Origin of the sequence: Clostridium fungisolvens (assembly GCF_014193895.1) — a bacterium.
GTDB lineage: Bacteria > Bacillota > Clostridia > Clostridiales > Clostridiaceae > Clostridium_AR > Clostridium_AR fungisolvens.
In genome coordinates, this window is sequence record NZ_BLZR01000001.1 from 2,422,198 (window position 1) to 2,479,868 (window position 57,671).

58 protein-coding genes and 1 riboswitch (2 of these 59 only partly in view) are annotated in these 57,671 nt (G+C 30.5%); of the genes, 15 read left to right on the forward strand and 43 right to left on the reverse strand.

Annotated elements, in window-relative coordinates:
* From arfA to bsdtw1_RS10410, 6 genes are all read right to left on the reverse strand, one after another.
* On the reverse strand, positions 1 to 1,050 hold the 5' portion of the coding sequence (arfA, locus tag bsdtw1_RS10385) for an arabinosylfuranosidase ArfA (RefSeq protein WP_183277504.1). 444 nt of this gene lie to the left of the window's left edge; 1,050 of the gene's 1,494 nt are visible here — the first part of the coding sequence; it begins with the start codon at positions 1,048 to 1,050; its stop codon lies beyond the left edge, outside the window.
* A 46-nt stretch (positions 1,051 to 1,096) separates the two neighbouring features.
* Positions 1,097 to 1,984: a carbohydrate ABC transporter permease gene (locus bsdtw1_RS10390; protein ID WP_244638145.1), complete on the reverse strand. Its 888-nt coding sequence runs from the start codon at positions 1,982 to 1,984 to the stop codon at positions 1,097 to 1,099.
* 19 nt (positions 1,985 to 2,003) lie between these two features.
* A complete protein-coding gene (locus tag bsdtw1_RS10395; RefSeq protein WP_183277505.1) occupies positions 2,004 to 2,891 on the reverse strand; it encodes a carbohydrate ABC transporter permease in 888 nt (295 codons plus the stop codon).
* A 137-nt stretch (positions 2,892 to 3,028) separates the two neighbouring features.
* Positions 3,029 to 4,399, reverse strand: a complete 1,371-nt coding sequence (locus bsdtw1_RS10400) for an ABC transporter substrate-binding protein (RefSeq protein WP_183277506.1) — start codon at positions 4,397 to 4,399, stop codon at positions 3,029 to 3,031.
* A 1,180-nt stretch (positions 4,400 to 5,579) separates the two neighbouring features.
* Positions 5,580 to 5,777, reverse strand: a complete 198-nt coding sequence (locus bsdtw1_RS10405; RefSeq protein WP_183277507.1) for a cold-shock protein — start codon at positions 5,775 to 5,777, stop codon at positions 5,580 to 5,582.
* A 261-nt stretch (positions 5,778 to 6,038) separates the two neighbouring features.
* Positions 6,039 to 7,163 carry an NADH-dependent flavin oxidoreductase gene (locus bsdtw1_RS10410; protein WP_183277508.1) on the reverse strand — a complete coding sequence of 375 codons (1,125 nt, stop codon included), beginning with the start codon at positions 7,161 to 7,163 and terminating at the stop codon, positions 6,039 to 6,041.
* A 279-nt stretch (positions 7,164 to 7,442) separates the two neighbouring features.
* Between bsdtw1_RS10410 and bsdtw1_RS10415 the strand changes: the two genes are divergently transcribed.
* The gene (locus bsdtw1_RS10415; protein WP_183277509.1) at positions 7,443 to 8,144 is read left to right on the forward strand and encodes a DinB family protein; all 702 of its coding nucleotides are present in this window, start codon (positions 7,443 to 7,445) and stop codon (positions 8,142 to 8,144) included.
* 32 nt (positions 8,145 to 8,176) lie between these two features.
* Here bsdtw1_RS10415 and bsdtw1_RS10420 read toward each other — a convergent pair whose 3' ends face one another.
* On the reverse strand, positions 8,177 to 9,010 hold the full coding sequence (locus tag bsdtw1_RS10420) for a methyl-accepting chemotaxis protein (RefSeq protein ID WP_183277510.1): 834 nt from the start codon (positions 9,008 to 9,010) through the stop codon (positions 8,177 to 8,179).
* A gap of 172 nt (positions 9,011 to 9,182) precedes the next feature.
* Positions 9,183 to 9,599, reverse strand: a complete 417-nt coding sequence (locus tag bsdtw1_RS10425; protein ID WP_183277511.1) for a YkvA family protein — start codon at positions 9,597 to 9,599, stop codon at positions 9,183 to 9,185.
* 218 nt (positions 9,600 to 9,817) lie between these two features.
* Between bsdtw1_RS10425 and bsdtw1_RS10430 the strand changes: the two genes are divergently transcribed.
* On the forward strand, positions 9,818 to 11,119 hold the full coding sequence (locus tag bsdtw1_RS10430) for a VTT domain-containing protein (protein ID WP_205245279.1): 1,302 nt from the start codon (positions 9,818 to 9,820) through the stop codon (positions 11,117 to 11,119).
* Positions 11,120 to 11,186: 67 nt separating this feature from the next.
* Here bsdtw1_RS10430 and bsdtw1_RS10435 read toward each other — a convergent pair whose 3' ends face one another.
* The 4 genes from bsdtw1_RS10435 to bsdtw1_RS10450 form a co-directional block, all read right to left on the reverse strand.
* Positions 11,187 to 11,912 (reverse strand): DUF6062 family protein, encoded by a 726-nt coding sequence (locus tag bsdtw1_RS10435; RefSeq protein ID WP_183277512.1) that lies wholly within the window; start codon positions 11,910 to 11,912, stop codon positions 11,187 to 11,189.
* A 309-nt stretch (positions 11,913 to 12,221) separates the two neighbouring features.
* Positions 12,222 to 13,178: an acyl-CoA dehydratase activase gene (locus tag bsdtw1_RS10440; RefSeq protein ID WP_183277513.1), complete on the reverse strand. Its 957-nt coding sequence runs from the start codon at positions 13,176 to 13,178 to the stop codon at positions 12,222 to 12,224.
* Complete coding sequence (locus bsdtw1_RS10445; protein ID WP_183277514.1) at positions 13,160 to 14,257, reverse strand: 2-hydroxyglutaryl-CoA dehydratase; 1,098 nt, start codon at positions 14,255 to 14,257, stop codon at positions 13,160 to 13,162. Before bsdtw1_RS10445 ends, bsdtw1_RS10440 begins: the two co-directional genes overlap by 19 nt.
* A 1-nt stretch (position 14,258) precedes the next feature.
* Complete coding sequence (locus bsdtw1_RS10450) at positions 14,259 to 15,149, reverse strand: acyl-CoA dehydratase activase-related protein (RefSeq protein WP_183277515.1); 891 nt, start codon at positions 15,147 to 15,149, stop codon at positions 14,259 to 14,261.
* Between the two features lie 393 nt (positions 15,150 to 15,542).
* Here bsdtw1_RS10450 and map point away from each other — a divergent pair, with 393 nt between their 5' ends.
* Entirely contained in the window at positions 15,543 to 16,292 is a 750-nt protein-coding gene (gene map / locus bsdtw1_RS10455; protein WP_183277516.1) for a type I methionyl aminopeptidase, read from the forward strand.
* A gap of 407 nt (positions 16,293 to 16,699) precedes the next feature.
* Positions 16,700 to 17,206 carry a GNAT family N-acetyltransferase gene (locus bsdtw1_RS10460; protein ID WP_183277517.1) on the forward strand — a complete coding sequence of 169 codons (507 nt, stop codon included), beginning with the start codon at positions 16,700 to 16,702 and terminating at the stop codon, positions 17,204 to 17,206.
* Positions 17,207 to 17,339: 133 nt separating this feature from the next.
* Here the strand turns inward: bsdtw1_RS10460 and bsdtw1_RS10465 are convergent, their stop codons facing one another.
* Entirely contained in the window at positions 17,340 to 18,206 is an 867-nt protein-coding gene (locus bsdtw1_RS10465; RefSeq protein WP_183277518.1) for a DegV family protein, read from the reverse strand.
* Between the two features lie 94 nt (positions 18,207 to 18,300).
* A complete protein-coding gene (locus bsdtw1_RS10470) occupies positions 18,301 to 19,119 on the reverse strand; it encodes a nitroreductase family protein (RefSeq protein WP_183277519.1) in 819 nt (272 codons plus the stop codon).
* Positions 19,120 to 19,652: 533 nt separating this feature from the next.
* Between bsdtw1_RS10470 and bsdtw1_RS10475 the strand changes: the two genes are divergently transcribed.
* Complete coding sequence (locus bsdtw1_RS10475; protein ID WP_183277520.1) at positions 19,653 to 20,138, forward strand: GNAT family N-acetyltransferase; 486 nt, start codon at positions 19,653 to 19,655, stop codon at positions 20,136 to 20,138.
* A gap of 128 nt (positions 20,139 to 20,266) precedes the next feature.
* Here the strand turns inward: bsdtw1_RS10475 and bsdtw1_RS10480 are convergent, their stop codons facing one another.
* The 14 genes from bsdtw1_RS10480 to bsdtw1_RS10545 form a co-directional block, all read right to left on the reverse strand.
* The gene (locus bsdtw1_RS10480) at positions 20,267 to 21,952 is read right to left on the reverse strand and encodes an oleate hydratase (RefSeq protein WP_183277521.1); all 1,686 of its coding nucleotides are present in this window, start codon (positions 21,950 to 21,952) and stop codon (positions 20,267 to 20,269) included.
* Positions 21,953 to 22,178: 226 nt separating this feature from the next.
* Positions 22,179 to 22,748 (reverse strand): TetR/AcrR family transcriptional regulator, encoded by a 570-nt coding sequence (locus bsdtw1_RS10485; protein ID WP_183277522.1) that lies wholly within the window; start codon positions 22,746 to 22,748, stop codon positions 22,179 to 22,181.
* Between the two features lie 149 nt (positions 22,749 to 22,897).
* Positions 22,898 to 23,899, reverse strand: coding sequence for a HoxN/HupN/NixA family nickel/cobalt transporter (locus tag bsdtw1_RS10490; protein ID WP_183277523.1), 1,002 nt, complete (start codon positions 23,897 to 23,899; stop codon positions 22,898 to 22,900).
* 41 nt (positions 23,900 to 23,940) lie between these two features.
* On the reverse strand, positions 23,941 to 24,687 hold the full coding sequence (larB, locus tag bsdtw1_RS10495) for a nickel pincer cofactor biosynthesis protein LarB (RefSeq protein ID WP_183277524.1): 747 nt from the start codon (positions 24,685 to 24,687) through the stop codon (positions 23,941 to 23,943).
* Positions 24,688 to 24,801: 114 nt separating this feature from the next.
* Positions 24,802 to 25,647, reverse strand: coding sequence for an ATP-dependent sacrificial sulfur transferase LarE (larE, locus tag bsdtw1_RS10500; protein ID WP_183277525.1), 846 nt, complete (start codon positions 25,645 to 25,647; stop codon positions 24,802 to 24,804).
* Positions 25,648 to 25,658: 11 nt separating this feature from the next.
* Positions 25,659 to 26,990, reverse strand: a complete 1,332-nt coding sequence (gene larC, locus bsdtw1_RS10505; protein WP_183277526.1) for a nickel pincer cofactor biosynthesis protein LarC — start codon at positions 26,988 to 26,990, stop codon at positions 25,659 to 25,661.
* A gap of 199 nt (positions 26,991 to 27,189) precedes the next feature.
* Positions 27,190 to 28,329 (reverse strand): aldo/keto reductase, encoded by a 1,140-nt coding sequence (locus bsdtw1_RS10510; RefSeq protein WP_183277527.1) that lies wholly within the window; start codon positions 28,327 to 28,329, stop codon positions 27,190 to 27,192.
* Positions 28,330 to 28,842: 513 nt separating this feature from the next.
* On the reverse strand, positions 28,843 to 29,268 hold the full coding sequence (locus bsdtw1_RS10515; protein WP_183277528.1) for a MerR family transcriptional regulator: 426 nt from the start codon (positions 29,266 to 29,268) through the stop codon (positions 28,843 to 28,845).
* 284 nt (positions 29,269 to 29,552) lie between these two features.
* Entirely contained in the window at positions 29,553 to 30,407 is an 855-nt protein-coding gene (gene amrS, locus bsdtw1_RS10520; RefSeq protein WP_183277529.1) for an AmmeMemoRadiSam system radical SAM enzyme, read from the reverse strand.
* 14 nt (positions 30,408 to 30,421) lie between these two features.
* Positions 30,422 to 31,828, reverse strand: a complete 1,407-nt coding sequence (amrA, locus tag bsdtw1_RS10525; protein WP_183277530.1) for an AmmeMemoRadiSam system protein A — start codon at positions 31,826 to 31,828, stop codon at positions 30,422 to 30,424.
* A 145-nt stretch (positions 31,829 to 31,973) separates the two neighbouring features.
* Complete coding sequence (locus bsdtw1_RS10530) at positions 31,974 to 33,107, reverse strand: trans-sulfuration enzyme family protein (protein ID WP_183277531.1); 1,134 nt, start codon at positions 33,105 to 33,107, stop codon at positions 31,974 to 31,976.
* A gap of 1 nt (position 33,108) precedes the next feature.
* The gene (locus bsdtw1_RS10535) at positions 33,109 to 34,263 is read right to left on the reverse strand and encodes a trans-sulfuration enzyme family protein (RefSeq protein WP_183277532.1); all 1,155 of its coding nucleotides are present in this window, start codon (positions 34,261 to 34,263) and stop codon (positions 33,109 to 33,111) included.
* Positions 34,264 to 34,505: 242 nt separating this feature from the next.
* A riboswitch (SAM riboswitch) is annotated at positions 34,506 to 34,622 on the reverse strand.
* A 245-nt stretch (positions 34,623 to 34,867) separates the two neighbouring features.
* Positions 34,868 to 36,598 (reverse strand): oleate hydratase, encoded by a 1,731-nt coding sequence (locus tag bsdtw1_RS10540; RefSeq protein ID WP_183277533.1) that lies wholly within the window; start codon positions 36,596 to 36,598, stop codon positions 34,868 to 34,870.
* 387 nt (positions 36,599 to 36,985) lie between these two features.
* Positions 36,986 to 37,180 carry a hypothetical protein gene (locus tag bsdtw1_RS10545; protein WP_183277534.1) on the reverse strand — a complete coding sequence of 65 codons (195 nt, stop codon included), beginning with the start codon at positions 37,178 to 37,180 and terminating at the stop codon, positions 36,986 to 36,988.
* Positions 37,181 to 37,432: 252 nt separating this feature from the next.
* On the opposite strand from bsdtw1_RS10545, the gene bsdtw1_RS10550 reads away from it, so the two are divergent.
* Entirely contained in the window at positions 37,433 to 37,930 is a 498-nt protein-coding gene (locus bsdtw1_RS10550) for a hypothetical protein (RefSeq protein WP_183277535.1), read from the forward strand.
* Between the two features lie 167 nt (positions 37,931 to 38,097).
* On the opposite strand, the gene bsdtw1_RS10555 is transcribed toward bsdtw1_RS10550, so the two are convergent.
* Positions 38,098 to 39,021, reverse strand: coding sequence for an aldo/keto reductase (locus bsdtw1_RS10555; protein WP_183277536.1), 924 nt, complete (start codon positions 39,019 to 39,021; stop codon positions 38,098 to 38,100).
* Between the two features lie 467 nt (positions 39,022 to 39,488).
* A complete protein-coding gene (gene rsgA / locus bsdtw1_RS10560; protein ID WP_183277537.1) occupies positions 39,489 to 40,535 on the reverse strand; it encodes a ribosome small subunit-dependent GTPase A in 1,047 nt (348 codons plus the stop codon).
* 630 nt (positions 40,536 to 41,165) lie between these two features.
* On the opposite strand from rsgA, the gene bsdtw1_RS23495 reads away from it, so the two are divergent.
* The 6 genes from bsdtw1_RS23495 (at position 41,166) to panD (ending at position 45,673) form a co-directional block, all read left to right on the forward strand.
* A complete protein-coding gene (locus bsdtw1_RS23495) occupies positions 41,166 to 41,948 on the forward strand; it encodes a hypothetical protein (protein WP_244638146.1) in 783 nt (260 codons plus the stop codon).
* A gap of 13 nt (positions 41,949 to 41,961) precedes the next feature.
* Entirely contained in the window at positions 41,962 to 42,426 is a 465-nt protein-coding gene (locus bsdtw1_RS23500; RefSeq protein ID WP_244638147.1) for a hypothetical protein, read from the forward strand.
* Between the two features lie 270 nt (positions 42,427 to 42,696).
* Positions 42,697 to 43,557 carry a Rossmann-like and DUF2520 domain-containing protein gene (locus bsdtw1_RS10570; RefSeq protein ID WP_308463789.1) on the forward strand — a complete coding sequence of 287 codons (861 nt, stop codon included), beginning with the start codon at positions 42,697 to 42,699 and terminating at the stop codon, positions 43,555 to 43,557.
* A 2-nt stretch (positions 43,558 to 43,559) separates the two neighbouring features.
* Entirely contained in the window at positions 43,560 to 44,387 is an 828-nt protein-coding gene (panB, locus tag bsdtw1_RS10575; RefSeq protein ID WP_183277538.1) for a 3-methyl-2-oxobutanoate hydroxymethyltransferase, read from the forward strand.
* 20 nt (positions 44,388 to 44,407) lie between these two features.
* Entirely contained in the window at positions 44,408 to 45,253 is an 846-nt protein-coding gene (gene panC / locus bsdtw1_RS10580; RefSeq protein ID WP_183277539.1) for a pantoate--beta-alanine ligase, read from the forward strand.
* Positions 45,254 to 45,271: 18 nt separating this feature from the next.
* Complete coding sequence (gene panD / locus bsdtw1_RS10585; protein WP_183277540.1) at positions 45,272 to 45,673, forward strand: aspartate 1-decarboxylase; 402 nt, start codon at positions 45,272 to 45,274, stop codon at positions 45,671 to 45,673.
* 100 nt (positions 45,674 to 45,773) lie between these two features.
* Here panD and bsdtw1_RS10590 read toward each other — a convergent pair whose 3' ends face one another.
* Positions 45,774 to 46,325, reverse strand: a complete 552-nt coding sequence (locus tag bsdtw1_RS10590; RefSeq protein WP_183277541.1) for a hypothetical protein — start codon at positions 46,323 to 46,325, stop codon at positions 45,774 to 45,776.
* Positions 46,326 to 46,485: 160 nt separating this feature from the next.
* Positions 46,486 to 47,169: a hypothetical protein gene (locus bsdtw1_RS10595; RefSeq protein ID WP_183277542.1), complete on the reverse strand. Its 684-nt coding sequence runs from the start codon at positions 47,167 to 47,169 to the stop codon at positions 46,486 to 46,488.
* A gap of 250 nt (positions 47,170 to 47,419) precedes the next feature.
* On the opposite strand from bsdtw1_RS10595, the gene bsdtw1_RS10600 reads away from it, so the two are divergent.
* Positions 47,420 to 48,016, forward strand: coding sequence for a sigma-70 family RNA polymerase sigma factor (locus bsdtw1_RS10600; protein WP_183277543.1), 597 nt, complete (start codon positions 47,420 to 47,422; stop codon positions 48,014 to 48,016).
* A gap of 53 nt (positions 48,017 to 48,069) precedes the next feature.
* Here bsdtw1_RS10600 and bsdtw1_RS10605 read toward each other — a convergent pair whose 3' ends face one another.
* The 4 genes from bsdtw1_RS10605 to bsdtw1_RS10620 form a co-directional block, all read right to left on the reverse strand.
* Complete coding sequence (locus bsdtw1_RS10605; protein ID WP_183277544.1) at positions 48,070 to 48,492, reverse strand: GNAT family N-acetyltransferase; 423 nt, start codon at positions 48,490 to 48,492, stop codon at positions 48,070 to 48,072.
* A gap of 46 nt (positions 48,493 to 48,538) precedes the next feature.
* The gene (locus bsdtw1_RS10610; RefSeq protein WP_183277545.1) at positions 48,539 to 49,057 is read right to left on the reverse strand and encodes an NUDIX hydrolase; all 519 of its coding nucleotides are present in this window, start codon (positions 49,055 to 49,057) and stop codon (positions 48,539 to 48,541) included.
* Between the two features lie 62 nt (positions 49,058 to 49,119).
* Positions 49,120 to 49,422, reverse strand: a complete 303-nt coding sequence (locus tag bsdtw1_RS10615) for a hypothetical protein (protein WP_183277546.1) — start codon at positions 49,420 to 49,422, stop codon at positions 49,120 to 49,122.
* Between the two features lie 39 nt (positions 49,423 to 49,461).
* Positions 49,462 to 49,884, reverse strand: a complete 423-nt coding sequence (locus bsdtw1_RS10620) for a GNAT family N-acetyltransferase (protein WP_183277547.1) — start codon at positions 49,882 to 49,884, stop codon at positions 49,462 to 49,464.
* 245 nt (positions 49,885 to 50,129) lie between these two features.
* Here bsdtw1_RS10620 and bsdtw1_RS10625 point away from each other — a divergent pair, with 245 nt between their 5' ends.
* Positions 50,130 to 50,474, forward strand: a complete 345-nt coding sequence (locus bsdtw1_RS10625) for a hypothetical protein (RefSeq protein WP_183277548.1) — start codon at positions 50,130 to 50,132, stop codon at positions 50,472 to 50,474.
* An 83-nt stretch (positions 50,475 to 50,557) separates the two neighbouring features.
* Here bsdtw1_RS10625 and bsdtw1_RS10630 read toward each other — a convergent pair whose 3' ends face one another.
* Both bsdtw1_RS10630 and bsdtw1_RS10635 read right to left on the reverse strand, forming a co-directional pair.
* On the reverse strand, positions 50,558 to 51,637 hold the full coding sequence (locus bsdtw1_RS10630) for an acyltransferase family protein (RefSeq protein ID WP_183277549.1): 1,080 nt from the start codon (positions 51,635 to 51,637) through the stop codon (positions 50,558 to 50,560).
* Between the two features lie 257 nt (positions 51,638 to 51,894).
* Complete coding sequence (locus bsdtw1_RS10635; RefSeq protein ID WP_183277550.1) at positions 51,895 to 52,860, reverse strand: alpha/beta fold hydrolase; 966 nt, start codon at positions 52,858 to 52,860, stop codon at positions 51,895 to 51,897.
* Positions 52,861 to 53,114: 254 nt separating this feature from the next.
* Here bsdtw1_RS10635 and bsdtw1_RS10640 point away from each other — a divergent pair, with 254 nt between their 5' ends.
* The gene (locus bsdtw1_RS10640) at positions 53,115 to 53,960 is read left to right on the forward strand and encodes a class I SAM-dependent methyltransferase (RefSeq protein WP_183277551.1); all 846 of its coding nucleotides are present in this window, start codon (positions 53,115 to 53,117) and stop codon (positions 53,958 to 53,960) included.
* 137 nt (positions 53,961 to 54,097) lie between these two features.
* Here the strand turns inward: bsdtw1_RS10640 and bsdtw1_RS10645 are convergent, their stop codons facing one another.
* From bsdtw1_RS10645 to bsdtw1_RS10665, 5 genes are all read right to left on the reverse strand, one after another.
* Positions 54,098 to 54,469, reverse strand: a complete 372-nt coding sequence (locus tag bsdtw1_RS10645; RefSeq protein WP_183277552.1) for a four-helix bundle copper-binding protein — start codon at positions 54,467 to 54,469, stop codon at positions 54,098 to 54,100.
* A 109-nt stretch (positions 54,470 to 54,578) separates the two neighbouring features.
* Entirely contained in the window at positions 54,579 to 55,121 is a 543-nt protein-coding gene (locus bsdtw1_RS10650) for a VanZ family protein (RefSeq protein WP_183277553.1), read from the reverse strand.
* 171 nt (positions 55,122 to 55,292) lie between these two features.
* Complete coding sequence (locus bsdtw1_RS10655; RefSeq protein WP_183277554.1) at positions 55,293 to 55,865, reverse strand: NUDIX hydrolase; 573 nt, start codon at positions 55,863 to 55,865, stop codon at positions 55,293 to 55,295.
* Positions 55,866 to 55,962: 97 nt separating this feature from the next.
* Positions 55,963 to 56,430, reverse strand: a complete 468-nt coding sequence (locus tag bsdtw1_RS10660) for a GNAT family N-acetyltransferase (RefSeq protein WP_183277555.1) — start codon at positions 56,428 to 56,430, stop codon at positions 55,963 to 55,965.
* 647 nt (positions 56,431 to 57,077) lie between these two features.
* Positions 57,078 to 57,671: the final stretch of a glycoside hydrolase family 1 protein gene (locus tag bsdtw1_RS10665; RefSeq protein WP_183277556.1), read on the reverse strand. 807 nt of this gene lie beyond the right edge of the window; the window shows 594 of its 1,401 coding nt (coding positions 808–1,401); its start codon lies beyond the right edge, outside the window — the gene reads right to left on this strand; the stop codon is at positions 57,078 to 57,080.

Consider the following 57,671-nt stretch of genomic DNA (forward strand, 5'->3'; position numbering starts at 1 on the left):
TATTACATTTACCAATTGAGCTAAACATGCTATTTTAACTCTATCAGCATGCTTGAGTAATGAGCACATAAGCCCTCCGAAAACCAAAGCATCTAAAAGGGAGTATATATCTTCAAGTATAGGAGGTGCAATTTCCCAATCTTTTAGTTGTATCTTTTTTTGATACCAAACATTCCATTCATCAAAAGATAAATACATAGTTTTATTACTTCTTTTCTTTGCCTTTACATAATCTGCAGTGCTTACTATTGTTGTAATAAACTTTTCCATATCGGCAAAAGACCCTAAGAAATCTTCTGTATTTCCAAAGTTCTCATAATATCTATGACAGGATATGTAATCAACTTGTTCATAAAGATACTCAAGAACCGTTCTGTCCCATTCAGGAAAGGTTGGTATTTCAGCATTTGAGCTACCGCAAGCAACTAGTTCAATTGTAGGATCTACCCATTTCATTATCTTAGCAGCTTCTAAAGCTTTTTTACCATAGTCATCTGCATTCAAATGGCCTATCTGCCATGGTCCATCCATTTCATTTCCCAAACACCATAATCTAAAATTATGCGGTTCTTCATGTCCATTTTTCTTTCTAAGTTCACTTAAATCTGTACCACCTGGATGATTACAATATTCAACAAAATATCCAGCATCCTGAGGAGTGCCTGTTCCTAAATTAACAGCTATCATAGGCTCAATATTAGCTTTTTTGGCCCAATCTACAAACTCATCAATTCCAACTTCGTTTGTTTCAGTTGTTCTCCATGCGTAATCAAGCCTCCTAGGCCTATCTGCTTTAGGCCCTATTCCGTCTCTCCAGTTATATCCAGAGACAAAATTCCCACCTGGATATCTAACCATAGGAACCTTTAGTTCCTTGATTAATTCCATAACATCTTTTCTGAATCCTTGCTCATCAGCCGTCGGATGATCCGGCTCATATATTCCTGTATAAACTGCTCTTCCTAGATGTTCAATGAAAGAAGCAAACATACGTGGATCGACTTCCGAAATCTTATAATTTTTATCTACAAAGTATTTTACTTTTTTCATAACTATTGCTCCTTTTTGGTTTAAATACTGCTACCATATATTAAAACTAACCTTTTACTCCACTTATTGCTACAGACTCTATAATCCACTTTTGGAAAATTATAAACACTATTATTATAGGAAGCATTGCAACTACAGATGCTGCCATTATTAACGGATAATCAGTTTGTATCGCATATGTTGCATTAAATGATTGTATAACAGTTTGAATAGTCATTTTCTCTGGTGTGCTTATATATATAGCTGGTGCTAAGAAGTCATTCCATATTCCCATGAACCACAGTATTATCTGAGCAGACAAAGCTGGACCAGTTAGAGGGAATATTATCTTATAATATATTTTAAAGAAGGAACATCCATCTATTTTTGCCGCGTCTATAATATCATTAGGTATACCTTGTATATACTGTCTTAAGAAGAATATCATAGTTACGTTACCGAATAATCCTGGAACTATAAGTGGTAATAACGAATCTACCCAACCTATCTTTGAGAAGAAAACGAATTGAGGAATCATTACAACAGGGAAAGGAATCATCATTGTGCCAAGTAAAGCTAAGAATATCTTATTCTTATGTGGAAAATTAAGTTTTGCAAAACTGAAAGCTGCTAAACTTGATGTAAAAGTACCTACTACAGTAACAGTTACCCCAACCTTTAAGCTGTTTATGAAACCACTTAATAGCGGCCCTTTTTCCCATATTTCAGAGTATTTACCCCAAACAAAAGGTTTGGGTATCCATACAGGCGGTAATTGGAACACTTGGAGTTTCTCTTTTACAGAAGTAGAAACCATCCAAAGCAATGGTACTATCATGACTAATGATCCTGCTAACAATATAAGAAATATAATTATATTAGCTATCTGAGTTCTTCTTTTCATTCCTGACATTTCGTATTTTGGTTTCTTTTTAATTGTTTCAGTATTTAGCACTTATATCACCTCTTTCTTGTTAGCTTTCGAAGAATGTATCATTATTTCTAAATTGAATTAGTGTAACTATAAATATAAATATTGCTAGAAGCCATGCAACAGCACAGGCATATCCCATTTGGTAATTTTTAAAAGCCTTGTCCCACAAATAGTAAACTATTGTTGCTGCACTATAGTTTGGACCACCATTGTCAGTCATTATGTTTGGTTCAACGAACATTTGTGAACCACCTATGATACCTGTTATAACCATATAGAATGTAACTGGCTTTAAAAGCGGAATTGTGATATATCTAAATATGTTAAAAGAAGTTGCTCCATCTAATTGAGCTGCTTCGTAATAGTCTTTTGAAATACTTTGTATACCTGCTAGGTATAAAAGCATGGAGCCTCCAAGACCCTTCCATATAGCCATACCCATAATGGCTGGCTTAACAGTAGTTTCGTTAAATAACCAGTTTGGCCCTTTTATATGGAACCAACCATCTAATAATTGATTTAGTAGACCGTAGTCTCCGTTATATACCCATCTCCATAGTATTGATACAGCTGCTACAGAAGATATAACTGGTATATAGTAAATAACTCTAAAAGCTTTTATTCCAAATATTTTTCTATTCATCATTAGTGCTAATGCTAATGCTAAAATAAGTCCGATAGGAATACCAATCATCATAAATACTGTATTATAAAGTGATCTCCAAAAGTTTATATCATGGAACATATCTTTAAAGTTTTGAAGACCTACAAAATGTATGTCACCTATTGAGCTCCAATCAGTGAATCCTGCATAAAGCGAAAACATTAACGGGCCAAAGGCAAAAAGAAAAAAACCAAGAACTGGTGCGAGAACAAACAATAGACCTGCTTTACGCTCTTTAGCATAATAGTCTGATTTTATAGCCATGATTCCACCACCTATTATTATATTAATTACCGCGCTTACCTTATTATTTCTAGCTATTTTTATATTTAAGTACTGAATCTTTATCTATTGCAGAAGAATAACCATCTCTTCTGCAATAGATAAATGATTAATTTTAATTATTTCTTCTTTTCTTTCTTTTCTCTTTCAATAGCTTTGTCTAAAAGTTCTTGCATCTTAGGCTGAACTTCCTTACAGTATTCTGCAGCTGTCTTTTTACCATCTAAAACTGGTTGAATTCCTTCGAAGAACTTGTTGATCCATTCAGCATTATAAGTATATTCTGCTGGCATAGATCTACCTGTGTTTTCAATTATATTTAGGAATTCTTGCTTATTTTCTGGTTGAATATCCTTATTATTTACATATTCATTCTTTGCCATTGACATTAAGTTTGGAACCTGGATTTGCATGTCTGAAACCATCTTATTTGCATCTTTATCTGTTGATAAGAATGTTGCTAAGTTAACAGCTTCTTGTGGATGTTTTGTATTAGCACCAACTGCGAAACCAACTGAACCTAACCATGTAGCTGACTTTCCAGTAGCAGGGCTTGCTGGATATGGTATTATGTCATATTTGAAAGGAAGATCTTTAAATGCTGCTATATCCCATGGAGCTACAGCGAAGAAAGCTAATTGTCCTTTTAACCATCTTTGATAAGTATCTAGTGTTTGACCTTCTTGTGCTGAAGGCGTTATTTTATTCTTTAAAGTTTGATCTGCGAAGAATTGTAATGCTTCAGCAAACTTTGGATCATCAACAGTTACTTTTGTCTTAGATTCATCTAAGAAGTCTGCTCCGTTACTCCATACAAAGCTTTGAAGTGTCCAGTTAACATTTAAACCAGTTCCCCACTGATCCATTTTTCCATCACCATTTGTATCTTTAGTAAGCTTCTTACAAACTTCAATCCATTCATCCCATGTATATGGCTTATTTTTATCTGGAAGAGGAATTCCGGCTTTTATAAACATATCTTTGTTATACCCAAAACCAAAAGGTCCTATATCCTTTGGTAAAGCATATTGATCTCCTTGTCCAATCTTTTCACCATCATATTTATATTTCGCAAGTCCTTTTGGCCATATATCAGATAAATCTAATATTTTAGCTTCTTCTGCTTTTTTAAGATAAGGTGTCATATCTAATATGTTTCCTGAGTTAACCCAAGCTTTAACATCTCCTGGATTCATATATAATACATCAGGTAACTTTTTTGATGCCATAGAAGCTTGTATTTTTTGTCCGTATTGGTCAGCTGTAGTAGAAACAATCTTAACCTTTACATTAGGATACTTAGCTTCGAATTTTTTAATTACTTGATCAAAAACCTTAGTTTCTTGTGGTTGTCCATAACACATCCAAGTAAGTTCGATTTTTCCATCAGATGAAGCAGCATCTTTCTTATTTCCACAACCTACAAATACTGACGCTACTACTACTGCAGTAATAAGAATTGACATTATTTTTTTTGATCTTTTTAACATACATTCTCCCCCTTGATAGTTTTAAACGTAGAATTTTAATGATTTGTAAAATTATTTAGTTTAGGCCTATACTTTCATGAGTTTAAAGCTTTTAACTCATTTTTCTTTTGTTTTAATATTATATGAAATAATATTAAGCTTGTCTGTATTCTCCTCACTTCCATAGTTCAAAAAGCTGAGAAAAAAACATTTTGCACTTTCAAATCCTGCAACTATAGTGTATAATTTCCTAGTAAACATTTTCATTTTCGTTAAAAAAATATTTATTTTCACTATTATTGTTTTTTCATTTGTTTCTTCCTTAATTATATTATAACTCGTATAAATATTAAGTCAATGCTTTATTTCAAATTTATTTAAAATATTTTATGTTTTACTAAATTAATTATATAAAACTTCTACTTATATATTATTAATATCAGTATTTAACCATATTTAATTTAGATCGTTTTAAATACAACCTTCTTAAACCTAATCTTATCTTATATCTTAAGCCTTTTTACAATATCTATTAAGGCCCAGTCTCACAAACTTTCAACAAAACTCATTAATTTAAATTTCTTTTAAAATATACTAAGATATAATTTTAAACTTTAATGAAATAATAGAACATAATTTGAATATGAAAGCTATCTTTTAAAATCTTCATAGATTAACATTACACAATTTAAAAGCAAAAACCTATTGAAACGCACTAATTATGCAATACTACGAAAATTAATCATAGTTTCTAATCATATTGAATTTGTTATACTTTAATATTGTATTTGTACGGACATTTATACTATTAATATTACATCATTGAGCATACAAGTCAATGTTTTCAAAGAAAATATTTTATATTTTTATTTAATTATACCTCTTCATTATATATTAACTTAAAACATATACTATTTTATGTTATTTAATTAGCTCTTAAAGGCTTAAATATATATCATTTTAAATTTAGCTTTATCACTTTTCCTTTTCATAAAAGTTATCATATATACTTGTGTAGTACATAATCTTTATATTCAGTTCACTCAAACTAAAATTATGTTATGCTTTATTAGAAAATAAAAACTGCTATAATTCATTGGTATCAATAAATTATAGCAGTGAAATTAAAACAACTTATAAGGTTAAGTAAAAAAATAAAAAACCCTTAAAGATAAATCTTTAAGGGTTAAATATCAACTAATTAAGCTAAAGTGATATTTTCAGCTTGAGGTCCCTTAGGTCCTTGAGCTACTTCGTAGTTAACTTTTTGACCTTCTTCAAGAGTCTTGTAACCATCTTTTTGGATTTGTGAGAAATGAGCGAAAACGTCTTTTCCATCTTCTCCTGTTATAAATCCGTATCCTTTTTCTGCGTTAAACCATTTAACTGTACCAGTCATTCTGTGTACCTCCGAAATTTTATTTTTTTCTTAAACTTCTGTAATAATTCACAATAAAATTTCGATGTCCTCATAATAATAAGCACTAATTGAAATATATTTGTGTTACATTATTTACGTTTCATTTAAGTTACATACTTATAATAACATTAATATTTACATAAATCAACCTCTTATTTTTAATTCCAGTAATAAAATCTAATTTTTATTGTAAAAACAGTTCTCAAACCCTGGTGTACACCTTTATGCAATAAAAGCTAATCAGTCTGTTATAGGAAACCATCCAGGAGCATTTATAATATTTTCCCAAAGAACTTCAGGTATATCCAATATATTTTTATCTTTTTTACTTATAGAAGTGCGTATATCATCAACTTTATCATCTTTAACCTTTTCCGACCACTCAGGCTCCATTATTAACTCTCTTCCTAATGCTAAGAATTCTATTCCGCTGTCTAGCGCCTTTAGTGCTTCATCAGGAGTATGGATAGATCCCACTCCTATAAGTGGCACTCTTCCTTTAATCTTATCTTTAATCCTCAATATAGTTGGCGCTGTTATTGCGCTATCTCTAATCGAACCTTGCCAAAAGTTATTTAATGATACATGTAAATAGCTTAAGTCTTGTTTTGATAGTACATCTACAAATGTCAAAGTGTCATCTAAAGTTATCCCAGGACTTTCTAACTCTTCAGGGGAAAAGCGATACCCAACAATGAAATCACTTTTTCCTTCGGCTTTTACTGCTTTTTTCACTTCTGCAATTACAGCTAAAGGAAAATTCATTCTTTTTTCAATAGTTCCTCCCCAATTATCATTTCTTCTATTTGAGTGAGGTGAGAAAAATTGCTGAATTAGGTAGGTGTTAGCTCCATGTATTTCAACACCATCAAATCCGGCTAAAATAGCCCTTCTTGTAGTCTCACCAAAAGCTTTTATGGTGTTATCTATCTCCATGGCTGTCATTTCTCTTGGTGTAATAGCCCCAGCTCTAACTGGCGCAACGGCACTTGCGCTTAGAGTTTCCCCATTTGGGATTTCATTTGGTAACGCCATTCTTCCTGCATGAAAAATTTGAAGTATTGCTAAAGCACCTTCTCCTTTAATAGTTTCTGCAAGTAACTTTAAACTAGGTAGGAATTCATCTGAATAAGCTGCAAATTGCCCTGAAAACCCTTTACCAGATGGAGTAACATATGTTGTCGCTGTTATTACCATACCAACATTTTTAGCTCTTCTTTTATAATACAATATTTCTGCTTCGGAAACATTACCGTTCAATTGACCAGCAAAAGTAGTCATTGGAGACATTACAATTGGATTCTTAACTGTTTTTCCCCATGAAAGTTCCCTCGATTCAAATAGCTTTTCATACTTTGAGTTCAAAAAAATCACCCTTTCTCTATAAATATCTTTTATCATTTCTTTGGTATTATTTTACTACTATTTTAGATAAGTGCAAATTATTTTTTATTAATAATTAATATTCTTCTCAATTGAATTCAATATACACCCCATTATATAATTCCCCAATTATATATCTTTATACTTTATCATTGAATTTTTATTTTTTGTATATACATGTTATAATTGTATTAAAATGTTTTTAGTTATATTGTGATTCAATATTTAATAGTGTTTATAATATTAAGGAGCTTAAAGATTATGTTTGATAAAAAATCTCAATGGAATGAAAACCAAGCCACATTAAGATCATTTCTATTGGATAACAGCAAATTTGAAACGGCAATTAAATTATGCCTAGATCAGCACTCCATGGTACATCTTTCAGAAATGTCATCTATAACAACGAATAGTTTTGAGGATGATTTATGGGAAAGCTTAGATGAAACTTGTTTGAGAACCGCTACTAACGAGAAAGGTAGAACTATTTTATATGGTTTGTGGCATTCTGCAAGAATTGAGGATATAACAATGAATATTCTTGTAGCTGGTGATGAACAGGTAATTAATACTGAAAATTGGCTTAGAAGGACGTGCTCTCCAATTTGTACTACTGGGAATGAACTTAACACAATAGAAATTTTGGAATTCAGCAAAAACTTAGAGATAAATGAACTCTGCAACTATAGGATAGCTGTAGGAAGAAAATCTCAGCAAATTATTAGAAATCTTAAATTTACAGATTTAAAAAGAAAGTTTTCTAAAGAATCACTAAGTAGAATTATTGAACAAAAAGCTGTATCCAATCTTCCTGAGGCAAGTTGGCTTATTGACTTTTGGAGTAAAAAAACTGTTTCAGGTATCCTGCTTATGCCCGTTACACGACATCATATAGTTCATATAAACGAATGCTTTAAAGCAAAAAATAAATACCTAAAAGGTATAAAAAAGCCATTACTTTGATATTGTCAGCATATCAAAATAATGACTTTTAATTAAAGCTTTCTAGCTAATTGATCTAAAACACTCGCGTTAGCACTTAATTCTTGAATTGAAGCTGATATTTCTTCAAAAGCTGCTGCCTGTGACTCAAAGATAGTGCTCGTGTCACTGACTTTAGTCGAAATCTTTCCAACTGATCCTTCAATCTTAGTAAGCACACCATTTATCTTTTTTATTGACTCGCTGCTTGAAGCTGATAATTTTCTAATCTCTTGTGCTACTACTCCAAATCCCTTACCTAGATCTCCAGCTCTTGCAGCTTCAATGGCCGCATTTATACCTAATAAATTAGTTTGGTGAGAAACATTTTCTACAAATCTTAAAATTTCATCTGTCCCTTTTGTACTTTCTTTTGCAACCTTTACCTCACTTAAAATTTCACTATTAGAATTAACAACTTTCTGCACTCCTTCTGTTAAACTTTGAATAGATGCAGAAATCTGTTCAAGTGAAGCCGCTACCGCCTCTGAGGTTGAAAGAACTTTATTTCTTTTTTCTAAAGATTTACCAACCACAATTGAACCAATTACTTTATTATTATCATTCTTTATAGGAATTGCATATGATTTAAAAGGTACTCCATATACTTCCTTCGGAACATCCATTATAACAGTTCTCCCGGAACTAATTGCTTTATGTATTGCTCCACCGTTAGGAATTATGTCGCCTACTTTTCCTCTAATATGTAAATTACTGCAGTTTTCAATTAACAAATATTTATCTTCATCGGTAATAGCAAAAGATGCTTCATCATCAAATAAAACCATTAAATATGGTAGTATCCTGTTAAATGCTTCTAGCACTTCATTTTCTGATATTTTCAACATAATAAATCCCCCTAATGATTTCTTATATGTCACATATAATATTTCGTGTATAAACAGTAAAACTTTAACATCTATTCTTCTGATTACTCGTTTTATGTTAAATACATAATTAAATTTATAAAATTATTAAACAATATTTATTTAAAATTATACTGTTTATCATTTAGTACTTTTAAGAAAAGTAACTCTTAATCTTTAAAATTATATATGTAATAAGAAAGACCCAAAGAAGTACTATTACAACAGCAAATAAATAACTTTTCTTCTTTATCTTATCATACTGTCTTTCAGCATCTACTCGACACTCGTCCATAACGTTCTTTGGTATAAGTCTAACAGCTAAAGCTATTCCTAAAGGAAGAATTATCAGATCATCAAGAAAACCTAAAACAGGAATAAAATCCGGTATAAGATCTATCGGACTTAATGCATATGCAACTACAACCATAATAATTATTTTCGTATATATTGGAATATCTTTTCTTTTATAAGCCAAGTATAAGGCACCAATTTCTTTTTTTAGCTTCTTACCTTTACCAGTAAATTTTCTTATAGAAGTTCCTAATCCCCTTGAAAGTTTTCTAATCATGATTCCTCCCAATTTTGCATCATTAATATTCATATTTTAATTAGTATAATTATAATAAACAGCTTTCCAATTGTAAAATTTTCTTTTATGGAATAATTTAGACATAAAATGTGATTTTATTACAAATACTTATGTTAAGAAATATAGATTTATCACTTCAATTTAAAAACGCATTTTATGAAAAAGTGATTCATCTATATATAGTAGGAGGTGATACTGTGCATTTTATAATGAATCTCTTCGATAGTTATAGTTACGTCATTTTATTTATAAGTTTGACCTTAGAGCTTATTGCGTTTCCTCTTCCAGGAGAAATAATGATGACTTACTGTGGTTTTCTAATATATGAATCTAAACTTAATCTCACACTAAGTGTTTTATCAGCAACCTTAGGTGTAATACTAGGTATAACTATATCCTATCTAATAGGAAATAAATTCGGCATTGAGTTTATTAATAAATATTTTTCATACTTTCATATTGATAAAAAGAACTTAGAGAAACCATCAAATTGGTTCAATTCCTATGGAAATAACTTATTGCTCTTCTCATATTTCATTCCAGGGGTTAGGCATATTACAGGATATTTTTCTGGCATAACTAAAATATCCTATAAAAAGTTTGCTATAAATGCATATACTGGTGCATTAATTTGGACTATTACCTTTATATCATTAGGTATATTTTTAGGTCCAAATTGGCAAAAACTTGATAGCTACATGTCAAAATATATGTCCTACATTTTTCTTATATTGCTTATGATTATTGGAAGTATATATTCATATAAAAATCATGGATTTAAACTGGCAAAATTTAGTTATAAAATACTTAACAATACATTTATATATATATATTCCTTCGCCAGAAATCGTAATGTTATGAGTATATTAACTCTCGCACTAATAGGAATTTTTGCACTGATAGTAGGAATAATTCAAGACTATATAACCTCTGATTTAAATCAATTTAATTTAGTAGCAACATATTATATCAAGGATATTTTTTCAAATAGTTTATCAAAGTTTATTACTATTTTTACATTATTAACTTCAGATACATTTATAATTATTTTAATATTTATTGTGGCTATGTTAATACTTAAAAAAAGTTCTACTCCAGGGCTTGAACTTCAATTTCTATTTACTACTATAATTGGAGGAGAAATATTATGTATATCCTTGAATACCATATTTAAGCGGTTGAACCCAATATCAAACTACTATAGTAATATAGACTACACCTTCCCTAGTCATGAAGGTTTAATTTCAATTGTTGCATATGGTTTTTCAACCTTTGTAATATTAAAATACATAAAAAAATATTTATCAGCTGCAATTTTAATCACGCTAACCTTATTAATATGTTTATTATGTGGAATTTCGCCTATTTTATCTAATATAGAAAATCCAAGTTCAATTTATAATGGATATGTTTTCGGATTAGTATGGCTTACAATAAATCTAGTCTTACTGGATATATATACAATTATAAATAACAATCCTAAGTTATCTAACTCGTAATAAACCGTAAGCAAAAAACTCTGCTTGATTCTAAGCAGAGTTTTTAATACACTAAAATTCATTTGATTTAATAATTTCCCAAAATTTTTTGAAGAGCTCTTTGTATAGAATCCTTAGAGGTTCCCCATGGTTTATCAGCATTTAGATAATCAAATTTTTTAATAAACCATTGAAGTTCTTCTTGAAGTCTTTCTAAATTTTTCAAATATATCTCATTGGTAACTTCATACATGTCATCTAAGCCTTTCATTTCGGTTGATTCCTCTAACTCATTAATCATATTTATATAATGGTTACTGCAAAACCCCCTAGAATCTTTATAAAGCCTTCTGAAATCCATGTCCTTTTTCCAAAGTTCAATGGTTACCTTAATATTATCATTGTTGTTTTCATCAAGTTTACTACATATAAAACATTCATAGTTTGCTTTTCCATTTAAAGTTCTACTAGGATTTTTTGATAAAGACAATAGTTTCTTAACTACTGAATTATGGTTTTTTTGTAGGCTTTTATTTTTATGCAATTTTTTCTTTTCCTCATTTATTATTTTATCTAACATTATTGCTAAGCCTAATTTATCACTACCTCTATTTAATTTTTCAATATGATTTTCACAAAACTTATGCTCATTTCCTATTTTAGGATAAAAATCAATATCCATTATTCTTTCACCTAAAATAGAATGTATAAGCTGTTTCTCATATTTTTCTTCAATAACACAAAACGGGCATTCAGCCAATTTATTTTCGAAAGTCTCATAAATTTTTATCTCTTCAATCTTTAATTTTTTCATAAACTCTCCCTTAATATACCTATAATACAAATCATATTTTAAAATATAGATAAACTTTTTAAAAAATCATAAATAAAAAACATATTTACATATTTTAAATTATAACTCATTTATATTAAAAGATTTAGTTGTTTTTACCTTTTATTATCTATTGATAAGCTTTATAAAACATTTAAAAACTATATTCAATTATTTAGCGTTATAAAAGCATAGGTGCTGAAAACCTGAAATTTTCAGCACCTATACTCTACTATTAAGAATAATAGTAATTATTTATACAGCATCAATTTAATACATATCAAATTAATGCTATATGGCTTTCTTGCTACTCCATTTACCACATCTATCTCCGAAACATCCAATAGTACTTTCATTTTCATTAATTCTAACAACCTCACACCTATTAGGGCATCCTTCGCACTCAAAGCTTTTAGATATAAATTTACTATCAGCAAGATTAAATCCTTTAAAGTTAGTCTTCCCACTCTTTTCAACAGAGGCTTTTGCTATAAGTGCAGCACCTATAGCCCCCATCATATTATAGTGCTCTGGCACAAAGATCTCAAACCCTAGCGAACTTTCGAAAGCAGCTTTCATGCCTTTATTTGCTGCTACTCCGCCTTGAAAGAACACCTTTGATTCAATATCTTTTCCTTTTCCTATATTATTTAAGTAGTTTCTTACCAATGCATCACATAAGCCTCTTATAATATCAGAATCATTATATCCCAGCTGCTGTTTATGTATCATATCAGATTCTGCAAATACAGCACATCTTCCTGCTATTCTAACAGGTGTTGTAGACTTAAGTGCGTATTCACCAAATTCTTCTATAGGAATATCTAGTCTTTCTGCTTGCCTATCAAGAAATGAACCAGTACCTGCAGCACATACTGTATTCATTGCAAAATCAGAAACCACTCCATTTTTTAAAACGATTATTTTTGAATCTTGACCACCAATCTCAATTATAGTCCTTACGTCTTTATCAATTTCTAGAGCTGCTACTGCATGTGCTGTTATCTCATTTTTTATTGCATCAGCACCTATTAGCGTTGATGCAATATGCCTGCCACTTCCAGTGGTTCCTGCAGCATTTACCTCTATTCCATTATATTTTTCTTTAAGAATCTTAAAGCCTTGCTGAATAGCATTTATTGGTCTTCCCTTAGTCCTTAAATACAGTTTTTCTATTACATTCATTTTATCATCAATAAGCACTAAATCAGTACTTACAGAACCTACATCTACGCCAAGGTAGTACATCTCATCTTTCTCCTTTCAAGTAAATCTACAAATGCTTCTATTCTTGTGACATATCCTGCTTCTCCAGTCATCTCATCAACCACTAAAGACATTATAGGAAAGTCTTTATCACTGGATATCTTAGGCAAAATAGCTTTTGAAACAATCTCAGGCATACACCCCATTGGAAAAATTTGAATAGCTCCATCACATCCATCTTCATAAGCTAAAACTGCTTCACCAATACATTCTCTCGCATGCCCTCCAATATAAAGAGGTAGATACTCTTTAGACCCTTTTCTTATATCTAGAGAATTTAATTTAGTTGGGACAAGTGCTGTATTTTTTACCCACCAACTCGGAGTTAACCTTCTTATTGTTGAAACTCCATAATCCATTAACTTATCTTCAATGTATAAATTGGAAAACGGTTCTATTACAGTATATATCTCTCCTATTATTGCAATCTTAATTGGATTCTTTTTATCATCTATAGGTACATTATCTAATTGCTTTTTATAATCTAAAAGGAGTTTTATCATTTGGGATGGATTTGAAGTTCTTAGAGCCTCCGCCTTACATTTATGCAGCAATTTCTTACAAGTACCAGTTTCTTCTTCAAAACCAGCAAGATAGTGTGCTTTTGCTTCTACTTCATCAACCAACTTAACCACTCTTAAAGCATCGTACAATACCCTTATTTTCTCAAAAGCATTTTTTTCACTCACCGATGATATTTTGCTAAGTCTAGCAAATAGTTCTTTGATCCCTATTTCTTTTGGAGCATCTATAACTATAAAATCTAAATCATGACCAAGCTTTTTAAGTAGATTCATCTGCATCTCGCAGTATTCTCCAAATCTACAAGGCCCACAGCTTCCAGTTATTATTACAGTGTCTGCCCCTTGCTCAATTGCCTCAATATAGTTTCCAATCATAATTTTAAATGGAAGGCATATCTCTTCTGGTGAGTGCAATGCACCTATTTCAAGAGAAGATTTGCTACTCTGATTAGGTATCACATAATCAATACCAAGACCATCAAATAATGCTTTAGCTGCAAGATATACATTGCCCATATGCGGAAATGTTATTTTCAAGTTAACAGCTCCTTTCTAACATATCAACAAAAGCTTCTACTCTAGTTTCTAGACCTGCTTCTCCAGTATGCTCATCAACCTTTAGAATCATAAAAGGAAAATCTCCAATTTTGTCTTTAATAAGCTCCACAATTACTGAATCAATACCACATGCAAAGGAAGATATATATATTATTCCATTGACCATTTTTTCATTGGAAGCTTCTAAAGTGAATCCATAGGCATTACGAGCAAAAGTCCAAAAAGGTCTTTTATATAGATCTTTAACTTTATCGTTAATTAAGTTATCATCTATGAATTCCTCTGTAATTACCCCAACCCCTAATTTATTTAATTTCTTCACTATATTCATGTTTATAAAGTCATCATATAGATTGTAAGGATGACCGGCCAATGCAACATTGATTTTATAATCCTCATTTTTTATTCCAGTTTTGTATTTACTTTGTTCTCCTAATGCTTTATCAAAAGCATTTCTTATTTGTGTTCTATTATTAGTAATTGACCTTCCAGCCTTCTGAGCCCACTGATAAAGCTCCTTTTCAGAAGCAGCATATATCGGCTCTGTTATTGATAGTGGAATATCTGGTATGCTATTTATAACCATTTCAGGTAAGCCACAAAACTTAGGACAAATATATTCCCTTGATCTAAGTTGCATTATTCTTGGTATAACTATAACATCGCATTTATCTCTGAGCATTGAAACATGACCATGAAAAATTTTTATAGGTAAACATGCCTCATCTACACAATATTTAACACCTTCATCTAAAATTTCTTTATTCGTATCTTCCGATGTTATTATCTCGGCTCCTAATTCAGTAAAGAATGTATTTAGGAAAGGATGATACTTATAATATAAAAGTCCTTTAGGAATACCAACTTTCATCTTAACCTCCATAAAAAAATCGCTAAAACGACTTTCTTCAATGATTTTTTGCACATCTGCCATTTCTGGACAAGCGAAAAAGTTCTCGCAGACGACAAATTCTTCTTCTTTATTCTTTAGCTTATATTATGCTTTAAGCTAATTACACGCACTTACCCACAAATTAAATTTAATTACGAATTTCTAAAGAATAAAAAATAAAGTCTCATTAAAGTAGTATTATCTATAATTGCAATATTATTCTAGTAATCACAAATTTTCTTATTTATGTGTAATAAATTAGTGTAAATGCATGTTATTTAACTTATAAAGCAATATTATGGTATTATATAAATAATTCTTAAAAGTAAAATAGTAAAAATTAATTAATAAAGAATTTAGGATGTGATATAAATGATTATAAATTCAGAAAATGAATTAGTGGCCTTAAAAAGAATTGGTAAGATTGTTGCTGAAGCCAGAGAAGAAATGCTAAAAGCAGTGAGACCTGGCATTACAACCATGGAGCTAGATTTAATAGGCGAAAAGATACTTTCTTTCTACGGTGCAAAATCTGCACCTAAGTATGAGTATAATTTTCCTGGTGCTACTTGTATAAGCATTAATGATGAAGCAGCGCATGGAATCCCAGGTGCTAGAATTATAAATGAAGGAGATTCTGTAAACATAGATGTTTCGGCAGTTTTAGACGGTTACTTCTCAGATACAGGTGCAACTATAGTTGTATCTCCTACGTCTAATAATATAAAGCAGCAACTTTGTAATTGTTCTAAGCAAGCTCTGAATAAGGCAATTATGAAAGCTAAAGCAGGTACTAAAATTAATCAAATAGGAAGGACTATTTTTAATGAAGCTAGGAAAAATGGTTTTACAGTTATAAAGGATTTAACTGGACATGGAATAGGAAAAAGCTTACATGAAGATCCCGAAAATATCCTTAATTATTTTGATATTAATGATAGCTCCATATTAAAGGATGGGTCTGTACTCGCAGTTGAAACATTTATATCAAATGGTGCTGAACACATTTTTCAAGACACAAATGGATGGACTTATAAGACTCCAGATAAAAGTATTGTAGCTCAATTTGAACATACTATTGTCGTTACAAAAGGAGAACCTATTATATTAACAACTATATAGCTTTTAACTCTTTACACTAGTGTTTTTTACCTTTACAAAATTTGATACTATTAAGTTTGTATTTTCAAAACTCTTATCAGAAGCTCTGGATTCTTTAAAAATATAGTAGTAAAGTTCACTATATAATATAGCAGCATACTAAGCTTAACATTTTGATTATTATTAAAGGGTTCCATTACGAAAACTTAAGTTATACATGTTTGAAAATCGCGGCTTCTGGGGATTTTAGGGCATGTATAAATTAATAGTTGAGCTAGAAACTCTAAAGTGCAGTTAATTTCCATAGTATAAGTTTTAAATAGGTTGATAATATAACATTATACTATTTCTATTAAAGGACCTAATTTTTATAGAATTAGTATATAAACACTGCTTCATACTAAAAAACATAAAGGAGTAAATAAACTATGCTTTCATATAGGTTTGCTGATGAGAAAGATGTAAATTTACTTATTTCACTAAGACTAGATTTCTTAGAGCTAATTCCTACTGATGAACTATACTATGATCTAAAAGAAGAACTAAAAAATTATTTTGAAGAAAAGATGCATAACGAAAGCTGTGTTGTTATGTTCGCAGAAGATAATGCCGCTATTATAGGCACTGGAATGTTATTATTTTACGATTCTGTTCCATCAATAAAAAATAAAACAGGAAAAAGTGCACACTTAACTAATCTATATGTTCACGAATCGTACAGAAAACAAAAAATAGGAACTTTAATATTAACAAAACTTGTTGAGTTTGCAAGAGAAAAAGAATGCTACTCTATTTTACTCAATGCTTCAGACGATAGCAAAGAGCTATTTTCAAGACACGGTTTTAAAAAAGTGAAAAGCAGCATGATCTATGAGGTGCCAAATGAAAAACTTGCAAAAGATACTAGCGAACTTTACAACGCAAATCCAATGTAAGATTAATATTATAGAAGTATATGAAATTTAAAATTCTATTTGTATTATTAACTTATGCATGTTCAAAATTCTTAATATAATATTTTTTGAACATGCGTAAATTAAGTTTGATAGAAAAAGAAAGTTCCTGTCTTTAAATATATATATCAGGTTCCTTATTAAAAAAGAAAACACCTACGCCACCTATTCCTAAATGGCTTCCTAAGACACTTCCTATCTTATTAATCATAATATCTCGTATTCCTAACCTATCTTTTATTAATTTTATAAGTTCCTCAGCAGTTTCTAATTCGTCAGCATGACTTATCCCAATCATTTGATTAGGGAAGTTTTTGAATCTTTGTTCTACTATATCAACTATTGTATTAAGCGCTTTCTTTTTTCCCCTGACATTTCTAATAACTTTCATTCTTCCGTCTTCAACATCTAATATCGGTCTTATATCCATCATTGAACCTATTGTTCCTGAAACCATACCTACTCGCCCACCTTTTACAAGCCACCTTAAATCAGAAATACTAAAAATATGTTCTACATGTTCAACTAGCTGATTTAATTGATTTAATACCACCTCAAATTTCAGCCCTTTTTCTATAAGTTTAACAGCCTGTAATGCAATTAAACCAGTAGCTGTGGAACCACCTTTAGAATCCAAAACTTCCATTTTATTATTAGGATACTTTTCTTTGATTTCATCTAATATATTTCTAGCTAATCCATAGGTTCCTGAAAGCTTTGATGAAAATGATAAGTAAATAAAATCTTGTCCTTTATTACAATATTCCTCAAATGCATCATAGAAATCCTTTGGATTCACTTGAGAGGTTTTAGGAACTATGCCACGTCTAATGAATGAATAAACTTCATCAACCTGTATTGTTTTCTTATCTAAATATTCTACACCTTCTAAAGATACCCTAAGTGGAAGTACTTTGATTTCATATTTTTCTATAATGTCTCGTGGTAAATCGCATGTGCTATCTACCATAATTTTAATCATATAAACCACCTCTTTAAAATAACTTATACCAAATACTAAAGACTACGACTATTAAATAAATCTAGTCGCAGTCTATTCTGTATGTTTTATAAGTCTATTTCCATGAAACCACAGCATCTTTTCTTGGTACAGTTCTTGAGTATTTTACTGCTGGATATCCTATTACCATACAAGTAACTATCTTTTGTCCCTCGTTTATTCCTAGCAGCTCCATGATTTCCTTATTTCCTTGCGCCGCTCTTACAAAGAAACCACTAAAGAAAGTTCCGAGTCCTAAAGCATCTACCATAAGCTCCATATTAGAAGAAGCTAGAGCTCCATTAACCTCTGATTCAGATAATACTAAAACTACTGCTGGTGCATTAAAGAACAACTTGTCCTTAGTATTATCAGCTTTAAATTCTTCATTCATTTGTATCCACATCTCAGCATATCTCTTAAAATGTGCAGTTTCAGGAGTTAAGTTATTAAGCATATACTTTCCGTAGTTACTTAAGCCTTCAAAAGCTAAAGCTTTTAATTTATTTAAATTCTCTCTTACTACTACATAAGAAACATTCTGTGCATTACTTCCTGTTTGTGTGAATCTTCCAGCATCTATAATTTTATTTAATTTTTCAATTTCGATATCTTTAGCTTGAAATTGTCTTACTGTTCTTCTAAACTTAATAAAGTTTAGTAATCTTTCTGGTTCTATTTCAAATTCATCTTTGTTATAAGCTTTTACTTCTTCCATATTATAATCATCTGTCGACACGGCTTCTTTTGGGCATATGGCAACGCAATGTCCACATTTAAAACAAGCTTCATTCTTAATCTTTGCTTTTCCATCAACCATCTCTATATCTCTTACAAAACAATCCTTTACGCATAATCCACAACCAATACATTTTTCTGTATTAACATTCATCATAAAACTTTACACTCTCCTATTTATTATAAGGCTTTTTGGAAATTATTAGCCTTATATTATTATTTTAGACTATAGAAATTATAACACTTAGTTATTATATTAGTCTAACTTATGATTTTATACTAAGACTCATTTTTATAGATAAACCTCTAAGTTTTTCTGTATTCCTACGATTTAGGTATATTTTGTTACAGAAGTATTTATCATCAGCTTAAATTCTGAACTCATCACAAAGACTTTTGCCCAAATTGTTCCACACTATCATATTTTATGTTAGCATTAACGTGAAGATTTAAATATTTATCTATAAAAAATTGCTTAAGCGATTTTCTTCACTATTTTTTTGCGCATCTACCTTTCCGGATGTATATGGAGAAAACTTGGAAGTAAAATAAGATTGGTTTTTACTTTATGACCAAAAACTTCTAAATTTACTGAAATATCTGGGTTTAATTAACTTAAAAATTTTATAATCTTCTATAGAGTAAAAAACATGCAGCAATAATTTTTTATCTTTTTTATAAGGAGTAAAAATGGAATACGAAATAAAAATAGCTCATATTAATAATCTTTATGACATTGTTGAATTACTTAATACAGTGACTTTAAATCTACATAAAAAAAATATAAATCAATGGCAATACCCCTGGGATACTGAGGAGATAAAAAGTAATATTGAGAACAAATATACTTATGCTGTATTTAACAACGAAAAAATTATAGGTACTTTTTCTTTAAAGCCAAAACCAAAAAGTTCTTGGATACCTGAAATTGATGAGGAAATACTTTATCTACATACTTTAGCAATATTACCAGAATACCAAAAGAAAAGTATAGGATGCAAAATTATTGACTTTTCACATAATCAATCAGCGACATTAAACAAGCCGCTTTATTTGGACTGTTGGTCAAAAAACATTAAATTAAAGACTTTTTATTTAAATTCTGGCTTTGATTATTTAATGGATTATCCTGAAGAGGATTTCGAAATCAGTGTGTTTAAGTATCATAAAATATAGCTTTATGAGGTTATGTAATGTACAATATACTCTGAAAAAGGATAGAATTAGTTCAGCTATAAAAGATGAAAAGAAGTAACCTTCTACCTTAGTTTTAAGGTCAGATTACTTCTTTTCTATTTACTTTATTACTTTATAATCCCTGTGTTAAAAAGCAGTTTACCAATCATTCTATCAATTGAAATTTCTCTGTTTCCAAGCATAGTTTTAACTGCATTTAACAATACTCTAACATCATATTGTCCTTCATAAACCGGTGGAACTTCTTTATCTAACTTAAGTAATCCATATACAGCCATAATCGCTGATCTTACAGAATACTCTACTGTAAATACACAATCATTTGGTATCTCTGAAAATTGTCCAAGGAATGCTAAATTAGTACATCCATTTGGTATAACTTCAGGTCTATCACCTTTCTTGCGTGGCATGAATTGGCTTGTTATATATGGCATCATGCATGGTATAACTTTACATGATGGTAGTATCTCATCTACCTTATCTCCTAAACCCATATGATAAAGTAATTCAGTAAATAATTCTGCACCTGTACAATCACTCATTTTCTTGTTTACAAAGTCACCAGCATTATCTGGGAACAAACCATATGCCCAAAGTACTTGTACATTGTCAGGTTGATTTATAAAATGAGGTTGCTTAGGTGTAACCCAAGACATTAGCCAGCTTGAGTCCTTAATAGTTACTACTCCACCCATACCAGGTTCATCACCAGTTAGTTCTAATAGATGATCAAAAACAGAAGTGTTATCTGTAATTGTAACAGTAAAAGAAAGCCACTTTGTTTTATCTATATCTCCAGCAAATACTTCTGGATGCCCAAAATCAGGGCTTTGCTTAGCTATATTTTCCCATAAGGACCAACAGCCTCTTTCTTTTTGATTTCTGTTTAACACGGCTGCTGTATAAGTATCTCCTAAAGTTGAATTTTCAGTCATCGATCCATTGGTTACAAAAACTAAGTCATTTACAGTGGTCTCAATAACTTCTTCATGGCCATTTCTCTTTACATAAATACGTTCAACAGTTTTTTCAGCTTCAGTGACCTTTATATCCAAATCGATAACTTGTACACCTAGTTCCATCACCACACCTTGCTTCTTAAGCCAAGTGATTAGTGGTAATATCAATGAATCATATTGATTGTATTCAGTATGAAGTATTCCGTCTAATTGATTCATTCCACCTATTAAGTACATGAATCTTACCATATATCTTTTAACTTCAAGTACACTATGCCAATTTTCAAATGCAAACATTGAACGCCAGAAGTACCAGAAATTTGTTTCAAAAAAATGTGGCTTGAACCATTGTTCGCAAGTTGCTGCTCCAATTTCATCATCATGAGCAAGTACTAGCTTGTTTAAAGACATTATATCTTCAAACTCAAGTCCTAAAGTAGAAAAATCTGCTTTTTGCCCTTTATTTTCTACTAATCTACAGTGTGATTTTATTGGCTCTGCAATATTAAGTTCCCTAAATTCATCTAAAACTGTTCTATCTGGACTCGTAAGGGATGGAATAAATCCAAATAAATCGTAAAGGCATTCCATTCTAGATTCTAGTTCTCTTCCACCTCTAGCAATATAACCATCTTCTGCGTTTCCTGCTCCATCCATACTTCCACCAAAAACATTGGATTCTTCTAATATATGAATATTTTTTGCTGGCATATGTCCATCTCTAATTAAAAATGCAGCAGATGCAAGTGATCCTATTCCCCCACCTACTAAGTACGCTTTCTTGTTTTCAATGCCCTTTTGAGGTACTGTGCTTATTCTCTCATAATTTTTCATAACTATCCACCCTTTCAAAAATGCTTTTAAAGATGTTTTACACTAAAAGCTTAATTTTAACTGCAATAAATATAATAATGTTTAAGGATTGTTCCATCCAACCCTCAACTACAATATAAATTCTTATATGGATTATTACAATTTACAAACAAATGTATTTGTAAAATTTCTTTACAAAAAGTGCTTATTGTAAACCTACTCGTCAAAAAAACACAGATTTTTTTATTTATCTGTGTTTTTCTTCAAATCTTATTATTGCTTGTTTTATAGTACCATCAATTAAAAACCCTATTTTTTCAATTATATATTCAGGTTTTTCCTTCATATTTTCTTCCATCCATTTTGCAACTAATGATATAAGCGCTGGTGTATAAAAATCTACTATGAATTTTTTATATTCTTCTGAAATTTTTGTTCCTTCAGAAATTTCATCTACAATCTGCTTAAGTGAATTTGATGTATTTGCAAATAGAAATCTTTCAAGATGATCTCTCCCAATAGAATGTAGGGTATTCATACAGAACGCCTTGTTTTTTTCAATATATCTAAACGCTTCTAAATAGCCTTCTTTCCAGTTTTCATAGGTCTTATGTTGTTCTAAATAATAAATAGCCTCATTATTATAAATCCATCCCAATAATTCATATACATCCTGAAAATGATAATAAAAAGCTTGTCTTGTAATTCCACAGCCATCTACTATATTTTGAATTGATATCTTGCTAAAGGGAATCTTCTCCATAAGTTTCTTTAATGAATCTGCCATTAGCTGCTTTGTCATATACGAATTAGCCATAAAATCCTCCATTAATGCTTCAATATTAACCAATAAAAATTCCTATGATACAATTTCTAAATACTTATAGAATAATTGTATCATAGGATATAATACATTTCATGTGTAAAACTATTTCTTATTATATTGTTTATAAATTTCAATGTATCTTAAGCACTTTCTAACTTTAATCTTTTCCATATTATATAGGACAACGCCCACATTATAACAAACAATATTACTAATAAATAACCGATATTGGCCATATCTAAATTCTGTATCCACATCCATACTCCACTGTTTAGTCCTAGCTTAGGAGCCAATATTTGAGTTAACTCAACTACTCCAATAAATAAAGCAGCTATAACGGATATACCTGTAACAGAAAGATTATAGTATATTTTGCGTAAAGGAGTTGAAAAGGCCCAGTTATATGCTGTTGTCATAAATATCCCATCAGCAGTATCCATCAAGCTCATACCAGCTGCAAAGACAATAGGCAAAGCGATAAGCATTGTTATTGGAATGCTCTTTGTTGCAGCGTTTGCCGAAATTGCTAAAAGAGCTACCTCTGATGCAGTATCAAAACCTAATCCGAAGAGAAAACCTAATGGGTAAACATGCCAACTTTTGCTTATAAACTTATAGAATGGCTTTCCTAACTTAGCAATTAATCCTCTATCTAGCAAAAGTTTTTCTAAGTTTTCTTCTTCATATTTACCCTTTCTTGTATCTTTAAAGAACTTGTAAATATCGAACCAAATAAATAGATTAAGCACTCCGATAAGCACAAGAAATGCCCCTGAAACCGAAGTGCCTATTACACTGCCGACTTCTTTGATTTGCGGAATATTTTTACTTGCCCATCCCATTGAAAAAGTAGTTATAAGCGCCATTATAAAAACTACGGAAGAATGTCCCATTGAAAAAAAGAATCCTACTCCTGTGGAATCTTTCTCCTGCTCTATTAATTTCCTCACTGTATTATCTATTGCTGCAATGTGGTCTACATCAAATGCATGCCTTAATCCTAAAGTATATACCAGTAGAGCAAGACCAATAATCTGTGGGTATTTACTAATATTAAGTAATACCAAAGCTATTCCAATAATATGTAATATAGCTACTATAACACTATAGAATATCCAATTAGTATTCTTTCTTGATAGCATCCTCTTATAACTCCCCCTCAAAACCAAACAATTACGTTCACTTATAATTTATTTATCATACTTGCATTATATGCAGCTCCAAATCCATTATCTATGTTTACAACACTTATACCGTTAGCACAGCTGTTTAGCATTGATAAAAGCGCAGCAAAACCTCCAAAATTGGCTCCATACCCAACGCTTGTAGGTACAGCGATTACAGGTTTATCTACTAATCCACCTATAACACTTGCAAGAGCACCTTCCATTCCTGCAATGACAATTACTACCTTAGCACCTCTTATAACTTCAAGCCTAGCAAACAATCTATGTATACCTGCCACACCTACATCTACAATCTTCTCAACTTTATTACCAAGAATTAGTGCTGTCTCATATGCTTCTTCAACCACTGGTAAATCAGAAGTTCCTGCTGAAATAATAGCAATATAACTTTCTGAAAGAGTTTCTTCTCTTTTCTTAATGGTTATAGTTCTACCTAACTTATTATATTTTGCCTCACTACATATTTCTTTTACTGCATTAAACATTTCTTCGCTAGCTCTAGTAGCCAAAATATTATTTTCTTTGGTAAGCATAAATTCAATAATATTTCTTACCTGTTCGACTGTTTTTCCTTCACAGTATATAACTTCAGGATATCCGGTTCTGATCTGCCTATGATTGTCAATAACTGCAAAACCTAAATCTTTAAAAGGTAAATCCTCAATTTCCTTTACTGCCCTTTCTATTTCAATTCCACCATTTTTAACAGCTTCTAATAATTTTTTTATATCATCTTTATCCATACTTTCCTCCTAAAATACACCAAGGCCTTTAATTCAAACTGTCAGGTTTATCCTTAAGCTACTATTAACTTATAATCAGTAAAAAGAGTCTTAATTAAGACTCTTTTTTCAGTATTAGCTTCTTTTTTGCATAGTAAAAAGTGTTTTTTCTTCTTTATTTAATACTTCATTCATACTGCCAGTCCTATATCCTAACATATCTAGAGTAACATAAGTAAACCCGATTTCCTTAAACTTATTTCCTATCTTATCCATAAGTTCAATATTGAAAAATTGCTCTCTTTCTTCAGGTGCAACTTCTATTCTAGCAATCTCTCCATGGTGTCTTACTCTAACTTGCTTTATTCCCATGTCAAGAAGGAATTGTTCAGCTTGATCTACCATCTTTAACTTAGGTAAAGTTATCTTATGCCCGTAAGGGAATCTAGAAGAAAGACATGCAAATGATGGCTTATCCCAAGTAGGAAGTCCAAGTTCCTTAGATAGTTCTCTTATATCATTTTTCGTTAATCCAGCTTGCTTTAAAGGGCTTATTACCTCTAATTCTCTAGCAGCCTGCATTCCTGGTCTATAATCTCCATTATCATCTAGGTTAGAACCATCAAATACATACTTAAGTCCGTTTTCTAAAGCAACATTCTTAATTTTTGTAAAAAGTTCTTTTTTGCAAAAATAACACCTATTCTTAGGATTACTTGCGAAACCTTCTATATCAAGTTCTTCTGAAGATATGATAATATGTTTTGCTCCCATATCCTTTGCATATTTAATAGCTTCTTTTAGCTCTCTTTCAGGGTAAGTTGATGAAGTTGCAGTAACTGCAATTAGCCTTTCACCTAATACTTCGTAGGCTACTTTTACAAGAAAAGTACTATCAACACCACCAGAAAATGCTACCGCAGCACTTCCCTTTTCTTTAATTATATCTTTAAGCAATTGAAATTTTTCTTTAAGTTCCATTCCCATACCTCCTATAATGTCTTATATACTTCGTTATATATTTTAGATATTGGTACATTTTTTTCTTTAGCTAATCTTTTACAATCTTCATATTCAGGTTTTGACTTAACCAATTCACCATTATAATATGAGTTTTTCACCGTTACCTCTCCATAATTAGTTGAAACTTTAGAAAACTCTCTGTTTAACATAATCTTCTCTACATCAAACTTCCTAACTCCAATAGAGGTAGTTTCTTTAAATATAACTTCAAGTATCTTCTTTTCAACCTTTTTATTAACTAACACACTTAGCTTTATTGCTGGTCTTCCTTTTTTCATAATTATAGGAGTCTTGAAGACATCTAACGCTCCTGATTCAAAAAGCTTTTCTTCAACATAACTGTATATTTCAGGATTCATATCATCAATATTAGTTTCAAGTAAGTGTTGTTCTTCAGTATCTTCATTTCTAATTTCTTCGCCTAAATATACTCTTAGAACATTAGGTATTTCAAGTTCTCTAGTTCCAAGACCATATCCAATCTTCTCTATTGAAAACTCCGTCTTATCAGTGTAGACTTCAACATTTTCAGCTAAAATTGCTGCACCTGTAGGAGTTGTAGTTTCAAAATTAACTATTCCAGTTCTTACTGGTATATTTTTAAGGATCCTAATTGTTGCTGGTGCTGGCACAGGTATTAGGCCATGTGCGCATTTTACAAAACCTCCACCTAATTGAATTGGTGATGCCATTATCTTGTCGACCTTTAAATAATCTAACGCTACTGCTGCACCTACAATATCTATTATTGAATCGATGGCGCCAACTTCATGAAAATGGACTTCATCTATTGTTTTCCCGTGAACTTCTGCTTCAGCTTCTGCTATTCTCATAAAAATAGCTAAGCTTAAACTCTTAACTTTATCACTTAACTCACTGGAGCTAATTATATTCTTAATATCATTAAAATTTCTATGTTCATGATGGTGATGAGTTTTATTCTCCTCGATATTTAAATCCTCATGTGAATGTTGTTCATCCATATGATTATGATGGTGGTTATGATGTTCATGATGAAAATCTTGATCTAATTCATGTGTATGTGTGTGAGTTTTATCATGATGTTCTTCATCAATATGAACATGGTTATGATTGTCTTGTTTCTTTATAATTACATCAACTTTAGTGCCAGTTATACCGTTTTTAATATCTTTTCTAATATCTATACCATACTCAGAAGATATATTTAATTTTGCAATCTCGTTTAGTAGGTATTCTTTGTCCACTCCTAAATCAATTAATGCTCCTAAATTCATATCTCCACTAATTCCACAAAAGCAATCATAATATAATATTTTCATCTTATTCTCTCCATTACATTTGTTATTTAACATTCTTTAGAGTTTTTGTGTCTATATATAGATGTACAGATCCCAATTTAGAATTAGTATATCTATTAAAATCATTTTTTCATAATAATTTTAAGGAAATGCTTAAAGTAGAACCTGTACACCTTAATTTTTTACTTTTTAACTTTTTAAATTCTTAACTTCTTGTCTTTTATGCGAACACTTCTTTTATAGTTTGTAAATGTTCACGTATTGGAAGGCTTTGTGGACAGTGCTGTTCGCATTTACCGCATTTTACACAGCTTGTAGCCTTTTCTTTAACTGGTAAATTCTCATATGACTTGTCTCCAGGGAACATATTATAAGTATTATATGCGCTGAAGCATCTTGGTATATTAACTCCTGCAGGACATGGCATGCAATACCCACAAGCAGTACAGTTAACTTTCATCTTACCTTTAATTATAGTTTTAACTTCATCAACTATAGCTAATTCTTTTTCAGTCAATGAATTTTCTGGAGTTTCACCAGCTGCTTTTATATTTTCTACTAATTGCTCTAATGTGTTCATTCCGCTTAGTACAACCTTTACCTCTGGGTGATTCCATACCCACTTTAAAGCCCACTCTGCTGGAGATCTCTTTACATCAGCTTTATCAAAAGCTTCTTTTGCTTCATCAGGGATATTCACAAGTTTTCCACCTCTGATAGGTTCCATTATAGTAACACCTAAACCTCTTGCAGCAGCATATTCTAATCCTTCAGTTCCAGCTTGGAATTCTTCATCTAAATAGTTATATTGTATTTGACAGAATGACCAATTATAATAATCAACTATTTCTTTAAATACTTCTAATTTATCATGAAAAGAGAAACCAGCATATCTTATTCTACCGTCTTTTATAGCAGAATCTAAAAACTCATCTATTCCATTGGCTTTTAATCTTTCCCAATCGGTTTTATTTAAAGCATGTACCAAATAAAAATCTATATGATCTGTATCTAAACGTTCTAGTTGTTCATTTAAATATTTATCCATATCGCTTCTTGATTGTATTAACCAGCTTGGAAGCTTTGTAGCTAATTTTACTTTTTCTCTATACCCATCTTTTAAAGCTCTTCCAACAAAAGGTTCACTGGCACCGCCACCTCTAGTCATACCATTCCCATGATATGGGTAAGCTGTGTCTATGTAGTTTACGCCATTATCTATTGCATAACGAACTAAACCCGTTGCTTTTTCCTCATCAATTTGAGATGGATCTCCTCCTGGTATTAATGGTAGTCTCATACATCCAAAACCTAAAATTGAAACCTTTTCATTTGTCTTACCAAACTCTCTGTATAACATCTCGACTCCTCCTCATACTATTGACACATATGCTTCAACCTAAATCATATCTACGCAGCCATACTAATAAGCTAGGCTCCGCGGGCAATTATGATAAAGATTTGACAATATGGGTCTTCAAAATTTTCCTTTTAAAATACTATTATTTGATGTTGTTTCCATATATTATAAATATTACACCTTAAAGTGTACTCTAAGTCAATACAGTGAATAAATCTTTTTCCTAAAATAAAAAACTAAATTCTTGTTTGCAATAGTAATTTCATCTTAAGCGATTTTAGTCTTGCACAAAATATGGTACGGTAGTGTCCTTAAATGAAATTCGAAATGTTTTGTAGAATTAAATAAAGTAAAAAAATTAACCCTTAAAAACCTGATAAAAAGTTTAGGATTAATTTCTTTTCTAAATAAAACTATACTATATATACACCTATTAAAATTCACAGCTCATGAATATCAGTATATATTTATAGAATAGTTTACTTTTTTATTCTATCTTCTTATAAAAATTCACTATACCGCAGCTCCACTATTTTCGCAGTTATTGATAGAACTACAACAGCTGCTCTCTGATTTCTTATCTTTAATTAGACCAGTATAATAATTAAGCTTCCAATTAATCATTTCAAGATTATTGTTCATCTCTTTAATTTTTTGCTCAGTTATCTTCTTTTGTGCCAAAATTATTTCTCGTCTTAGTTCTAAAGTTCCGTCGCCTTCCATACAAAGAGTAACAAAGTTTTTAATCTTTGAAATGGCCATTCCAGTGTTACGTAAGCAGCATATAAGTTTTATCCATTCAATATCATCTTCGCTGAAGTTTCTAACCCCATGTTCATCACGGGCTATATTTGGAAGTAATCCCTCTTTTTCATAATATCTTATTGCATACTCAGTTAAATCAAATTTTTCGGCTACCTGCTTTATTGTGTATTTCATAAAAAAACAACTTCCCTTCTATGACCTAGGTTTTTGTACAAGTTTAATATAACTCCTTTTATAGTATATAAGTCAAGTGGTATAGACAGAATTTATTAAAAATTTTATATTTCTAAAAATTTTAAAGTAAACATCCCTAAGTTAAGACTGTAACCATTGGCGAGTTGCTATATTTCGTAAGTTTGTGAAATATATAAAACACATCCAATATCAACAGTTATTACGAATATATTTATCATTAACAGATATATTTATCATTAGCAGGAATGTTTTTTTCTTAGTCCCTATACATTCCCTAATATAACTCTATTTAAATATTTGCCCGCAACTTCTTCTGCTTTCCTCATAAATGTTAAATCCGTTGGAGAATTCATCAATTTATAACGTGGAAAATATCTTGAAAGATGCAGTGGTATATCTTTATTTATATTACTTAAAAACTTTGCTATTTCTTCTACCTCTTCTAAACTATCATTTTCACTGCTAACCAGTAAAGTGGTTATTTCAACATGACATTTTTGTGCAGCTATTTCAATAGTATTTAATACAGGTTTCAAGCTTCCACCACATAAATCTTTGTAATAGCTGTTACTATAACTTTTTAAATCTATATTCATAGCATCAACATAAGGAAGTAGCTTCTTCAATGGTTCTTCACTTATATATCCGTTGGTTACAATAACAACAGAAGCATTTTCATCAGTTTCTTTTAGAAGTTTTGAACAGTCATATACATACTCATACCATATACTAGGTTCATTATAAGTAAATGCTAATCCTATGTTATCTTTTGTGGTCAAAGCTGTTTTTACTAATTCTTCTCTTGAAGCGAATTCACTTTTGGCTATCTGTTGAGATATCCTATAATTTTGACAAAACCCGCATACAAAATTACATCCAAAGCTACCCACTGATAAAATAAAACTTTCTGGTTTAAAGTAATAAAGTGGCTTTTTTTCTATTGGATCTAATGCAGCTGAAGTTATTTCTCCATAATTTAAGGTATAAAGTTTTCCATCCTCATGAGTTCGCACATTACATTTTCCTATATGCCCATTTTCAATTACACAATTATGGGGACATAAATAACAGTGTACTTTATCATTAAGATTTTCATAAAACATCGCTTCTTTTTTCATTTTATAGCCTTCTCCTAGCTTTCTTTATGTCTTATAACTTGAAATCTCTGTATAGTGTACTCGTCCTCTTGATCTATATTCCCCTTTTCTAAGGCTATAGAAAGTTGCTCCTCAACTGTATTTACCCCTTCTAAGTCTGGTAGTAAAAGTCCTGTTTTCCCCATACACCTTACAATTACACCATATTCCTTTGGATTTAGATCTTCCCTTGTTGCTACCTCAGGTTCTGTCAAAACATCTACAGAAAAATCAATATCAAGAAGTTCTTCTTCTTCCACTTCATAAAATCTCGGGTCGTTTATTCCTGCTTCTACAGCATTTCTAATAATTTCTTTTGCTACATTATCAGTTGCTGGAAATATAGTACCTATACACCCTCTTAAATCACCATGTTTTTTTAGCGATACAAACACACCTCTTTGCATATTTTTCATTTCATTTGGTACATATTCAGGAATTTCTCTAAGCTTTCTCCTTGTAGTTAAATAAGTAGTAAGGCTTTCTCTTGCAAGTCTTACGTAAGGATCGCTTTGTTTATTCTTTCTTTCATATTGTGACTTTCTAAGTTCCTCTAATTCACCTAGCTTTGGCTCATCTTCAGACAAAACATTAAATTTCATTATTCCATATCCTACTCCAAAAGTTCCTTCATAACTCAAAAGATCACCATTAAACTTTTTACCTTCAAGTGCGCCAAGCAGCGTTACTGTTGACCGTCTTCCACATTCACCAGCTTCGCAAACAGTTTCTTTATCAATACTTAGTACGGTTTTAACATCACCTTTTGCTAAGTTATCAAGAAACTCCTTATCAAACTTCTCGCCATAAGGATTATATCCATAAGGACCTTCTTCTTTAAGCCTATGAGATAGATCTCCACTTGCTATAAGAACAGCATTTTCATTTAATTCTTCCACAGCTCTTCTTATTGCAATTCCGAACTTATATAAGTCAATATCACTTAAGGCTGCATATGTTATATGTACAAATTTATAGTTACTATAATGTTTATTTATAAAGTAAAGAGGAACCATTGCTCCATGATCTAATGTAACTGATTGATCATACTTATTTAAAAGAGAATTAGTAGCCATTATAACAGGTATTCCCTCACTATAAGCTATTTCGTATATTTTTGTTGTTAATTCTTTGTTTATTTTAAGTTTCATCTTTACATTAGGAACTCTAAAGTTTTTCAAATCTCCATATATCTCATTCTCATAACTTATGGCAATAGCATCTTGAAACATCACTCCATGAGGAGTAACTAATATAATAGTATCTGGAGCTTTTTTAGCAATCTCTTCACCAATCACATGAAAACTGCCGCCAGTTGCACTTATCTTTTCTTCTTCGCCCTTGCCTACCTCTGGTATAGCTATTGGAGGATGCGGCAATAAATAGAAACCTCTTAAACTCAAAACAATCACCTCTTTATTATAGTTATATCCGTAATCTGAAAATTAGTTTTACCAACTTATAATAATAAATACTACAGTAAACTATATAGTAAAAAATCAGCTGCTTATATATTATTCCATATGCAAGCAGCTGATATATATCCTCTTAAAGAATGGCTTTTTCAAAGCTTTCAATTATATCTTCGTATTCTTCTAGACCAACAGATACCCTAATTAAGGTATCACTTACACCAAGTGCTTCTCTCTCTTCTCTAGGTATAGCTGCATGTGACATTTTCGCTGGATAAGAAACGATAGTTTCAACACCACCTAGAGAAACAGCGAAAGCAGCATTCTCAATGTTGTTAAGAAAATATTTTGTTTGCTCTAAAGTTTTAAACTTAAAAGAAAGCACTGCTCCAGCACCAGAAGCTTGAGAAAAATGAATATCTTTTCCTATATGACCTTCTAATCCTGGATAATAAACTTTTTCTACCTGTTCCTTCTGTTGAAGCCATGTTGAAAGCTTCAATGCAGTTGCCTGATGAGCATCTAATCTTATTTTTAAAGTCTTAATCCCCCTGAGAAGCAGCCAACAATCTTGTGGTCCAAGTATAGCTCCAAAAGAATTTTGTATAGTGTATATTCTATCTGCTAATTCTTTAGTTTTAGCAACAGCAAGTCCACCTACCACATCACTATGTCCACCTATAAATTTAGTAGCACTATGAACTACAATATCAGCACCTAAATCAAGTGGTCTTTGAAGATATGGTGACATGAAAGTATTGTCTACTATTACAATTATATCTTTCTCCTTAGCAATAGAAATAGCACCTTTTAAATCTGTTATCTTAAGCATAGGATTTGAAGGTGTTTCTAAGAAAATAGCTTTTGTATTTTCCTTAATTGCACTTCTTATATTTTCTAGTTTAGATGCATCTACAAAAGTAAACTCAATATTAAATCTGCTAAGTACTTTAGTAGTAATCCTATATGTGCCTCCATAAACATCTTCACAGATTACAATATGGTCTCCAGATGAAAATATTGATAAAACAGATGATGTCGCTGCCATACCTGAAGAAAAGGCAAAACCTCTGTGTCCATTTTCAAGTTGAGCTATTGTATCCTCTAATGCTTCTCTTGTGGGATTTCCACTTCTAGAATAATCATACTTTCCAAAGTTATCTATGTCTCTTTGATGAAAAGTAGAAGCCTGGTAAATTGGTATACTAAGTGCACCTGTTTCTTCGTCTATCTCATTTCCATTATGAATTAATTTTGTACCAAATCTCATATTAACACCCCAACGCGCTTTCTAAATCTTCAATTAAATCACTTATATTTTCAATGCCTATTGATAGCCTTAATAAATCTTCTGTTACTCCAAGCCTCTTCTTAATTTCAGCTGGAATTTCTGCGTGTGTTTGAGTTTGTGGATAGGTAATTAAAGTCTCAACACCACCTAAACTCTCTGCAAAGTTTATGACTTTAACATTTTTTAAGATTTTAGCTACATCTTCCTGATTTTTCACTTTAAATGATATCATGGAACCAAAGCCAGTTGCCTGCTTTTTAGAAATTTCATATCCTTTATGTTCAGGTAATCCTACATAAAACACTTCTTTTATCTTAGGATGTTTTTTCAAGAATTCAGCAACTTTTATTGCATTCTCTTGACTTTTTTCCATTCTTATATGTAATGTTTTTATTCCTCTAAGTATTAACCAAGAATCAAAAGGCGCTAATGTTGCACCTGTAGACTTTTCATAAAATCTTATTCTTTCATTTATCCACTCCTCATTAGTTACCACAAAACCAGCAAGGGTATCATTATGTCCACCAAGAAACTTAGTTCCACTATGAACAACTATATGAGCTCCTAAATTAAGAGGTTTTTGAAAATATGGAGTTAAAAATGTATTATCTACTATTACAATTAGATTTTTCTCTTTTGAAAGCTTTACCACTCCATTTATATCTACAACTTTCATCATTGGATTAGAAGGGGTTTCAATAAAAATAGCCTTAGTGTTTTCTTTAATATTATTTATTACATCATTCAAATCAGCGGTATCTATAAAATCATGCTCTATTCCATAAGGTCCATAAATATCTCTAAATAATCTAAAAGTACCTCCATATAAATCATCAGAAACCAAAATATGATCACCTGGCTTAAAAAGACTTAATACAGCAGTTACTGCTGCCACCCCTGTAGAAAAACCAGCACCAAATTTAGCTCCTTCAAGTTTTGCTACAGTGTTTTCTACCTCTTCTCTAGTAGGATTTTGCAACCTAGAATAATCATATCCGGTACTTTCATTCAAGCCCCCATGCTTGAATGTAGCAGTTTGATAGATTGGAAAGCTTATTGCTCCTGTTAATGGATCAAATCCCTTACTTCCATGTACTGCTGTAGTCTCAAACTTTAGTAATTTTTCTGCACACATATCAAATGCCCCCTTAATATTTTGCTTATAAAAGTCTATAACTGAATTTTCACCTGTGATTTCTTTTCTCAGTATATACAAAAAACTAGTAACCGAATAAGTTTTGTTTTTACTGAATTTCCAAAAAACTATGGTAAAGACTTGAGATTATTAGGTTTTGATAACACTAAAATTTTGTTTTTCTGAATACAGCAAAAAATGCCAGAGAATAAACTCTGGCATGTATTTACAACAGAAATCTATTCTCATCTTCCAGTTATATAAAACTGCAGGAATTAGCACCATTACACAAATTAAATGAAATTCATGCTGGTTGCCGGGTTTCACAGGGCCAGTCCCTCCACCTCTCGAGATAAGTTAAAACTATTATTCAATTAATACATATTATATTCTTGGCATTAGTTTTCTGTCAACCTATTTTATAAAATTTTGCCAATTCAATAATTACTTTTCCATATTAATGGTTGCTTAAAAATTTTATATTTTTCTATATGATAAAAAATATTATGGATTTATCTTACGATAAATCCATAATATTAAACTAATATTCTATAAGTTATATATCTTAATTGCCCTCTTTACTTATCTACGTAACTTTCTAATTTTATCTAAAAGATGTCTTTAGAGCGTCCTTCAAAACCTTAGGATTTTTCTTATATGGTGTTACTGGACAAATTTTCTTATCTTTCACACCGAATAAAGAATATATTGCAATTCTAGCCGCACGAACAGAATATTCTTCAGTAAATACCATATCTTCAGGTATTTCAACAAATTGACTTATCATTGCAAAATTCGTTGACCCCTTTGGAACAACTTCTGGTCTATCAGTCTTCTTTCTTGGTTGGAACTGAGAATCAATATATGGCATCATACATGGAATTACATTTACCACCGTATCCATTATTTCTTCTGACTTATCCTCCATATGAAGATGATGCAATAACTCTATTAATATTTCTTCTCCAGTACATTCTCTCATAGGTTTCTTTACATAATCACCTATTCTATCAGTATATAATCCATACCCCCAGAAAATAGTTGTATCAAGTGGTTGATTTTTAAAATGTGGTTGAGCTGCAACCACTATACTCATCAACCAATTCGAATCTTTAAAAGTCATTAGTGCTCCACTACCAGGAGCATTTGATGAAAATCTTTCAATAAGCTTAAGTAACTTATTACCTTTACAAGTTACAGTAAAACTCTCCCAGTTTGTTTCCTCATGATGACCAAAGAATGGCTCTGGATTTCCAAGCCCCCACTTTTTCTTAGCAACTTTAGCCCATAATTCTCCTGACATTGGCTTATTAGGAGTATATTCTGGTGCTCTATGCATATCGCCTAAAGTTGCGTTATCTGTCATGCATCCATTTATCATAATGCACACATCGTCATCCTTAAGCTCGATAACTTTTTCCCCTTCGCTATCTTCTACATGTATTGCTGTTACTGTTATTTCTTCACCTGGTTTAAAATCCAGATCAGTAACAGTAGCATTTATACTAAAATCAACATTAAAACCTTCTAAATAAGTTTTTAATGGAAGAATAACAGATTCGTATTGATTATATGGAGTCCTTGTTACACCTTCTAAAGTTTCTATACGGGAGAACTCAAAAATCATACGATCCATATATCTCTTGAATTCAAACAAACTCGACCACTTTTGAAAAGCGAAGGTAGTCTGCCACATATACCAAAAATTTGTTTCAAAGAAATGTGGTGTATGCTTAAACCACTGTTCAATTGTCATATCATCAAGTTTATCTTCAGATGTAGCCATAAGCTTCCCAAGTGCCATACGATCAGCATTGTTGAAACCCATGCTAGTTACATCTTGAATAACTCCATTTCGGTCAATTAGTCTTGCTTTCGCATAAGTTGGATGGGATTTATCAAAATTTAATATTTCTTCAGTTACACTCATGTTAGGCATTTCTAAAGATGGCACAGTTGATAATAGCTCCCAGAAATTTTCATAAGTCTCTTCATTGAGCATTCTACCGCCTCTACAGATAAAACCATTTACTGCATCTCCGGCACCATCGTTACTGCCACCAAGTATCTTAAGTCCCTCTATTATATGAATATTTTCACCTTTAAAATTACAATCTCTTATAAGATAAGCTGCTCCAGCTAAAGAAGCCAATCCGCCTCCAACAAAGTAAACCTGTTTGTCTTCACTGTTATTAATTTTAGGTAAACTTTTATCTGTTTCTTTTGCTCTTTCCTTTAACTTTTTTGCACCAATTGCTGCTACTGTTGCAGCACCAGCTAATGCTCCTAATGCAAGTAATATATTTACATTATCCTTATTAGACTTTTTACTCATACCTTTTTCCTCCATTAATTTTAATAAATAAATTATCAAACTAGTGCAATCTAAGTTCTGGTTTAGAAACTCTTTAATTCAATTATAGGACAATGATTTTTCATTGTAATTATACAGTTTGTATGATTTGTCTAGAAATCACAAAATTTTATATCATTAATTTAAACACTTGTTATAACATAATAATAATAAAATTTTACACATATCTACAATTTTTTGTATAATTAAATATTAATATACTCATCATTATTACACTTGTTTAATAGGAGGCTATATGTATGAATATAAAGTTTTAATTAGAAACTAAACACAAGTCCAAAGTAAGAAATTCAACCAAGTCATTTTCATTCCAATCGTGGAAAATTAGTTTTTTAGTTTAGAAATATATCATAAGCTCTTACCCTTGCTTTCTTCCAAAGCCTTCTTAAAACCTGCTTTAAATCCAGCCTTAAAACCCTTTTTATAACCTTTCTTAGCTGCTTTTTTAGCTTTCTTTTTTACAATTTTTTTAAGCTTTTTTTGCTCAGCTTTATTTTTGCTTCCACGTAGCTCATATTCGCCAGTTATGTTCTCATTTTCCATTACCTATACACCTTTTTTTAATTATTATTTTTAAACCTTTAATTAATCCTACAAGGCCTCATAATAAATAATATATGGCCCGTTCAAATTAAAGGAACTAAAATAAAGATCTTTGTTGAAATCTTATAACCAAAGTATTTAAAACTAAAATTAAATATGTATGTGAATATATCCTTAACTAATATTTCATGTGTCATATACACTTTAGTAGATGTATAATATTAATATAACCACTTTGTATTAGGGGGAAAAATGTACATAGATATTGACAATAAAGAAACTACTCCAAGTTTTAATGAAAATTTAATTGGTGTTGCCCATATTGATTCTAGAGGCAAAATAAAGTCTAATCAAAAGATTTGCGATAATACTATTGAGCATGATCTTACATTAAATGAATCGAATTTTAAGACTGATAAAATTAGTTTAATTAAGATACCTAGGTGGTTGACTATTCCAGTATCTATTATCTTGTATCTTTATTTATTTTTAGATCATAATAAAATTTTTGGTTCTTTAAACCTTTTAGCATCTTTTTATCTTATGTATTACCTATCAGAAAAAAGCATAAGATTTAAAAAACGCAACTTTTTTATAAAATTTATAATTATGGCTTTAATAACTATATACATGCTTTTCTTTGGGATCGGAGCTATATTATCTAATTCTTTAGGTAGCACAGATATAAAAAACACTAATCAGAGACCTTCAATTGAGGCTTCTTATAATTATTTTTACTTATTTGCATGAATAAAAGCATAGTAAAAGCTCAAGCGACTTTCTTCAGTTAATTTTTAATTAGCTATATATAATAATTTTTAATCTTGTAATTGTTTTAAACTTATAAATTATCCCTATACAGTGAAAAAGCATCCCAAATTTAATTTTTAAATTCGGAATGCTTTTAATTATAACATTTAAGGTAATTTATTTCCTGCTGCAAGGTATATTGAATACCATTCTTCTCTACTAAGTTCAACTTTTGAAGCTGCACAGATTTCTCTTATACGCTTCGGACTCATTGAACCAACTATTGTTTGAATCTTTGCTGGATGTCTTAAAATCCAAGCTGTAGCAATTGCTGTATTTGTTACACCTTTTTTCTCTGCAATCTCATCAATTTTTTTGTTTACTTTAGGGAATTTATCATTATTTAAGAATACCCCTTCAAAGAATCCATATTGGTATGGAGACCATGCTTGTATTGTTATATCTTTAAGTCGACAATATTCAAGAATACTTCCATCTCTATCTACAGATCCATCAACCTTCATATTTACATTTATACCTGAATCGATCATTCCAGTATGCATAACACCAAACTGTAATTGATTAATTATAATGTTGTTTTCACCTAAGTATTTATTTAGAAGCTCTATCTGCATTGGATTTTGATTACTTACTCCAAAGTATTTTACCTTCCCGCTATCATGTAGCTGAGTAAATGCTTCTGCAACTTCCTCTGGTTCCATTAAAGTATCTGGACGATGTAATAATAAAGTATCTACATAATCTGTTTTTAATCTTTTTAAGCTTCCTTCTACTGATGCTAAGATATGTTCTTTGGAAAAGTCGAACATCTTACCTGGAACTATTCCGCATTTAGTTTGTATTATCATCTTTTCTCTTATATCTGAATTCATTTGTATTGCATCAGCAAATATTTCTTCAGATTTTCCACCGCCATAGATATCTGCATGATCAAAGAAATTTATGCCTTCTTCTAAAGAAACTCTTATTACTTTTTCAGCTTCTTCTTTGCTTAATGCAGCCATCCTCATGCAACCAAGAGAAATTTCGGAACCATCGATTTTACCATTACCTATTTTTATGTTTTTCATTACTTCGCCTCCTAGTATAACTTTCACTATAAATTATGAAAACCAACAATTGTTGTAGATTTTAAATTTATTAGAATTGTTTACCTATTTAATTTACTATTTTTATTGTACAAAACTTTTTATCGAAATTCAAATGAAAACATTTTCTGTTTTTGAAAATAACCAGTTCTTTCTATAATATTTACAGTATTATCTTTATTACTCACCTTACTTTAAATAAGCCTTTTTGCACATCTGTCTTTCCATTCATTGAGGAAAATTAGCCAGATGAATAAGTTTTATTTTTTTGCCCATCTGCCTTTTCTGAACGTAGTGAAGAATCTTACAAGCGACAAATCCTTATTTTTTATTGTTAAAATCGTATTATGTTTTAAGTTTGACTGCATAATTATCCTAAGAAATAATTGAGTTATAAATTCCTAAGGAATAAAAAAGTTGGATACTAAGATCCAACTTAATACTGCTACTTATCTAGCAAATTGCTTTTTCTTATTACTGCTCTTATCTCTACTTAATAGCTTAGCTTTTTTCTCTGCAAATGCAGCTTCTTTCTTAAGTTTTATAAAGTTTTTCCATCTTTCAGTAGATAATTCACCACTTTCTAGTGCAGCTTTAACCGCACAGCCTGGTTCAGTTTGATGCTTACAATCACTAAACTTACAATTAAGCTCTAATTGTTCTACATCAGAGAAAGTAGCATTAAGACCATCAACAACTACCCACATGCCAAGCTCCCTCATACCAGGAGTATCAATTATCATTGTACCATTATTTAGCATAATAAGCTGCCTATGAGTTGTGGTATGCCTCCCCTTACTATCATCTTCTCTAATACCATTTACACGCATTATCTCTTCTTCAGCTATGGCATTTACCAACGATGACTTTCCTACACCAGATGATCCGAGAAGCACAATTGTCCTTCCTGGTTTTACGAATTCTTTAATTTCATCAAATCCCTGTCCTGTATATGAGCTTACAGCAATAATAGGTACACCAATAGCTACTGTTTCTAATTCAGCCTTATAGCTTTCATATTCATCGCATAAATCTGCTTTAGTAAGAATTATAACAGGGTTTGCTCCACTCTCCCAAGCACAAGTCAAATATCGTTCAATTCTATTAATACTAAAATCATAGTTAAGTGATGTGACGATAAACACATAATCGAAATTTGTAGCTACTATTTGCTCTTTTTCATTAAAAGAATCCATTCTTGCAAACTTACTTTTTCTATCGAGTACTTTATATATTGTGTCATCTCCCATAGGATTTTTCTTAACTAAAACAAAGTCCCCTATTGCTGGATATACAGTGCTAGCACTATCATTATAAAAAATTGATCCTTTAAGCTTTGCACTATTTTCACCGTCATTTGTTATAATTTTGTAATATTCTCTATGCACTTCAAGAATTCTTGCAGGTACTAATTCATTACAATCCATTTCAATTTTGTCTATTTGTCTTTCATAAAACTCATTATATCCATATTGTTTTATAGTGTTATTATTCATCTAATTCCTCCAAATTTATAAAGTTGTTTTCTATCTTAAAATTACCGATTAAATTCACCATATTAAATCACTCCTTTAAAAAATCTTTGTTTTTATATCAATATTCTGATATAAGTTTCTAAATGTTTTCTCCTTGCTTCAGTCTAAATATGGGCATAAAAATACCGTAGATAAACAACCCTTAATGCGCTGCTTTCTACGGTTAAAACATGCAGAATTATATAGCTAAAAGCTATATAACGATACAAAAAAAACACGACCTTCCTGCCGTGTTACTAATCCATTTTAGACAGTATATTATGAAAGGTTATATATTACTGCAAAAATACAACACAAACAAAGGGTATGCTTACCCTACAGTTATATCTTTGCCCATATTTAGTTTTAGACTGCAATCACCTTTAAATTTGCATTCATAAAACAACACTCCTTTCAAAATAAAAATACCATTTTTAAGTATCTTTATGTATTCATTCTATTCACCTTCACAAATTTTGTCAACATTTTTACTTATTTTACTAATAAGAACTTTTTCAAGTAAATAACTGCATTTTTGTTATAGTTATTAAATATCTACTTATACTATAACAGATTTAACTTATAAATTATGCATCTCAAGGAGCCCAACATATGTCTAATACACAATTTGATAAAAGCTATGCAAGAAGAACCTTGCTATATGTAAATATCCTTGGAACAACACAACTTCATCTTAGAAATCCTTTTATTATAGCAGCTTGGTCCATGGCATTTCCAGGTATGGGCCACCTTCTACTTTCAAAATACTTACGTGGTCTGGTTCTCTTCCTATGGGAAATAGTTATAAACTATAAAGCACATATTAACCTATTAATTCTATATTCCTGTATCGGCGATTTTGAAAAAGCTAAACAAGTTGTAAATATCCAGTGGTTATCTTTATATCTTCCTATATACATCTTTGCAATTTGGGATAGCTATAGAAGTACTGTAGACTTAAATCATGTATGTTTACTAGCCAGAAGAGAAGATAGCGATATCAAACCATTCAAGATGAATTTTATTGAAATTAATTATTTAGATAAAAGAAACCCATGGGTTGCTACTATGTGGTCACTGCTAGTGCCAGGCTCTGGTCAACTTTATCTTCATAGACTTATTACAGCATTTTTTCTCATAGTATGGTGGATTATTATTTGCTATAACTCTAATTTTCTCCCTTCAGCTCATTGCACTTTACTTGGGGATTTTAAACAAGCTAAAGAAATATTAGATATGCAGTGGTTTCTAAATATACCTTCGGTATATTTATTTGCCATGTATGATGCTTACACAAATACAATTGAAACTAACAAATTATTTGATTGGGATCAAGCAAAATTTTTAAAGAAAAATTATCAGTCATCAAATTTTAATATGCCCTTTAAAAAATGAAAGAGGTGTAAAAATGCATATAATTTCTACTTTTGATCATTCAATATATTTGGAGTTAGCCATTACTGAAATAGAGATGAAGGGAATAAAGAAAGAAAATATTTTAGCTATCCCTATTGATAAAAGAAACGAAGATATAAGACTCTTTGATTCTATTCATAGCTCAGATGGCCTGAGTTTATTAGATTTACCTTCAATCTTGGCTGTTATATGTGGAATCTTTGGAGAAATATATGGTTTTGTATTAAAATGGGGCCCTTTCTTATGGGGATTAATAGGTATATTAATAGGCATAGTGTTAGGATTAACTATTAAACTAATACTTATAAGAAAATCTAAAAATAAAAGTAAAGATAGAAGAGGTACTGAAGTTGTGCTGATAATAGAGTGTACTGATACTCAATCGGATATGATCAAGTCTATACTTTGGTCAAATAGAGCTCTTGGTGTTAGTAGTTTATCACTAAACAAAAATTGACTATTATCCTCTTTTTGCACATAAACATTGATTTTATCCCATTTTTTAAATTTTTATTACTGTTAATTTTCCTACCTCCTTCTTGCATTAGCTAAACATTAATATTTACTTTTTAATAAAACTATAGTAAATTGTTAACATGGGTGGCATCTAAGGAGCTACACCAGACTTTTTAATACATAAAAATTATGCGCATATCTAAATGAATGGGACATATTTTATATCAGGTATCATCTTATAATGAAGACTTATGTCTTTAATTAACTGGAGGTGACGCCTATCAAAATTGGCTTTATAGGAGCAGGCAAAGTTGGTTTTTCTCTTGGAAAATACTTTGTCCAAAATAATATTCAAGTAACTGGATACTTTAGTAAGACTCTGACTTCTTCAAAAGAAGCAGCAATCTTTACTGAAACCAGATTCTATTCTAACTTAGAAGATTTAGTTTTTGAAAGTGATATTATATTTATCACTACACCTGATGATGAAATATCTAACATATGGGCGCGCATAAAAATTTTAAATATAAGAGAAAAAATAATTTGTCACGCTAGTGGCTCTCTTTCTTCCAATATCTTTTCTGATATCAAAAAGTCTGATGCATATGCTTATTCAATTCACCCTTTATTTCCAATATCCAGTAAATATGAAAGTTATAAAAAACTTAAAGATGCATTTTTTACTATTGAAGGTGATAAAAAATATCTTGAGAGTTTTGTTTCCATGTTCGAAAAACTAAAAAACCCAATAATAATACTTAACAAAGAAGATAAAACTCTTTATCACTTAGCTGCTGTTACATCAAGCAATTTAGTCAATGCTCTTATAAGCTTTTCCTGCTCTTATCTCAAAGAGTATGGCTTCAGTGAAAAAGATGCAATAAACGCACTTTATCCACTAATATTGTCCAATATTGAGAATGTTAAAAAAAATGGGCTTATTAACTCACTAACTGGACCAGTGGAAAGATGTGATTTAAATACTATAAAAAAGCATCTTGATGTTATACCTAAAGAACATAAAGTTAATTATGCTAGTTTGTCTTCGGAACTTTTATATCTTTCTAAACTTAAAAATATGAATATTGATTATGAGAAATTGGAAAAGTTATTGATAAATCAGGAGGAGTAAAATTGAAAAATACAGTAACTACCTTTAAAGACTCGAAAAATAATGGCAATAAGCTAACTATGCTAACTTCCTATGACTACTCTACTGCAAAATTAATTGACTCAGCGGGAGTTAATGGTATTTTAGTTGGTGATTCTCTTGGTATGGTATGCCTAGGTTATGAAGATACCTTAAGTGTTACTATGGACGATATGCTTCACCATTGTAAAGCTGTTACAAGAGGAAATAAAAATTCACTTGTTGTTTGCGATATGCCTTTTATGTCTTATCAAACTTCTGTATACGATGCAGTTTGTAACGCCGGTAGATTAATAAAAGAAGGAAAAGCTCATGCTATTAAACTTGAAGGTGGATCAGAATTCTCAGAACATGTTAAAGCAATAGTAAAAGCTTCAATTCCTGTCATGGGTCATATTGGTCTAACCCCTCAATCGATAAACTCATTTGGCGGGTTTAAGGTTCAAGGAAAAAGCGAAGCCGCTGCAAAAAAATTGATTGAAGATGCTTTGGCGCTTGAAGAAGCTGGAGCTTTTGCAATTGTACTTGAGTGTGTACCTGCTAAACTTGCTGAAATTATAACAAAAAAGATATCAATTCCTACAATTGGGATAGGTGCAGGAAAAGAATGTGATGGGCAAATACTTGTTTATCAGGATTTACTTGCTCTTTTCTCTGATTTTAAACCTAAGTTTGTAAAGCAATATGCAAACATTGGTGATCAAATGAAGCTAGCTTTTTCTCAATATATTGACGAAGTAAATGATGGAGTCTTCCCTTCAGCAGAGCATGAATTTACTATTTCCGACGATGTATTAGAAAAACTTTATTAAATTCTAGGGAGGGTTTTAAGATGCAAATTGTCAATAACATAAGTGATGTTAGAAAAATTATTAAACAGTGGCAAAGAGAAGGTCTTTCTGTAGGTTTTGTGCCTACTATGGGATATCTCCATGAAGGCCATGCTTCATTAATTGAAGCTGCAAATAAAGAAAATGCTAAAGTTGTAGTAAGTATATTCGTTAATCCTATCCAATTTGGTCCAAAAGAAGATTTAGATAAATATCCAAGAGACCTTGAAAGAGATAGCAAAATAGTTGAAACATCTGGTGGTGATTTAATATTTAATCCAAGTCCTTCTGAAATGTACACCGAAGATTTTTCCTCTTTTGTTGAAGTTAATTCACTCACTGATGGACTTTGCGGCGCTAAGAGACCTGGCCACTTTAAGGGAGTTTGTACTGTAGTTACCAAGTTATTTAATATAGTTACCCCTGATAAAGCGTATTTCGGAGAAAAAGATGCTCAGCAGCTTGCGGTGATTAAAAAAATGGTAAGAGACTTAAATATTCCTGTAGAAATAATTGGCTGCCCTATTATTAGAGAAAATGACGGCCTTGCTAAAAGTTCTAGAAATGTATATCTAAACTCAGAAGAAAGAGCTGCTGCACTTGTACTAAGTAAAAGCTTAGAAAAAGCTAAAGAGGCTTTAAAATCTGGAGAAAGATCTAGCGAAAAAATTAGAGATATCATAATGGGCACATTATCTTCAGAACCTTTGGCTCAAATTGATTATGTTGAAATTGTAGACAGTATCTCACTAACTTCTATTGATTACATAGAAAACAGTATTCTTATTGCTATTGCAGTCTTTATCGGTAAGACTAGACTAATAGATAATTTTACTTTTAAACTTTAATTATTTGGGGGATAAATAATGATATTGAATATGCTTAAATCTAAAATTCACAGAGCAACTGTAACTCAAGCTGAGCTAAACTATGTTGGAAGTATAACTATAGATAAAGTTCTTATGGAAGCTGCGGGAATTCACGAATATGAAAAGGTCGCTATTGCTGATATAGATAATGGACAAAGGCTTGAAACTTACGTAATAGCTGGCGAGCCTAACAGTGGTGTTATTTGTCTTAACGGTGCTGCTGCACGTTGCGTACAAAAAGGCGACAAGGTGATAATAATGTGTTATTGTCAATTAGATGAAAACGAAATAAAAGAACATAAACCTACTGTTGTCTTTGTAAATGATGATAACTCTATTTTAAATGTTGGCAACTATGAAAAACATGGCGAAATATCAGACAAGTATTTGAATGAATAAATGATTTTGCAACAAGATTAAATAATTACTAAATAAAATTAAAGGTACAGCATGTTAGTAAATATATGCTGTACCTCTTTATTTCCTAAATAATCTCTATTTAATTAAGCTCATAACTGCATTTACTCATAAACAACATTGTCCTAATTGCAACTACGATTGCTGCAATAAATATGATTACAAAGTACGCTAACCCAAGCAAAGGGATAAATATAAAGATGAATGTTAAAGCAAATCCAATCTGCAAAAACAAATACTGCTTCCACTTGTCATCTGCCTCTAGTTCTAAAGAACTGTTCCCTTTTTGCCGTGCCATTTCTTGTATTCCTTGAAATAGATTATAAATAGTGAGTAAATTAAATATTATAGAAACAATAAAAAGAATTATCGCAATTAAAGCTGATGATGTAAAAGTAAAATTCGTAAGTGGTATAGAAGAATTAAAGATTCTAGGAATTGATAAAATTATTAAAACAATATTATACTTTCCAGCCTTTAAAAAATAGCTGCTTTCATTAGACAATTTGCTAATCCCAATAGCAAAGAAAATATATCCTACTATGTCAGGCAAAATATCAAAATTATTAATATTAAAACTCAACATAACAAAAAGAAATCCCCAAAAAAGCCACGTAAATCCCTTCTTCTTCATAAACATCCCCTAATAATTATTAATTTTTGTATTTATAGTAATATAATACCATATAGTTTTATAAAAATAAATCATTACTTAAAATCAAAATAATGTTGATTTAAGTAATGATTTATTTAAATCCCTAGTTAAAGTTTAACTCAGGATAATTCATAAAGTTTTAAGCCTCAATACTTGCTACAGTGGTGCCAGCAGTACTCTTAGCATTCTCTTCATTTCCCATTGGTGGCATTAAAATGTTTTTTATAGAATCCCTTTGCGCTTCAGTAATTGTTCCATTTTCAACAAGACCATCTAGTGGATCCACAAATTTAGATTTACTTGTATTTGAATTTTCTTTTAATGATTTAAATGCATTGATTACTGCTGTTTGTTGATCTTCAGAAATAGTTCCGTCTGAAACCAAACCACTTAGCTTCTCATCAATATTAGGTATACCTTCTGGTCTTTTATGATGGGTATGTGATTTTGATATATTTTTAAAAGTTCCCTTAATGGAATCTGCTTGATCTTGAGAAATTACACCACTACTTACAAGTGTGCTTATTGGGTTCGTTGGCCTGCTACCATATGTACCTGCTACATTTGATTTCATAGAACTGCTGAACGCATCTTGAATAGCAGTTTTTTGATCTTCTGTTATTGTACCATTAGAAACTAAACTCTCCAGAGGATCAGTAAAGCTAGTATTTTGACTTGCTTGTACAACATTAAAATTAGACTGATAAACATCTTGATCCTCATAATTACTGCGACGAACCTTTGATATTTGTTGATTTGAATTTGAAACTTGTGTAGTACTATTAGTATACCAACTACTTGAAATTCCGTTTATTGTTGACATAGCATCAACTCCTCTTCTCATATTATTATAAAATTTTTACTACTCTTAAAAGTATACTTTTAACTTACTTAAAAAATATCGAAATAATATGTGAAGATTGTGTGAGTTAGACATTATTTCCATTGAGATTGTCTTACAAATACTTATTAAGAACATGAAAACCACAAAATTCTTAAAAGTTTCTTAACTTTTTCATAAATATTCCAACTTTCTCCTTTTACAATGTATATTCACATTGAGAGGTGATTTTATGGATTTTAATAATATAGAAAAATTAGTATTACTTTGCAAATCGGGAGATGAAAGTTCAAAAGAAGCAATAGCTGCTGAATTTACCCCTTATATAATCAATTTATCTAAGAAGTGTTATGTTAGTTTCTATGACTTTGAAGATATAAAGAACGAATGTTATTTCACTCTTTTTAAATGCATAAAGTTATATGATACGAGAAAGCATAGATTTGTAGCTTATGCCACAAATGCTCTAAGAAATTCAGTAAATTTACTTATAAGAAATTCTCTTAATAAGAGACCTCTAGATGGTACTCAAACTATTAGTTTTGACTCTAGTATCGACGAACTGTCTGTAATAGATGATATGAATTTAGAGGATTTTATTTGTAATAAATTAATTGTAACTTCTCTTCATAGTCAAATAAAAAAACTAAGTTTAGAAGAACAAGAATTAATTGATTATGTATACTTTAAAGGCTGCACCTTTAGAAAATATGCTGACCTTAAAAATATATCCTACTATAGGGTTATAGGCATGAAAGATAGGATACTTGATAAACTTAAAGCTTCTACTAGTAAAAAAACTTCTGTTAGCCGCAACCTGTTAAATTAACACATTAAATAGAATATTATAATAAGTAGTCAGAGTTTTGTTATATACTCTGACTACTCAATAAATCCTTTTTTTCGCTTATCTTCTGCATTATTGAACAATGCCATTGCCGTCTTCATTTTCTTAAAATTAGATTTCTCGTAAAAACCTTCTTTTCCTGGGGCTGCGTATAAAATATAATTACAATTTGGAATCGTATCTGTTATTTTTTTCAAAAGAACTTTCCCTATTCCTTTTCCCTGATATTCCGGTAAAATTGCTAAATCATATATTGCCGATTGATATACTCCATCTGAAATCGCTCGTCCAAACCCAATTAAGTTTTCATTATCAAAAGCAAAAACAGCTATATAACTATTATTAAAAGCTTTTTTATGAACTTCTGGATCTGAATATGACATTCCAACAGTACTTAATATCTTCGGTATATCATTCCAATCTATATTACAACAATTGTTTTTATATATTATTTCCACAGTTATTACTCCTTCTTCAGATTATTTATTTTCATGTTTTTTATCTTTATCTATGTGCATAATATCCTTGTAATGCCTTTAAGGCTTTAGTTTCTCGATATACCCAAGGATTTATATCATTACCTTTCTCAAGTATTTCTTCATTTATAGAAATGGCCTTATCTAATTCAGTTAGTATTGATGAAAATCCTAAATCTTTCTCATAGTCATCTAATTGTTGATTTACCTTACCCTCTTCAATTTCACAAAGATAATAATGGGAAACCATCTCAAAAATAGAATCTTCTTCGTACTTATCTAAATTTCTCTGTACAATTTGTCCAACTTTTTCTTTTACCATTCTCACTATATATCCTGTTTCTTCCCTAACTTCCCTTTTCAAAGTATCTTCATGAGTTTCATCTTTCTTGGCTCCTCCACCTGGAAACTTATAATCACCTTTGTTAGTCTGCACTAATAGAATCCTATTTTCACATAGAATAACCGCTCTAATCGCTTGTCTATTAATTATTTTTGTTGATGCTATATCAAAGTCTTGGATTCCAATATTATATTCAAAAATCATATTCATTTCATCCCTTTTATTATTTTTTGCATTTAGGCTATGTTTAATTTCAACACAGTGCTTTAACCGCACCTATATTTATTACTAATTATCATTTCAACAACTCTATTTATTAATACTAGGACTGTACTTATTAATCCTACATTTTCTCCACTTAGAATATTAAATAGTGACAGTATTCCTATAATTACAAACATCAACCCTGATGATACATCAGATAATGTTTGATACTTAATATATTTCTCATAAATATCTCTATCCTCATTCATGCACCTATTTATATTGGTATCTTTACTAAAAATTGATATTACCATAATTAATATACCAAGGATTATTATTAAAATACTAATTAAAATCTTAATCATTTAATATCTCCTAAAATGTGAAACATTGGTTATAAAACCCTACTCATTATATATAAACAAAGACATTCCCGAACCACAGTTACTGTTGGGTCTTTTCTCAAATCCTGACTTTTCATAGAAACCTTCTTTTTCAACTGCACTCATAAGCTCAATACATACTTTCCATCCCTTTGGAGTTTTATCTTTTATAAAACTTATTATATCTTCAACTATTAATTTACCTATGCCCCTACCTTGATAACTAGGAGAAACTACTAAATCTTTTATAAAATACGACATACTACTATCTCCAAAAAGCCTCCCCATTGCAATTATCTTACCTTCTTCCATTACACAAACATTGTACAGGGAATTTTTAAGTGCTAGATCAACTTGCTCTACGGATGGATGCCCCCACCCAACTGCTTCTACCAAATCAATAAATACTTCAGATGTGAGTATCCCTCTTTTAATTTCAATCATTTTTACCACCATCTTGTGAATTATTTTTTCAGAGACTTCAATTGTTACCAGTAAATTTTCTACAACTAAAATTGCTAAAATTAAACCTATTAATATCCTCTAATAACTTTATTTTACAGCATTTTTAATATTATTGTAATCCAATATATTCTAAAATCATCTATAATAATATAAAGATATAATTGAGAGCTTTAATCTAAGTTTTTCATAAAAATACTATGGAAATATTAAATTTGAGGTGTATTATGAAAAAAAGCAAAAAAATCTTTATATTTATATTATGTTTTATATGTTTTTTACTTTCCATACATGAAATAACTTTTTTAATAGATCAGTCTGAAATAAAAAATGGTAATAATCCTGTGTTTATATTTAAGAAAGAAGTTTATAAGGATGGCGGAACAACAATTTACTACGGCTTAGGATACCAAATAATATCATGGAATACAGTTAGTTCAGAAAATATAGATGGTGTAGAGAAGGACGGAACATTAAAAGGAATAGAGACTCATAGATTTCCGTTTTATAATAGCGTAACTAAAGGTGGTAAACCGTTAATAAAATTAGAATTTGCTGAGGGAGTTTTTTAAAAACTCCCTTTTACTATGTCACCATATAGATAATCTGATAAGTTAAATTTATTTTTTAAAACTTCAAAAGTAAATACATTTTTTTATTTGATGCCGAATAGAAATTTTGTTAATCTAAATCTTCTAATTACCTCATAAGTTATCAAACAAATCATAAAAGTGAGTGTAATTATCGAAATATATTGTAATAAAAATATATTTACCGATCTCAATATAAAATACCCTATGATAACGAGATAAGTCTGATGAATTATATATATAGGAAAAGCAGCTTTTGAAAAGTATGAAAGAAAACCTGCTTTAAAATTAAGATACCTTTTTCCATAACCAATCCAAGCTAATAAAGAAATCCATATTGTGAAATAGTAAATTAATGAAAATATAATACCTAAAGTGCTAAATCCATCTAGCCAACCTACAGTATATATCTCAATAAGCATTGTTATTGAACCGATAATTGTTACAATTAGATAGTACAATCTATATTTTTCTATCATCTCGCATATTTTATCGTCTAAAGTAAGAATGAATCCTGCCATAAAAATCAATCCATATACAAATATATTCTTTCCTCCAATACTCGGAAGAATGGATATAACTGTTATAGCCAGTCCTAGAATTGTTATTTTTAATGGATGACTAAATAACTTAATCAGCTGACTTTTAATTTTATTAGATTTGGATATGCTTCTCATTAATGGCAATGTTAATATAGATATTACAAATAAGAAAATTATGAACCACAATGGACCTGGAGTAAAACTTCCAAAGTATCCACTTAAATCAGAAAAATCACTAAAAAACTTTTTTAAGTAGTCAAAAAAACTATACTGATAATCATAATGAAATTTTATGGCAATATAACCTTGAGGCGGCATAACAATTAGTATTCCAACAAATAGCGGAACAAACAGTCTCAAAAATCTTTCCTTAATATACTGTTTATTTGTTCTACTAGCCAAAGAAAACCTACTAGACATACCAGCAAGTAAAAACATTAATGGCATAAACCAGAATGAAAGAAAAACCAAATTTGTGGTAAACAAATGGGGAGTACCTTGTACATAATTAGGCTCGTTTCCATCAAAAATTCTTGCCGTATGAAAAGGAAATAAAAAAAGTATACAAATATTTCTTAACCAATCTATATAATGTTTTCTCATTATATCCTCCTTAAGATTTAACCGCTGTTAAAACACCTATTAAAATTAAGTGGTTTGCCATCCAATACTTTAATAAGCTTACCACTTAACTTCACAATATACTTTAACATAGTCATAAGTTAAAATTAGCTTCAAATAACTTACTATTTTATTGTATTATTTTTTCACTTTTACACCTAAATCTTATTATATATAAAATACCAGTAAACTTCCATAATATAATCTTTTCAAAATAAGTCAATTAAAATAACACTGAACTAATTTTCTCCTTTATGTCTTTCAGCAATGTCTTGTAACGCTTCAAAAAACAAATTTGGCTGATCTAACATTGTCATATGTCCAGCATTTGGTATTAAATAGTATTTTTTTAAGGGAGCTTCTATTTTATTAAAATAATCTTCAGCCTCACTATAAGGAGTTTGCCAGTCATTCCCTCCCATTATATAAAAGATTGGTATCTCATATTTATTAGTTTCTAATTTTAAATTGAAATTCACTAAGAATTCAACTAATTTTCCATTTGATTTAAAGGCTTTCATCAAAGCAATAATATCTGATAATTTAAAGATTGGACTCTTAAAAGCAATTAGTGATATTGATAAATCCATACTTGCAGCTAGCTTATACTTTTCTTGAAGTTTTCTCAATTTCAAGCACTTTTTCAACCACTCTTCACTATATTCTTTATCTGGATACTCACCTATATCTTCAAGCTTTTTTAGTGATTTAATATCATTTTTTTTCGAGATTAATTCTTTAACCTTTTCATAACCAACTCTTTCATTGTCTAACATTGAGACAACTTGGCCAACCCCAATATAATAAGATACTTCTTCTGGGTATTTTTTTATAAAAGTACTACCTAAAACACTCCCCCATGAATGTCCAAGTAAGATTACTCTATTTTTATTATATTTTTTCTTTAAATAATGAACTATATCATATAAATCCTTTAGCAATAAATCTATAGTAGGATATTTATCTGGATTTTTAGTTAGAGTCTTCCCTGCTCCTCTTTGATCCCAATGGATTACTGTATATAAATCTTCCCACTTTCCTTGAAATCCTTCAGTGAACAATGATTCAGCACTTCCTGGTCCACCATGTAAATACAACATTACTGGATTATCATAACTTGTGCCATTATGAAACAAAAACTGCTCTATCCCATTGATATATACATACTCTTCAACATAAATTAATTTATTTAGCTTTTTTCTCATAATATCAATTCTCCCTTTTTCGATTCCTATATATTTCTATATGTATGAAAAGTTAAATTATTCTTAAATAGTTACTTTGCTGTCTTCTATTTTAGTGCTCTTATGAGCTAATATCTATGTATAGGCAATGAATATTATAGACTTATTATTAATTTGGGATTGAAGTGTTTTATCTTTATATAAATATAATTTTAATATGGAGAATTATGCTCTGATTAACTGTTCTACAATAACATAAAAGGTAAGGTGATTTTATGAATAATGAAGATTTAGATACTATACTTGGTTGTATGGCAACAAGCGTTAACATGCCACATATGCAGAGAATTCAAACAAAGCACAGAGTCAAATTGGCTGAGTTTTGGGATATAAAGAAAGGTTCAAGAATATTAGAGATAGGCTGTGGTCAAGGTGATACTACTGCGGTTTTAGCTTATATGGTTGGACAAGACGGGTTTGTTCAAGGAATTGATATTGCTTCCCCAAGCTATGGTGCCCCAATTACAGTTGGTGATTCAGTTGATTATCTTAAAAATTCCACATTAGGTAACCAGATTAAAATAGATTTAGAGGTTGATGTACTGTCTCCTTCTGTAGAATTTGAAGATGGATCCTTTGACATGATTATTCTTTCACATTGTAGCTGGTACTTGAAATCATCAGAAGAACTTTTAGGTATATTAAAAAAAGCAAGAAAATGGGGAAAGAAACTTTGTTTTGCTGAATGGGATACAAATCTACATCTTAAAGATCAATATCCTCACTTATTAGCAGTTCTTATCCAATCACAATATGAATGTTTTAAAGAAAATAGTATTTCCAATGTCCGCACTTTATTTACACCAAAGGATATCAAAGAAATTGTTATAGCCTCAGGCTGGAATATTACTAATGAGAATCTCATTCATTCACCTTCACTTCATGATGGTAAGTGGGAAATTGATATGGTTTTGCATAACTATCCGATAGAATTGGAAAACTTAAAAGCCACTTCTAACAAACTGGCTGATTTGATTAAGTCTGAAGTAGATTTATTAAAACACTATATCAAAGAAAATGATATTGAGCCATTATCCACTTTTGCATTAATTGCAGAATAGTTTTCAAAGAGCATGATAAACATTGAAAATTTCTTGGTTTAGGTCACTTAAAAACTTTACACTTTCATTTACACTAAAAATTGCTACAAAGATATTTCTTTGTAGCAATTTTTTATATAATATTCTTCAAAATATAATTACATATTTATCATTCTTGTGCACTCAGTTGCACATTCGCTACAAACATGAGCACAAACCTGGCAATGTTCATCTTTAAACTCTCTACATTGATTTTGACACTCTTGACATACTGTAGCACATAACTGACATATTTCTTTTGAAAATCCACTTCCTCTAGCCATAAGACATGCTGCAGTCGAACATATTTCTGCGCAATCTTGAAGAGTTTTTATACAAGTTCCTCTTGCCTCTACATCAGCCTCTTGAAGGCACATGCTAAAACATTCCTGGCATATTTGAGCACACTTAACACATAAATCTATACAACTTTGAGTTGGATTTCCTCCTTGCATAAGAGAAATAACTGGTACCTCTAATGATGTTGACATAATAAACTCCTCCTGTTAACTAAAAATATTTGTATACAGGATTTAAAATTCCCCTTCCCTATTTTAAATATTCTTTTTAGTATTATAATAATTAATACCATTTTCAATACTAAAATGAACTATTTAAGATTAACTTTCCATCCTTGTCATAATAATCATATGTTGCTACCAGGTTACCAGTTTGGGCTTCATCTTCTACTTTGCAATATTCTAGTATGTTTCGTGTATTTGAAAAGTTGATCCTATATTTTTTATCAACAGTATTTACAATAACGTATTTTATTGTAGGATTTTCAACTCTTCCATAGTAAATAAGATACTTACCAACACTTGCTTGAAAAACCTGTGCTCGCGCACTGCCAAAGAGACTATTTATATTTGTAACCTTACGCCTATTAAACAACTTATCTCCTAATTGTAATAAAAATAACTTGTTATTAACTTCAACTAAAGTATATTTTTCCTTTCCAAGATTTATGGACTGTAATATATAAACATCTTCCATATTAGCACTTTTATCTATTAAATTTCGTACCCCTCTTTTAGCCAGTTTCTCATTATCAAAATTTACTGTAATGGAAAAATAGTAAATTAGAACTAAAATAACTGCAATCGGTAGAAAAAATAAGTACTTTTTTCTTGGCTTTCTCATTTTACCACCTACTAATATTCTTTTGTTTGAGAATAAAATATCCAACTTTTATAAAATATATTCAATTAACCTACAGGTCTATTTTAAAACTCTACTGAAACTTGAAAGTAGGTATAAAAAAATAAGTAGGAAGAATATTCATACCTTCCTACTGTTATATTTATTAATCAACTACTTTTTACTACTCATTTCTTTAGCCGTATCTATTAACTTATTATATAGGTAAACATCGTTTGCATCGAAATATTCCAGTGTAAACTTATCTATGGAAAACCAATCAACTGCACTATTTTCATCTTTTTTAACTATAAGTGCTTCTGTTTCGTCAGCAATCAATATATAAGATATTGAAAGATGTAAATGTGCACTTACATACTTTCCATTTTTATAATGACCATAAACAGGTAAGATATCAAGTGAAGCTATTTCACCTTTTAATTCAGCTACTCTAGAAATTCCGGTTTCCTCTTTAGCCTCCTTAATTGCTACATGAAGAAGATCATCATCCCCATCAGCATGGCCTCCAGTCCATGCCCATGTATTTCTTATATTATGGTGAATCATAAGAGCTTTGTCTAAATTTTTGTTCATTATAAAGCCTGAACTTGTAATATGCGCAAATTCATTATCTCTAATTAAAATATTGTGTGGGTACTGATTTATATATTCAAGAATAACACTCTTATCTTTTTCTTCTTGTTCATTTTTAGGAATATATCTATTAATTTGTTCTATAAAATCCATTACTATTGCCTCCATTTATATACGTTCAATATTCATATACCAATTATATACATGAAAGCTTCATTTTTCAAATATTTATCCTAGTCTTACTTGCATTCTACTGCACAGACTTTGTTTTCATCATAAGGTGCTCATTTATGCCTTTTCTATAAAAGCTAGGTATAATACCAACTTGCTCATATCCTATGCTTTCATACAACTTCTTTGCTTCTTTATTAAAGTCTGCCACCATTAGAAATATCATACTATCTTTTTTGAATGTATTTTCTTCAAATTGTTCTATCAGCTTTTTCCCTATTCCTTTACCTCGTAATTCTTGTTTAACTGCAATTATATGAAGATATGTATGTATTCCAAAAGCACCATATCTTTCATACCAAATAAAACCCAGACATTTTCCATTGATATCTGTTGCTACATCTATTTCTTTATTATTCAGTCCACCTAATAGTATTTTTCTAGCATCGAAACTTTTAAAATAGGCTTCTCCTATCTCTGAATTAATTAGTGCGTCGTAACAATCTTCCAAGTGATTTACATCACCTTTTTTAATTTCTACATCCATAGATTCATCTCCTTAATATTATTTTAAGTAACTTCTTTTCATCTTGTTAGATCATAGTAAAAAATCAAAGGATCTAGTAATAAATTCATTAGTTTTTTTCATCTATCCAAAAAAAATATTTAAATAGTATTTCAATAATTTTATTGAAATCTTCTATGTATAAATCAGAAAAGATTTCCACGCGTTCATGTCGGTTATTTCCTGGAAAATATTTCAAGTAATTATTGTACTTATTACTTCTCTATCACCTTTGGGGGGTAAATTTTTAGTCCTTTTCTTCCTTATACCTTAAAGTTATAATATGAGATCTACAAATTATCCCTTTCATATTTACCCTCATCTTCATAGCTAACTTATTAATTAGCATTCTTAATTGGTTTTAAATTTAAAATTCTTATTTCATAATACTTTAGCTCTTTATTCTAATTATAGATAAATAGATCCCCCGCTTATACAAAAAAAGCTAAATTAAAGTTATTCCAGCTAAATGAGCAATTGATGTATTACATAGAATAGTCCTTTAAATTAGTATAATTACTATATTTATATATTCAAATAATTATATAAATATATACATAAACTGAGGGTTAGGATAATTATACCACCGCATAAATAACCTAACCCTTTATATCATCTTTTCAAATTCATTATATTATTTCATTGCCTTCAGCTACAGCTGCAATCCATGATGCTGATTTCTTTTTGACTCTAGCATACTTATTTGTTAGATCAACACTTACAAACCCATATCTGTTTTTAAAAGCATTATTCCATGACCAGTTATCAATAGCTCCCCAATAGTGATATCCTCTGCAGTCAGCGCCATCTTCTATTGCTCTTGCTACCCATTCTAAATGCTCTTTAACAAAATCTATTCTATAATCATCTTCGATTAATCCATCAGCATTTTTATATTTTTCTTCGCCTTCAACACCCATTCCGTTTTCGGATATAAAGAATGGTAGTCCTGGACATTCTTTAGTTATCTTCATCGCAAAGTCATAAATTCCTTTAGGGTATATCTCCCAGCCTCTATAAACATTCATCTTTCTTTCTGGCCAGATATAAGGATCTGAGAATTTAGGGTTTCCATACTCATCAAACTTCTCTGCTGGTGCCTGAACCCTTGCTGGTTGATAGTAATTGAAGCCTAACCAATCTACTTTACCACAAGATAAGATTCCTTGGTCTCCTTCTCTTAAATCAGGTAAAAGACCTAGTTCCTCTAATGTATCTAATAC

Bases quoted from the DNA above. Each gene is read 5' to 3' on its own strand.
- bsdtw1_RS10590 (WP_183277541.1), bottom strand. From the start codon at position 46,325: ATGAAGAAGAAGGGATTTACGTGGCTTTTTTGGGGATTTCTTTTTGTT.
- larC (WP_183277526.1), bottom strand. From the start codon at position 26,990: ATGAAAATATTATATTATGATTGCTTTTGTGGAATTAGTGGAGATATG.
- bsdtw1_RS10625 (WP_183277548.1), top strand. From the start codon at position 50,130: ATGAAAAAAAGCAAAAAAATCTTTATATTTATATTATGTTTTATATGT.
- bsdtw1_RS10550 (WP_183277535.1), top strand. From the start codon at position 37,433: ATGTACATAGATATTGACAATAAAGAAACTACTCCAAGTTTTAATGAA.
- bsdtw1_RS10660 (WP_183277555.1), bottom strand. From the start codon at position 56,430: ATGGATGTAGAAATTAAAAAAGGTGATGTAAATCACTTGGAAGATTGT.
- bsdtw1_RS10540 (WP_183277533.1), bottom strand. From the start codon at position 36,598: ATGAGTAAAAAGTCTAATAAGGATAATGTAAATATATTACTTGCATTA.
- map (WP_183277516.1), top strand. From the start codon at position 15,543: ATGATTATAAATTCAGAAAATGAATTAGTGGCCTTAAAAAGAATTGGT.
- bsdtw1_RS10435 (WP_183277512.1), bottom strand. From the start codon at position 11,912: ATGAAAAAATTAAAGATTGAAGAGATAAAAATTTATGAGACTTTCGAA.
- bsdtw1_RS10470 (WP_183277519.1), bottom strand. From the start codon at position 19,119: ATGATGAATGTTAATACAGAAAAATGTATTGGTTGTGGATTATGCGTA.
- bsdtw1_RS10475 (WP_183277520.1), top strand. From the start codon at position 19,653: ATGGAATACGAAATAAAAATAGCTCATATTAATAATCTTTATGACATT.
- bsdtw1_RS10620 (WP_183277547.1), bottom strand. From the start codon at position 49,884: ATGATTGAAATTAAAAGAGGGATACTCACATCTGAAGTATTTATTGAT.
- bsdtw1_RS10615 (WP_183277546.1), bottom strand. From the start codon at position 49,422: ATGATTAAGATTTTAATTAGTATTTTAATAATAATCCTTGGTATATTA.
- rsgA (WP_183277537.1), bottom strand. From the start codon at position 40,535: ATGAATAATAACACTATAAAACAATATGGATATAATGAGTTTTATGAA.
- bsdtw1_RS10480 (WP_183277521.1), bottom strand. From the start codon at position 21,952: ATGAAAAATTATGAGAGAATAAGCACAGTACCTCAAAAGGGCATTGAA.
- bsdtw1_RS10515 (WP_183277528.1), bottom strand. From the start codon at position 29,268: ATGAAATACACAATAAAGCAGGTAGCCGAAAAATTTGATTTAACTGAG.
- bsdtw1_RS10595 (WP_183277542.1), bottom strand. From the start codon at position 47,169: ATGTCAACAATAAACGGAATTTCAAGTAGTTGGTATACTAATAGTACT.
- panD (WP_183277540.1), top strand. From the start codon at position 45,272: ATGATATTGAATATGCTTAAATCTAAAATTCACAGAGCAACTGTAACT.
- bsdtw1_RS10555 (WP_183277536.1), bottom strand. From the start codon at position 39,021: ATGAAAAACATAAAAATAGGTAATGGTAAAATCGATGGTTCCGAAATT.
- bsdtw1_RS10485 (WP_183277522.1), bottom strand. From the start codon at position 22,748: ATGGCTAATTCGTATATGACAAAGCAGCTAATGGCAGATTCATTAAAG.
- bsdtw1_RS10635 (WP_183277550.1), bottom strand. From the start codon at position 52,860: ATGAGAAAAAAGCTAAATAAATTAATTTATGTTGAAGAGTATGTATAT.
- bsdtw1_RS10415 (WP_183277509.1), top strand. From the start codon at position 7,443: ATGTTTGATAAAAAATCTCAATGGAATGAAAACCAAGCCACATTAAGA.
- amrS (WP_183277529.1), bottom strand. From the start codon at position 30,407: ATGAAAAAAGAAGCGATGTTTTATGAAAATCTTAATGATAAAGTACAC.
- bsdtw1_RS10530 (WP_183277531.1), bottom strand. From the start codon at position 33,107: ATGAGATTTGGTACAAAATTAATTCATAATGGAAATGAGATAGACGAA.
- bsdtw1_RS10400 (WP_183277506.1), bottom strand. From the start codon at position 4,399: ATGTTAAAAAGATCAAAAAAAATAATGTCAATTCTTATTACTGCAGTA.
- bsdtw1_RS10465 (WP_183277518.1), bottom strand. From the start codon at position 18,206: ATGATTAAAATTATGGTAGATAGCACATGCGATTTACCACGAGACATT.
- larE (WP_183277525.1), bottom strand. From the start codon at position 25,647: ATGGAACTTAAAGAAAAATTTCAATTGCTTAAAGATATAATTAAAGAA.
- bsdtw1_RS10460 (WP_183277517.1), top strand. From the start codon at position 16,700: ATGCTTTCATATAGGTTTGCTGATGAGAAAGATGTAAATTTACTTATT.
- bsdtw1_RS10510 (WP_183277527.1), bottom strand. From the start codon at position 28,329: ATGTTATACAGAGAGTTTGGTAAGACAAATGAAAAGGTTTCAATTTTA.
- larB (WP_183277524.1), bottom strand. From the start codon at position 24,687: ATGGATAAAGATGATATAAAAAAATTATTAGAAGCTGTTAAAAATGGT.
- bsdtw1_RS10425 (WP_183277511.1), bottom strand. From the start codon at position 9,599: ATGATTAGAAAACTTTCAAGGGGATTAGGAACTTCTATAAGAAAATTT.
- bsdtw1_RS23500 (WP_244638147.1), top strand. From the start codon at position 41,962: ATGCATATAATTTCTACTTTTGATCATTCAATATATTTGGAGTTAGCC.
- bsdtw1_RS10440 (WP_183277513.1), bottom strand. From the start codon at position 13,178: ATGTACTACCTTGGCGTAGATGTAGGTTCTGTAAGTACTGATTTAGTG.
- bsdtw1_RS10490 (WP_183277523.1), bottom strand. From the start codon at position 23,899: ATGCTATCAAGAAAGAATACTAATTGGATATTCTATAGTGTTATAGTA.
- bsdtw1_RS10610 (WP_183277545.1), bottom strand. From the start codon at position 49,057: ATGATTTTTGAATATAATATTGGAATCCAAGACTTTGATATAGCATCA.
- bsdtw1_RS10645 (WP_183277552.1), bottom strand. From the start codon at position 54,469: ATGTCAACATCATTAGAGGTACCAGTTATTTCTCTTATGCAAGGAGGA.
- bsdtw1_RS10420 (WP_183277510.1), bottom strand. From the start codon at position 9,010: ATGTTGAAAATATCAGAAAATGAAGTGCTAGAAGCATTTAACAGGATA.
- bsdtw1_RS10395 (WP_183277505.1), bottom strand. From the start codon at position 2,891: ATGGCTATAAAATCAGACTATTATGCTAAAGAGCGTAAAGCAGGTCTA.
- bsdtw1_RS10450 (WP_183277515.1), bottom strand. From the start codon at position 15,149: ATGAAAGTTGGTATTCCTAAAGGACTTTTATATTATAAGTATCATCCT.
- bsdtw1_RS10640 (WP_183277551.1), top strand. From the start codon at position 53,115: ATGAATAATGAAGATTTAGATACTATACTTGGTTGTATGGCAACAAGC.
- bsdtw1_RS10650 (WP_183277553.1), bottom strand. From the start codon at position 55,121: ATGAGAAAGCCAAGAAAAAAGTACTTATTTTTTCTACCGATTGCAGTT.
- bsdtw1_RS10405 (WP_183277507.1), bottom strand. From the start codon at position 5,777: ATGACTGGTACAGTTAAATGGTTTAACGCAGAAAAAGGATACGGATTT.
- bsdtw1_RS10600 (WP_183277543.1), top strand. From the start codon at position 47,420: ATGGATTTTAATAATATAGAAAAATTAGTATTACTTTGCAAATCGGGA.
- bsdtw1_RS23495 (WP_244638146.1), top strand. From the start codon at position 41,166: ATGTCTAATACACAATTTGATAAAAGCTATGCAAGAAGAACCTTGCTA.
- panC (WP_183277539.1), top strand. From the start codon at position 44,408: ATGCAAATTGTCAATAACATAAGTGATGTTAGAAAAATTATTAAACAG.
- bsdtw1_RS10655 (WP_183277554.1), bottom strand. From the start codon at position 55,865: ATGGATTTTATAGAACAAATTAATAGATATATTCCTAAAAATGAACAA.
- bsdtw1_RS10535 (WP_183277532.1), bottom strand. From the start codon at position 34,263: ATGTGTGCAGAAAAATTACTAAAGTTTGAGACTACAGCAGTACATGGA.
- bsdtw1_RS10545 (WP_183277534.1), bottom strand. From the start codon at position 37,180: ATGGAAAATGAGAACATAACTGGCGAATATGAGCTACGTGGAAGCAAA.
- bsdtw1_RS10630 (WP_183277549.1), bottom strand. From the start codon at position 51,637: ATGAGAAAACATTATATAGATTGGTTAAGAAATATTTGTATACTTTTT.